The sequence below is a fragment of the Spongiibacter sp. genome, from assembly GCF_984394615.1.
Map to the genome: position 1 here is coordinate 1 of NZ_CFHTQA010000017.1, position 55,489 is coordinate 55,489.

General features: G+C 58.5%; 60 protein-coding genes and 1 pseudogene (1 of these 61 cut by a window edge). 35 read left to right on the plus strand and 26 right to left on the minus strand.

Annotated features, from left to right (window positions below):
• Positions 1-129: 129 nt before the first annotated feature.
• Genes AC5DB9_RS08265 through AC5DB9_RS08275 form a run of 3 tightly spaced genes read right to left on the minus strand, consistent with a single transcriptional unit; the run spans position 130 to position 2,240 of the window.
• Positions 130-732, minus strand: a complete 603-nt coding sequence (locus AC5DB9_RS08265) for a YajG family lipoprotein (RefSeq protein WP_272989910.1) — start codon at positions 730-732, stop codon at positions 130-132.
• Between the two features lie 3 nt (positions 733-735).
• Positions 736-1,770: a DUF2333 family protein gene (locus tag AC5DB9_RS08270; RefSeq protein ID WP_272989912.1), complete on the minus strand. Its 1,035-nt coding sequence runs from the start codon at positions 1,768-1,770 to the stop codon at positions 736-738.
• The gene (locus tag AC5DB9_RS08275; RefSeq protein ID WP_022957954.1) at positions 1,770-2,240 is read right to left on the minus strand and encodes a copper chaperone PCu(A)C; all 471 of its coding nucleotides are present in this window, start codon (positions 2,238-2,240) and stop codon (positions 1,770-1,772) included. The genes AC5DB9_RS08270 and AC5DB9_RS08275 overlap by 1 nt, the downstream gene beginning before the upstream one ends.
• 131 nt (positions 2,241-2,371) lie before the next feature.
• Here AC5DB9_RS08275 and AC5DB9_RS08280 point away from each other — a divergent pair, with 131 nt between their 5' ends.
• The 12 genes from AC5DB9_RS08280 to coq7 all read left to right on the plus strand — a co-directional run bounded on the left by AC5DB9_RS08280 (position 2,372) and on the right by coq7 (position 16,326).
• Complete coding sequence (locus AC5DB9_RS08280) at positions 2,372-4,063, plus strand: protein-disulfide reductase DsbD family protein (protein WP_272989916.1); 1,692 nt, start codon at positions 2,372-2,374, stop codon at positions 4,061-4,063.
• A gap of 168 nt (positions 4,064-4,231) precedes the next feature.
• Entirely contained in the window at positions 4,232-4,672 is a 441-nt protein-coding gene (gene aroQ / locus AC5DB9_RS08285; protein WP_272989917.1) for a type II 3-dehydroquinate dehydratase, read from the plus strand.
• A gap of 36 nt (positions 4,673-4,708) precedes the next feature.
• Positions 4,709-5,170 (plus strand): acetyl-CoA carboxylase biotin carboxyl carrier protein, encoded by a 462-nt coding sequence (gene accB, locus AC5DB9_RS08290; protein ID WP_272989920.1) that lies wholly within the window; start codon positions 4,709-4,711, stop codon positions 5,168-5,170.
• Between the two features lie 57 nt (positions 5,171-5,227).
• On the plus strand, positions 5,228-6,568 hold the full coding sequence (gene accC, locus AC5DB9_RS08295) for an acetyl-CoA carboxylase biotin carboxylase subunit (RefSeq protein ID WP_022957958.1): 1,341 nt from the start codon (positions 5,228-5,230) through the stop codon (positions 6,566-6,568).
• Between the two features lie 82 nt (positions 6,569-6,650).
• Positions 6,651-7,532, plus strand: coding sequence for a 50S ribosomal protein L11 methyltransferase (gene prmA, locus AC5DB9_RS08300; RefSeq protein WP_272993245.1), 882 nt, complete (start codon positions 6,651-6,653; stop codon positions 7,530-7,532).
• 73 nt (positions 7,533-7,605) lie between these two features.
• A complete protein-coding gene (locus AC5DB9_RS08305; RefSeq protein ID WP_272993248.1) occupies positions 7,606-8,403 on the plus strand; it encodes a zinc-ribbon and DUF3426 domain-containing protein in 798 nt (265 codons plus the stop codon).
• A gap of 116 nt (positions 8,404-8,519) precedes the next feature.
• Entirely contained in the window at positions 8,520-9,503 is a 984-nt protein-coding gene (dusB, locus tag AC5DB9_RS08310; protein WP_022957961.1) for a tRNA dihydrouridine synthase DusB, read from the plus strand.
• Complete coding sequence (fis, locus tag AC5DB9_RS08315; RefSeq protein ID WP_022957962.1) at positions 9,500-9,799, plus strand: DNA-binding transcriptional regulator Fis; 300 nt, start codon at positions 9,500-9,502, stop codon at positions 9,797-9,799. The genes dusB and fis overlap by 4 nt, the downstream gene beginning before the upstream one ends.
• Positions 9,800-9,831: 32 nt before the next feature.
• Positions 9,832-11,412 carry a bifunctional phosphoribosylaminoimidazolecarboxamide formyltransferase/IMP cyclohydrolase gene (purH, locus tag AC5DB9_RS08320; protein WP_272993251.1) on the plus strand — a complete coding sequence of 527 codons (1,581 nt, stop codon included), beginning with the start codon at positions 9,832-9,834 and terminating at the stop codon, positions 11,410-11,412.
• 112 nt (positions 11,413-11,524) lie between these two features.
• Positions 11,525-12,802 carry a phosphoribosylamine--glycine ligase gene (gene purD / locus AC5DB9_RS08325; protein ID WP_272993254.1) on the plus strand — a complete coding sequence of 426 codons (1,278 nt, stop codon included), beginning with the start codon at positions 11,525-11,527 and terminating at the stop codon, positions 12,800-12,802.
• A 46-nt stretch (positions 12,803-12,848) separates the two neighbouring features.
• On the plus strand, positions 12,849-15,644 hold the full coding sequence (locus AC5DB9_RS08330; protein ID WP_272993257.1) for a hybrid sensor histidine kinase/response regulator: 2,796 nt from the start codon (positions 12,849-12,851) through the stop codon (positions 15,642-15,644).
• Positions 15,645-15,678: 34 nt separating this feature from the next.
• Positions 15,679-16,326, plus strand: a complete 648-nt coding sequence (gene coq7 / locus AC5DB9_RS08335; protein WP_272993260.1) for a 2-polyprenyl-3-methyl-6-methoxy-1,4-benzoquinone monooxygenase — start codon at positions 15,679-15,681, stop codon at positions 16,324-16,326.
• 16 nt (positions 16,327-16,342) lie between these two features.
• On the opposite strand, the gene AC5DB9_RS08340 is transcribed toward coq7, so the two are convergent.
• Together AC5DB9_RS08340 and AC5DB9_RS08345 are read right to left on the minus strand one after the other, a co-directional pair.
• A complete protein-coding gene (locus tag AC5DB9_RS08340) occupies positions 16,343-16,744 on the minus strand; it encodes a VOC family protein (protein ID WP_272993261.1) in 402 nt (133 codons plus the stop codon).
• A 4-nt stretch (positions 16,745-16,748) separates the two neighbouring features.
• A complete protein-coding gene (locus AC5DB9_RS08345) occupies positions 16,749-17,171 on the minus strand; it encodes an OsmC family protein (RefSeq protein ID WP_022957968.1) in 423 nt (140 codons plus the stop codon).
• 143 nt (positions 17,172-17,314) lie between these two features.
• Here AC5DB9_RS08345 and crp point away from each other — a divergent pair, with 143 nt between their 5' ends.
• The 3 genes from crp to AC5DB9_RS08360 all read left to right on the plus strand — a co-directional run bounded on the left by crp (position 17,315) and on the right by AC5DB9_RS08360 (position 21,234).
• Positions 17,315-17,953, plus strand: coding sequence for a cAMP-activated global transcriptional regulator CRP (gene crp / locus AC5DB9_RS08350; protein ID WP_272993265.1), 639 nt, complete (start codon positions 17,315-17,317; stop codon positions 17,951-17,953).
• A 119-nt stretch (positions 17,954-18,072) separates the two neighbouring features.
• A complete protein-coding gene (gene rapA / locus AC5DB9_RS08355; protein WP_272993269.1) occupies positions 18,073-20,937 on the plus strand; it encodes an RNA polymerase-associated protein RapA in 2,865 nt (954 codons plus the stop codon).
• Between the two features lie 27 nt (positions 20,938-20,964).
• Positions 20,965-21,234: a hypothetical protein gene (locus tag AC5DB9_RS08360; RefSeq protein ID WP_272993272.1), complete on the plus strand. Its 270-nt coding sequence runs from the start codon at positions 20,965-20,967 to the stop codon at positions 21,232-21,234.
• 6 nt (positions 21,235-21,240) lie between these two features.
• On the opposite strand, the gene trxC is transcribed toward AC5DB9_RS08360, so the two are convergent.
• The 4 genes from trxC to AC5DB9_RS08380 all read right to left on the minus strand — a co-directional run bounded on the left by trxC (position 21,241) and on the right by AC5DB9_RS08380 (position 23,763).
• Positions 21,241-21,690, minus strand: a complete 450-nt coding sequence (trxC, locus tag AC5DB9_RS08365; protein ID WP_272993275.1) for a thioredoxin TrxC — start codon at positions 21,688-21,690, stop codon at positions 21,241-21,243.
• A gap of 66 nt (positions 21,691-21,756) precedes the next feature.
• A complete protein-coding gene (locus tag AC5DB9_RS08370; protein WP_272993278.1) occupies positions 21,757-22,812 on the minus strand; it encodes an alpha/beta fold hydrolase in 1,056 nt (351 codons plus the stop codon).
• A 58-nt stretch (positions 22,813-22,870) separates the two neighbouring features.
• Positions 22,871-23,509: a thiopurine S-methyltransferase gene (gene tmpT, locus AC5DB9_RS08375; protein ID WP_272993281.1), complete on the minus strand. Its 639-nt coding sequence runs from the start codon at positions 23,507-23,509 to the stop codon at positions 22,871-22,873.
• A 17-nt stretch (positions 23,510-23,526) separates the two neighbouring features.
• Positions 23,527-23,763: a DUF2798 domain-containing protein gene (locus AC5DB9_RS08380; protein WP_022957975.1), complete on the minus strand. Its 237-nt coding sequence runs from the start codon at positions 23,761-23,763 to the stop codon at positions 23,527-23,529.
• 152 nt (positions 23,764-23,915) lie between these two features.
• On the opposite strand from AC5DB9_RS08380, the gene AC5DB9_RS08385 reads away from it, so the two are divergent.
• Both AC5DB9_RS08385 and AC5DB9_RS08390 read left to right on the plus strand, forming a co-directional pair.
• Positions 23,916-24,797 (plus strand): LysR family transcriptional regulator, encoded by an 882-nt coding sequence (locus tag AC5DB9_RS08385; protein WP_272993284.1) that lies wholly within the window; start codon positions 23,916-23,918, stop codon positions 24,795-24,797.
• A gap of 141 nt (positions 24,798-24,938) precedes the next feature.
• Positions 24,939-25,220 carry a late competence development ComFB family protein gene (locus AC5DB9_RS08390; RefSeq protein WP_272993287.1) on the plus strand — a complete coding sequence of 94 codons (282 nt, stop codon included), beginning with the start codon at positions 24,939-24,941 and terminating at the stop codon, positions 25,218-25,220.
• A gap of 26 nt (positions 25,221-25,246) precedes the next feature.
• On the opposite strand, the gene AC5DB9_RS08395 is transcribed toward AC5DB9_RS08390, so the two are convergent.
• The 12 genes from AC5DB9_RS08395 to AC5DB9_RS08450 all read right to left on the minus strand — a co-directional run bounded on the left by AC5DB9_RS08395 (position 25,247) and on the right by AC5DB9_RS08450 (position 36,053).
• Positions 25,247-26,320, minus strand: a complete 1,074-nt coding sequence (locus AC5DB9_RS08395) for a protein-glutamate methylesterase/protein-glutamine glutaminase (RefSeq protein ID WP_022957978.1) — start codon at positions 26,318-26,320, stop codon at positions 25,247-25,249.
• Between the two features lie 70 nt (positions 26,321-26,390).
• Positions 26,391-28,988 carry a methyl-accepting chemotaxis protein gene (locus tag AC5DB9_RS08400; RefSeq protein WP_272993290.1) on the minus strand — a complete coding sequence of 866 codons (2,598 nt, stop codon included), beginning with the start codon at positions 28,986-28,988 and terminating at the stop codon, positions 26,391-26,393.
• Between the two features lie 100 nt (positions 28,989-29,088).
• The gene (locus AC5DB9_RS08405; protein WP_272993292.1) at positions 29,089-29,934 is read right to left on the minus strand and encodes a CheR family methyltransferase; all 846 of its coding nucleotides are present in this window, start codon (positions 29,932-29,934) and stop codon (positions 29,089-29,091) included.
• Between the two features lie 124 nt (positions 29,935-30,058).
• Complete coding sequence (locus tag AC5DB9_RS08410) at positions 30,059-30,430, minus strand: YbaN family protein (RefSeq protein ID WP_022957981.1); 372 nt, start codon at positions 30,428-30,430, stop codon at positions 30,059-30,061.
• Between the two features lie 9 nt (positions 30,431-30,439).
• On the minus strand, positions 30,440-30,904 hold the full coding sequence (locus tag AC5DB9_RS08415; RefSeq protein ID WP_272993295.1) for a hypothetical protein: 465 nt from the start codon (positions 30,902-30,904) through the stop codon (positions 30,440-30,442).
• A 37-nt stretch (positions 30,905-30,941) separates the two neighbouring features.
• On the minus strand, positions 30,942-31,301 hold the full coding sequence (locus AC5DB9_RS08420) for a response regulator (RefSeq protein WP_022957983.1): 360 nt from the start codon (positions 31,299-31,301) through the stop codon (positions 30,942-30,944).
• Positions 31,302-31,471: 170 nt separating this feature from the next.
• Positions 31,472-32,116, minus strand: a complete 645-nt coding sequence (gene cheD, locus AC5DB9_RS08425) for a chemoreceptor glutamine deamidase CheD (protein ID WP_272993298.1) — start codon at positions 32,114-32,116, stop codon at positions 31,472-31,474.
• Positions 32,113-32,520 (minus strand): hypothetical protein, encoded by a 408-nt coding sequence (locus AC5DB9_RS08430; protein WP_022957984.1) that lies wholly within the window; start codon positions 32,518-32,520, stop codon positions 32,113-32,115. The genes cheD and AC5DB9_RS08430 overlap by 4 nt, the downstream gene beginning before the upstream one ends.
• Positions 32,521-32,539: 19 nt before the next feature.
• Positions 32,540-33,064: an STAS domain-containing protein gene (locus AC5DB9_RS08435; RefSeq protein WP_272993300.1), complete on the minus strand. Its 525-nt coding sequence runs from the start codon at positions 33,062-33,064 to the stop codon at positions 32,540-32,542.
• An 11-nt stretch (positions 33,065-33,075) separates the two neighbouring features.
• The gene (locus AC5DB9_RS08440; RefSeq protein ID WP_022957986.1) at positions 33,076-33,594 is read right to left on the minus strand and encodes a chemotaxis protein CheW; all 519 of its coding nucleotides are present in this window, start codon (positions 33,592-33,594) and stop codon (positions 33,076-33,078) included.
• Between the two features lie 28 nt (positions 33,595-33,622).
• Positions 33,623-35,671, minus strand: coding sequence for a chemotaxis protein CheA (locus tag AC5DB9_RS08445; RefSeq protein ID WP_272993304.1), 2,049 nt, complete (start codon positions 35,669-35,671; stop codon positions 33,623-33,625).
• A gap of 7 nt (positions 35,672-35,678) precedes the next feature.
• Positions 35,679-36,053: a response regulator gene (locus AC5DB9_RS08450; protein WP_022957988.1), complete on the minus strand. Its 375-nt coding sequence runs from the start codon at positions 36,051-36,053 to the stop codon at positions 35,679-35,681.
• A gap of 329 nt (positions 36,054-36,382) precedes the next feature.
• Between AC5DB9_RS08450 and AC5DB9_RS08455 the strand changes: the two genes are divergently transcribed.
• The 5 genes from AC5DB9_RS08455 to AC5DB9_RS08475 all read left to right on the plus strand — a co-directional run bounded on the left by AC5DB9_RS08455 (position 36,383) and on the right by AC5DB9_RS08475 (position 41,583).
• Positions 36,383-36,538 (plus strand): hypothetical protein, encoded by a 156-nt coding sequence (locus AC5DB9_RS08455; RefSeq protein ID WP_022957989.1) that lies wholly within the window; start codon positions 36,383-36,385, stop codon positions 36,536-36,538.
• 241 nt (positions 36,539-36,779) lie between these two features.
• On the plus strand, positions 36,780-37,115 hold the full coding sequence (locus AC5DB9_RS08460; RefSeq protein ID WP_272993308.1) for an Hpt domain-containing protein: 336 nt from the start codon (positions 36,780-36,782) through the stop codon (positions 37,113-37,115).
• A gap of 4 nt (positions 37,116-37,119) precedes the next feature.
• Entirely contained in the window at positions 37,120-38,013 is an 894-nt protein-coding gene (locus AC5DB9_RS08465) for a GGDEF domain-containing response regulator (RefSeq protein WP_272993311.1), read from the plus strand.
• Between the two features lie 114 nt (positions 38,014-38,127).
• Positions 38,128-38,922 (plus strand): alpha/beta fold hydrolase, encoded by a 795-nt coding sequence (locus tag AC5DB9_RS08470; protein ID WP_272993315.1) that lies wholly within the window; start codon positions 38,128-38,130, stop codon positions 38,920-38,922.
• Positions 38,923-39,066: 144 nt separating this feature from the next.
• The gene (locus tag AC5DB9_RS08475; protein WP_272993318.1) at positions 39,067-41,583 is read left to right on the plus strand and encodes a TonB-dependent receptor; all 2,517 of its coding nucleotides are present in this window, start codon (positions 39,067-39,069) and stop codon (positions 41,581-41,583) included.
• 104 nt (positions 41,584-41,687) lie between these two features.
• Here AC5DB9_RS08475 and AC5DB9_RS08480 read toward each other — a convergent pair whose 3' ends face one another.
• From AC5DB9_RS08480 to AC5DB9_RS08490, 3 genes are read right to left on the minus strand one after another with little or no spacing between them, the layout of a single operon-like run.
• Entirely contained in the window at positions 41,688-42,341 is a 654-nt protein-coding gene (locus tag AC5DB9_RS08480; RefSeq protein WP_272993321.1) for a ChrR family anti-sigma-E factor, read from the minus strand.
• Positions 42,341-42,901, minus strand: coding sequence for a sigma-70 family RNA polymerase sigma factor (locus tag AC5DB9_RS08485; protein WP_022957996.1), 561 nt, complete (start codon positions 42,899-42,901; stop codon positions 42,341-42,343). Before AC5DB9_RS08485 ends, AC5DB9_RS08480 begins: the two co-directional genes overlap by 1 nt.
• A 40-nt stretch (positions 42,902-42,941) precedes the next feature.
• Positions 42,942-43,316 carry a DoxX family protein gene (locus AC5DB9_RS08490; RefSeq protein WP_491732042.1) on the minus strand — a complete coding sequence of 125 codons (375 nt, stop codon included), beginning with the start codon at positions 43,314-43,316 and terminating at the stop codon, positions 42,942-42,944.
• Positions 43,317-43,485: 169 nt separating this feature from the next.
• Here AC5DB9_RS08490 and AC5DB9_RS08495 point away from each other — a divergent pair, with 169 nt between their 5' ends.
• From AC5DB9_RS08495 to AC5DB9_RS08510, 4 genes are all read left to right on the plus strand, one after another.
• Positions 43,486-44,487 carry a cysteine synthase A gene (locus AC5DB9_RS08495; RefSeq protein ID WP_272993326.1) on the plus strand — a complete coding sequence of 334 codons (1,002 nt, stop codon included), beginning with the start codon at positions 43,486-43,488 and terminating at the stop codon, positions 44,485-44,487.
• A gap of 112 nt (positions 44,488-44,599) precedes the next feature.
• Positions 44,600-45,160, plus strand: a complete 561-nt coding sequence (locus AC5DB9_RS08500; protein WP_022957999.1) for a LemA family protein — start codon at positions 44,600-44,602, stop codon at positions 45,158-45,160.
• 6 nt (positions 45,161-45,166) lie between these two features.
• Positions 45,167-46,069 carry a GIDE domain-containing protein gene (locus AC5DB9_RS08505; protein ID WP_272993331.1) on the plus strand — a complete coding sequence of 301 codons (903 nt, stop codon included), beginning with the start codon at positions 45,167-45,169 and terminating at the stop codon, positions 46,067-46,069.
• A 9-nt stretch (positions 46,070-46,078) separates the two neighbouring features.
• A complete protein-coding gene (locus AC5DB9_RS08510; RefSeq protein WP_022958001.1) occupies positions 46,079-46,690 on the plus strand; it encodes a TetR/AcrR family transcriptional regulator in 612 nt (203 codons plus the stop codon).
• Between the two features lies 1 nt (position 46,691).
• On the opposite strand, the gene AC5DB9_RS08515 is transcribed toward AC5DB9_RS08510, so the two are convergent.
• Positions 46,692-47,180: a DUF2489 domain-containing protein gene (locus AC5DB9_RS08515; protein WP_272993334.1), complete on the minus strand. Its 489-nt coding sequence runs from the start codon at positions 47,178-47,180 to the stop codon at positions 46,692-46,694.
• Between the two features lie 98 nt (positions 47,181-47,278).
• Between AC5DB9_RS08515 and mtnA the strand changes: the two genes are divergently transcribed.
• The 4 genes and pseudogenes from mtnA to mtnC all read left to right on the plus strand — a co-directional run bounded on the left by mtnA (position 47,279) and on the right by mtnC (position 50,206).
• Positions 47,279-48,328, plus strand: a complete 1,050-nt coding sequence (gene mtnA / locus AC5DB9_RS08520; RefSeq protein WP_272993337.1) for an S-methyl-5-thioribose-1-phosphate isomerase — start codon at positions 47,279-47,281, stop codon at positions 48,326-48,328.
• A gap of 2 nt (positions 48,329-48,330) precedes the next feature.
• Positions 48,331-48,888: pseudogene (locus AC5DB9_RS08525) on the plus strand (methylthioribulose 1-phosphate dehydratase); the annotation flags it as partial.
• Positions 48,889-48,971: 83 nt separating this feature from the next.
• The gene (locus AC5DB9_RS08530) at positions 48,972-49,517 is read left to right on the plus strand and encodes a 1,2-dihydroxy-3-keto-5-methylthiopentene dioxygenase (RefSeq protein WP_272993342.1); all 546 of its coding nucleotides are present in this window, start codon (positions 48,972-48,974) and stop codon (positions 49,515-49,517) included.
• Positions 49,517-50,206, plus strand: coding sequence for an acireductone synthase (mtnC, locus tag AC5DB9_RS08535; protein WP_272993344.1), 690 nt, complete (start codon positions 49,517-49,519; stop codon positions 50,204-50,206). Before AC5DB9_RS08530 ends, mtnC begins: the two co-directional genes overlap by 1 nt.
• On the opposite strand, the gene AC5DB9_RS08540 is transcribed toward mtnC, so the two are convergent.
• Complete coding sequence (locus AC5DB9_RS08540; protein WP_272993347.1) at positions 50,200-50,589, minus strand: DUF6491 family protein; 390 nt, start codon at positions 50,587-50,589, stop codon at positions 50,200-50,202. The genes mtnC and AC5DB9_RS08540 overlap by 7 nt on opposite strands.
• A gap of 172 nt (positions 50,590-50,761) precedes the next feature.
• Here AC5DB9_RS08540 and AC5DB9_RS08545 point away from each other — a divergent pair, with 172 nt between their 5' ends.
• The 5 genes in view from AC5DB9_RS08545 to AC5DB9_RS08565 are tightly spaced (at most 16 nt apart) and all read left to right on the plus strand, a layout consistent with a single transcriptional unit that may run on beyond the window.
• Positions 50,762-51,163: a MerR family transcriptional regulator gene (locus AC5DB9_RS08545; protein ID WP_272993350.1), complete on the plus strand. Its 402-nt coding sequence runs from the start codon at positions 50,762-50,764 to the stop codon at positions 51,161-51,163.
• A 1-nt stretch (position 51,164) separates the two neighbouring features.
• Positions 51,165-52,334, plus strand: a complete 1,170-nt coding sequence (locus AC5DB9_RS08550) for an isovaleryl-CoA dehydrogenase (protein WP_273010014.1) — start codon at positions 51,165-51,167, stop codon at positions 52,332-52,334.
• A gap of 16 nt (positions 52,335-52,350) precedes the next feature.
• Positions 52,351-53,958, plus strand: a complete 1,608-nt coding sequence (locus tag AC5DB9_RS08555; protein ID WP_273010015.1) for a carboxyl transferase domain-containing protein — start codon at positions 52,351-52,353, stop codon at positions 53,956-53,958.
• Positions 53,959-53,967: 9 nt separating this feature from the next.
• Complete coding sequence (locus AC5DB9_RS08560; RefSeq protein WP_272989190.1) at positions 53,968-54,759, plus strand: enoyl-CoA hydratase/isomerase family protein; 792 nt, start codon at positions 53,968-53,970, stop codon at positions 54,757-54,759.
• Between the two features lies 1 nt (position 54,760).
• Positions 54,761-55,489: the 5' end (the start) of an acetyl/propionyl/methylcrotonyl-CoA carboxylase subunit alpha gene (locus tag AC5DB9_RS08565; RefSeq protein ID WP_272989187.1), read on the plus strand. Its footprint extends 1,254 nt past the window's final position; only the first 729 of its 1,983 coding nucleotides appear in the window; the start codon lies at positions 54,761-54,763; its stop codon lies off the right edge, out of view.

Below are 55,489 nucleotides of genomic sequence, written 5' to 3' on the forward strand. Positions count from 1 at the left end.
GTAGTGGTATCCATAAATAGGCCTCGTGGGTGTAAACCTATTTCAGGACGGGACAGAGGCATAAAAAAAGGCCCTTCGTCAGGGCCTTTTTACCTTACTGAATGCCGCTTTCTAGCGGCAGCGCAGACTTTAGTCGTTGCTTTTATCCAGCAGGAAGTTTTGCAGTTTGGCGTCGGCCAGCATGCTTTCCAGCACATCGACGACCAGTTTGTTCACCATTTCTTCGTTGTGCGGCTCGCTGGGGGCGTTGAAGAATTTTTCCTGACGCTTGATTTTGTAGCGACCTTCATAGCGGCTGTTTTGTCGCACAGCTTCTACCCGCACCTGGGCTTCCATATCCATGGGGTGTCCCACGCCGTCGGTATCGGGGTGGTTGTAAACCAGTGACTCAAAGACAACGTGCAGGTCGGTGGTTTGCGGGCTGAGGCTGTCGACTTCAAAGCCCAGGGCCTTGAGGTGGTCTTTCAGCGCGGGCTGAATCGCCAGCGACAGGCTTTCGCCGAGGGTGATCAAGGCGGTATCGCGGTAGGCGCCACCACGGCTGCCCAGCACTTTGTCGCGGCGGTCGTCACTGACGCGCACGTGCACGGGCTGTTTATTGCCAATGGCTTGTTCCGGCGCGGGAAAGCTGGGCGCCAGCGTAATTTTTTGGGGGCTTTGCGCACAGGCGGCCAACAGCACCGCAGCGGCAACGGCCACAAGGGGTTTGATTACAGAGTGAATGGCTGTCATGGCTTATCCTTTTGAAAGCAAATCGCGCAAATCGATAATGGCAGCATTGGCCCGTGAAATGTACGAGGCCATTACCAGCGAGTGGTTTGCCAGCAGGCCAAAGCCGCTGCCGTTCAGAATCATTGGGCTGTAAATGGCTTGTTGGGTTCCTTCCAGCTCGCGGATGATCTGCCGCAGGCTGACAGTGGCATTTTTGTTATCCAGCACATCGGCAAAGTCGACCTCGGCCGCTTTCAGGAAGTGCAGCAGTGCCCAAGCGCTGCCGCGGGCTTCGTAGAAGACGTTGTCGATATCCATCCACGGGGTTTTAACCCGCTGATCCGACGACGAAGGTGTGGACTGCCGCGCACTGGGGTCATTGGCCAGATCGGTGTTGACGCGGGGGCGACCGACGCTGGCGCTCAGACGCTGAGAGAGACTGCCCAGCCGGGATTCCACAACCGAGAGCCAGTAGCGCAGATTATCGGCGCGGGCGTAGAACTGCGCGTCTGGCTGATCGACATCGCTCAGGCGGCTGCGGTAGGCCTTGAGGTAACGAATGGCGGCGCGGTACTCAGACTCCGAGGCGGGCACGGCCCAGCTATTGGAGGAGAAGTTAAAGCGCGGTTCGGCCTTGGCCAGATCCTTGTCTTCCTGAGATTGCGACTGGGAGCGGCTGTAGCTTTCGCGCAGGGCGCGGCTGAGATCACGCACTTGCATCAACACGCCGTATTCCCAGGAAGGCATATTGTCCATCAAGACGCCGGGCGGAGTGATGTCGTTGCTGAGAAAACCGCCGGGCTTGTCGAGCAGCAGCTCGGCCACATCGATCAGTGCCGAGGTGGTGGCAGAACCGACCACAGCACTGCGGCTGTTGTCCCGATCGAACTGGGTGGCGGGCAGTTCCGGCGTGAAGCTCCAGTAAATACCCAGGCCGCAGACCAGCAGCAGGTATAGGCCGCCGGCAATACCGGCGATGCGCGCGACATTGCGGTTACCCAGCCAGTCTTGCAGGGCTTCTTTTATACCGGCAATGGCATCCATCAAACGCTGTTTCATCAGTGATGTTCTCCGTGTCCGTGGTGCTCATCGTGCCCGTTCATTGGAGCTTCTTTTAGTACGCTGCGCACGGGCGCGTCTATTTCGTATTCCGCGCCGCTGTCGTCAATCAGGCTGAACTGCACTCGCTCGCCATCGCGCAGGGGCGCAGTGAGGTTAATCAACATCAGGTGATAGCCACCCGGCTTGAACACCAACTGCTCTCCGGCGGCTACGGTGACGCTGTCCTGACGACGCATGGCCGCCATCCCATTGTGCTGACCGTGACTGTGAATTTCCAGGCGCTCCGCCGCACGGCTGCTACCGGCGCGAAGGGTCAGTGGCGCATCGCCGGGGTTCACCAAGGTGAAGAAGGCGGCGGTGTTTTTCTGGGTTGGCGGTAGTCCGCGCACATAGACCTGTTCAACGCTCAGGCCGAGCGCTGACAAAGGCAAGATTGCTGCGAGTAAAAGCAGCCATTTGCGGGTCATAGATTCCTCCAGTGTGTACATGCAAGACAGCGCCGTCGATCTGACTTACTATGGGCGCCGCGCCTCGCACGTGACCTATGGGTGTCAGGCGTTGCGCCCTATGATAACGCCAGTTGCCAGCGATAGTCCTTATGAGTCGGTTTTTATTACTGTTTTTCCTGTTCGCCAGCATACTTCCCAGCTATGCCAACGACCCTTTTGGCAAGGGCACGCAGAGCTTTTCGCTGGACCAGCAACCGGCGTTTTTGCCGGTGGAAGAGGCCTATCAGGCCAGCATTGATGTGTTGGACAACAGCCTGCTGGTCGACTGGCGTATCGCCGAAGGCTATTACCTGTACCGGGAGCGCTTTGAGGTGGTCGCCAGCCGCGACGGTCAGGCCATCGCTGCCGAGCTGGAGTTCAGCCCCGGCAAAGTGAAAGACGACCCGTATTTTGGCCGCACCGAGGTGTACTACCACGGTGCGAGTATTCGCATTGGCGAGCTTGGCGATCCCGAGGGCCTGAAGCTGAAGCTGACCTCGCAGGGCTGCGCCGATGCCGGACTCTGCTATCCGCCGCGCACCCAGTATTTCTCGGCCGATGCCGATGGCGTGTTCCGCGAAACTGTCCGCCCGTCGACCACCGCCACCGCCACGGCCGTTGCGCCTCCGGAGTACAGCAGTCTGCCGGTGATCCTGTTACTGGCCGCCCTCGGCGGCGCCATTCTGAATTTAATGCCCTGCGTCTTCCCGGTACTGGGGTTGAAGGTGCTGAGCTTCACCAATGCCCACCACGGTCGGCCGGTCAATCACGGACTGGTGTACAGCGCCGGGGTGGTGCTCAGTTTTGTGCTGGTTGCCGGCGTGCTGATCGGTATGCAGCAGGCGGGACAGGCCGTGGGCTGGGGCTTTCAACTGCAGTCACCACTGTTTGTGGCCTCACTGGCGGCGCTGTTTTTTGTCCTGTCGCTGAACCTGCTGGGACTGTTTGAGCTCGGCGGCCGCTGGATGAATATCGGCGGTGATCTTAGCCAGGAACCCGGATTTCGCGGCAGTTTCTTTACCGGCGTACTGGCAACGCTGGTGGCGAGCCCCTGCACCGCGCCATTTATGGGGAGCGCAATCGGCTACGCCGCCACCCAGCCCCCGGCCATTGCGCTGCTGGTGTTCGCCAGCCTAGGCGCGGGCATGGCGCTGCCGGTGTTGCTGCTGACGATTTTCCCCCAGTGGCTGCGCTGGCTGCCCAAACCCGGCCAGTGGATGCTGCACCTGCGCCAACTGATGGCCTTCCCTCTGCTTGCCACAGCCATCTGGCTGGCGTGGATAGTGGGCCGCCAGACCGGCGCCGACGGCATGGCGGGCACGCTGCTGAGCTGGCTGCTGCTGGGCCTGGCCATTTGGTTGTGGGGATTGGGTGGACGCCGCAAGTGGCTGGCGGTGGTCAGCCTTGCCGCGATGCCGTCGCTGCTGGTGGGCAGTCTGCAACGCACACCGGAGGTCTCCGCCAGTGGGCAGTTTGATGCAACTCAGATCACCGCGCTTCGCGAGTCCGGGCGCGCGGTGTTTCTGGACGTCACCGCCGACTGGTGCATTACCTGCGCCGCCAATGAAGCCCTGGTGCTGAATACCGATGACATTCAACAGGCCTTTGCCGACAGCAATGTGGAATATTTGGTGGCGGACTGGACGCGATATGACCCCGCGATCACTGCACTTTTGGCGGAGTTCGAGCGTAATGGCATCCCGTTGTATGTGTATTACCCGGCAGATATGAGTGCGGCCCCGCAAATACTGCCCCAGGTCCTCAATAAAACGATGGTACTGCGGGTACTGAACACCCCTTAAGCAGTGTGACAGTGTTAGCACTGAACACACTTATTTCGGCTAAAAACCGTGCATCGTCTGCAATCTTGCAGGAAACTTGCAGACATCTCAAAAATTTGAGCTGTTTCGTTGGACTCGCTTTTTCAATTGCGGCAAACTACGCCAAATTTTCTGATTTTTCGGTGATGTATGGCGTCTATTCTCGTGCTGCACGGCCCCAATCTGAACCTGCTCGGCACCCGCGAGCCGGCGGTTTACGGGCATCAGACACTGGCCGACATCAACGTCGATTTGCAGCAGGCGGCCACCGCGGCCGGACACCACCTGCAGAGCCTGCAAAGTAACGCGGAAGCGGAGCTGATCGAGCGCGTTCACGACGCTCGCCACGAAGGCATCGACTTCATCATTATTAACCCCGCAGCGTTCACGCACACCAGCGTGGCGCTGCGCGATGCCCTGCTGGGCGTCGACATTCCCTTTATTGAAGTTCACCTGTCGAATGTCCACGCCCGCGAAGCCTTTCGCAGCCATTCCTATTTCTCAGACATTGCCCGCGGTGTGATCTGCGGCCTGGGGCCTCAAGGCTATCGCCTGGCTCTGGACGCGGCATTGCAGCATTTGGGCAGCTAAACACTCAACACTAAAACCTCACACAAGAGAGCGACTATGGATATCAGGAAAGTAAAAAAATTAATTGAGCTCCTGGAAGAGTCGAACATCGACGAACTGGAGATCAAGGAAGGCGAGGAATCGGTACGCATCAGCCGTAACAGCGGCGCGGCCGCCGTGGCAGCTCCCCAGTACTACGCTCAGCCCGCGGCAGCCCCTGCTCCCGCCCCGGCACCGGCGGCAGCCGCTCCTGAAGCGCCCGCCAGCAGCGAGCCGACAATCAACGGCCACGTGATCAAATCGCCCATGGTCGGCACCTTCTACCGCTCACCGTCTCCGGGCTCTCCGGCCTTTGTTGAAGTGGGCCAGCACGTGAAAGCGGGCGACGTGGTGTGCATTGTCGAAGCCATGAAGATGATGAACCAGATCGAAGCCGACAAATCCGGTGTTGTCGAAGCCATTTTGCTGGACGACGCGCAGCCCGTGGAATTTGACCAGCCTCTGATCACTATCGTGTAAGTCGGCCCGGCCCGATACAGAGAATACGATACCCGCTATCAGAGGACACCCGAGGACATGCTTAAAAAAGTCGTTATCGCCAACCGTGGCGAAATCGCACTGCGCATCCTGCGCGCCTGCAAAGAGCTCGGCATCAAAACTGTTGCCGTTCACTCTGTGGCCGACCGGGATTTGATGCATGTGCGCCTGGCCGATGAGTCTGTGTGCATCGGCCCCGCGCCGTCGCCGCAGAGCTATTTGAATATTCCAGCCATTATCAGTGCCGCCGAAGTGACCGACGCCGTGGCGATCCATCCCGGCTACGGCTTTCTGGCAGAAAATGCCGACTTTGCCGAACAGGTAGAGAAAAGCGGTTTCACCTTTATTGGCCCCAGCGCGGACGTTATCCGCCTGATGGGCGACAAGGTGTCGGCCATCCGCGCCATGAAAGAAGCGGGCGTGCCCACTGTGCCCGGCTCCGACGGCCCGATTGATCAGGACAGCGACCGCACACTGGCGATCGCCCGCCGCATTGGCTATCCGGTGATCATCAAAGCTGCCGCCGGTGGTGGTGGTCGCGGTATGCGCGTGGTGCACAGCGAAGCGGCTCTGCTCAACGCCGTGTATGTGACCCAGTCAGAGGCCAAGGCGGCCTTTGGCGACGATACCGTCTACATCGAGAAATTCCTGGAAAACCCGCGCCATGTGGAGATTCAGGTACTCGCCGATGGTCAGGGCAACGCCATTCATCTGGGCGACCGCGACTGCTCGCTGCAGCGCCGTCACCAGAAAGTGCTGGAAGAAGCCCCCGCCCCCGGCATTCCCGATGATGTGCGCAACCGTGTTGCCATGTCCTGTGTGGAAGCCTGTATCAAGATCAACTACCGCGGCGCAGGAACCTTCGAGTTTCTGTATGAAAACGGCGAGTTCTTCTTTATCGAGATGAACACCCGGATTCAGGTAGAGCATCCGGTCAGCGAAATGGTGACGGGCGTGGACCTGATCAAGGAGCAGCTGATGATCGCCGGTGGCGAACCGCTGCGCCTGCGTCAGGAAGACATCAAGGTTGAAGGCCATGCCTTCGAGTGCCGGATTAATGCCGAGGATCCGAAGACCTTCATGCCTTGCCCCGGCAAGATCAAGCACTACCACGCCCCCGGCGGCCTGGGCGTGCGCGTCGATTCGCATCTGTACAGCGGCTACACCGTACCGCCGAACTACGACTCGATGATCGCCAAAATCATTACCTGGGGCGATGACCGTAAATCGGCGCTGAATCGCATGCGCACCGCACTGGACGAGCTGGTGGTAGACGGCATTCGCACGAATACCGAGCTGCACCGCGATCTGGTTCGCGACAGTGCTTTCCGGGAAGGTGGCGTAAGCATTCACTATCTCGAAAAGAAACTGAAAATCTGATTTACTGCGCATCGTGCAAAGGGGCCTGCTGGCCCCTTTTTTGTTTTAACGTGTTTATTTGACTCGCAACAAGGCCACCATCATGAGCTGGTTACAGATCCGTCTCGACGCCAACCCCGACACCGCCAGTGCGCTGGAAGATGCGCTGCTGGACTGCGGCGCCGCCTCCGTCACGATGGAAGACAACGCCGATCAGCCGCTGTTTGAGCCGCCCATCGGCGAAACGCCGGTGTGGCAGAACACCCGAGTCACCGGCATGTTTATGGCCGACACCGATATGGTCGCGGTACTGGCCGGACTCAATCAGATTTATGGCGAGTTGCCACCCCATCGCATTGAAATTCTGGAAGACCGGGACTGGATTCGCGAGTGGATGGACAGCTACCACCCGCTGAAGTGCGGCGAGCGCCTGTGGATTTGCCCCAGTTGGCGCGAACCCACCGACCCGGATGCCGTGAACCTGATGCTCGACCCCGGCCTGGCCTTCGGCACAGGCACTCACCCGACCACCTGGCTCTGCCTGAACTGGCTGGACAGCCAGCCGCTGCAGGGCAAGACCGTCATCGACTACGGCTGTGGTTCCGGCATTCTGGGCATTGCCGCCCTGCTGCTGGGCGCCGAGCGAATGATCGCCGTGGATATCGATCCGCAGGCACTGCAAGCCACTCGCGACAATGCTCAACGCAATAACATCGACCCGGCGCGTATCGACTGCTATCTGCCAGAGGATCTGCCGGAGGTGTTGAAAGGCGATGTGCTGCTGGCGAATATTCTTGCGGGCCCCTTGCTGGAACTCGCACCGGCATTGGCCGAGACCATTCCCGCCGGTGCACCGGTCTGCCTGTCGGGCATTCTCGATACCCAGGGCGACGGCATCTGCGAACGCTACAGCCAGTGGTTTGAGCAGTTCGGGCGCCAGCAGCGCGAAGAGTGGCTGCGAATTACCGCCGTAAAAAAAGGCTGACATTGAGGCCCGATGAAACTTGCTTTTATACTGAAGCCCAGCACGCCTTCCGGCTCAACGATAAGCACTCTGCATGGTAAGCGACAACGACGATAATAAAGACGCAACGCCCAGCGTCATCTGCCCAGCCTGCGAAACCCGGTTTCGGTATCTGCCCGAGCAACTGGATGCCGCAGGCGGTTTGCTGCGCTGCGGGGTTTGCCAGGAAGTGTTCAACGCCAAAGAACAACTGGGCCTGATCGACGATAGCCCTCTGCCCAATCCCGCAGACGAACCGGACGACAGCCCCTCACCCCGACAGGGCGCGGAACTCCTCGAGGGATTGAGCACCGACGACCACGGTTTCGAACACCACCAGACACCCCCTCCCCGGCGCTGGCCCTGGGCGATTCTCAGCCTGCTCGCCGCACTGCTGCTTATCGCGCAACTGGCGTACTGGCAGCGCGACCCGCTGCTGGTTCACCCCAAACTGCCCGCCAGTTGGAAGGTTCAGGCGCTGTCGCTGTGCGCGACGCTCGAGCTGCGCTGCCGCCGCGACGACAATCAGCGCCCGCAAGCCAGCGAGGCCTTTATCAGCCAGAAATTGATGGTTCGCGCTCACCCCGACGTGAGCAATGCCCTGCGGGTCGACGCGATTCTGGTCAACCGCAGCCCGGAAAAGCGCGCCTTCCCCCTGCTGGAACTGCGCTTCAGCGACATGTACGGCAGCGAAGTGGCGCGGCGGCTATTTACGCCAGCGGAGTATCTGGCCGGCGAACTCAACGCGCTGTCACAACTTCCCAGCCAGCAACCCGTGCATATCGCACTGGACATTGTCGACCCCGGCAGCGCGGCCGTGAATTATCAGATTGCCCTTTTCGACCCCATTTAAGCCCGCCCCGATACACTGGTTATTTTCTGAGCGCAAGACTACCGAAAGCAAAATCTAGCGAGTAGAATAGCCGCCCTGTTTTTGTCACGGTCACTCCTTCTCATCGGGGCATGGCGATGATCCAGATTGGTTCTCACAAGCTCCCCGCGCGGGCAGTTTTAGCGCCGATGGCGGGCATTACCGACTTGCCGTTCCGCCGCCTGTGCCTGCAGTTTGGCGCCGGGCTGACCGTGTCAGAAATGCTGATCAGCAACAGCGATCTCTGGCACACCCGCAAAAGTCACCTGCGCCTGGCAAAGGATGACGACGCCGTGCGCGCGGTACAGATCGCCGGAGCTGACCCAGAAATGATGGCCGATGCCGCGCGCCGCTGTGCCGATATGGGCGCGCAGATCATCGACATCAATATGGGCTGCCCCGCCAAGAAGGTGTGCAAGAAGGCAGCCGGTTCCGCCCTGCTGCGAGAGCCCGTCCTGGTGGAGTCCATCCTCAGGGCCGTGACGGCAGCCGTGGAAATTCCGGTCAGCCTGAAAATACGCACCGGCTGGTCACCTGAGCATCGCAACGGCGTGAACATTGCACGCTTGGCCGAAGACTGCGGCATCGCGTCGCTGGCCGTTCACGGTCGCACGCGGGCCTGCCGCTTCAACGGCAACGCCGAATACGACACGATCGCCGAGATCAAGCAAGCCGTGGCGATTCCCGTGTTTGCCAATGGCGACATCGACAGTGCGGAAAAAGCGCTGGCCGTGCTGAACCATACTGGTGCCGACGGCATCATGATCGGGCGTGCAGCACAGGGTCGCCCGTGGCTGTTCAGGGAAATTAATGCCGGACTGGAAGGTCGCCATGTTGCGCCCCCCAGTCTTGGCGAGCGGCGCGACGTTATGCTCGCGCACCTCAAGGCTTTGCACCGTTTTTACGGTGAACATCAGGGCCTGCGCATCGCGCGCAAACACTGCGCGTGGTACTTGCAGGACATTAATAACGTGGACTTTCGACGGCAGTTCAACCGCCTCGAAGACGCCAGTGCACAACTAGATGCTGTACAGAGCTTTTTTGAACAGCACGGTAAAAAATTACAGGATGCAGCCGCATGAACCTAAGCCCTCTAAGTGCTGCCGAGAGCAGCCCAGTCAATGACGCCCCCGTCGACGATATTGCTCAGGCCAAAACACTCCGCGACAGTGTTGCTATCGCGCTGAACAACTACTTCTCCAACCTCGACGGTCAGGACGTCAGCGACGTCTACAACATGGTGCTGTCGGAAGTGGAAGCTCCGCTGCTGGAAGAGGTGATGAAGTACACCCGCAACAACCAGACCCGCGCATCGCAGATGCTGGGCCTGAACCGCGGCACCCTGCGCAAGAAACTGAAACAGTACGACCTGCTTTAAAACCCGCTCCGCACCAGAGGAAACCCGCCCGGATGACTACCGAGACGACTTCACGCCCCGTTAAACGCGCGCTTATCAGCGTATCTGACAAATCAGGCATCGTCGATTTTGCCCGCCAGCTCACCGAGATGGGCGTCGAACTGCTGTCGACTGGCGGCACCTTCCGCCTGCTGCAAGACAACAGCATTGCTGTGACCGAAGTCGCCGACTACACCGGTTTCCCCGAAATGATGGACGGTCGGGTGAAAACGCTGCACCCCAAAGTACACGGCGGCATTCTCGGTCGTCGCGGCACCGATGACGCGGTAATGGGCGAGCACGGCATCAATGCTATCGACATGGTCGTGGTCAACCTCTACCCCTTTGAAGCGACCGTTGCCAAGCCGAACTGCACACTGGAAGACGCCATCGAGAATATCGATATCGGCGGGCCGACCATGGTGCGCGCTGCGGCGAAAAACCACCGCGATGTGGCGATTGTGGTAAACGCGAGCGACTACGACGCCATCATTGAAGAGATGCGTGCCAACAACGGCGCCACTCAGCACAGCACCCGCTTTGATCTGGCGATTAAAGCCTACGAACACACTGCCGCCTACGACGGCGCCATCGCCAATTACTTTGGCCGACTGGTACCGGGCGGCAGCGCCAAGTTCCCGCGCACATTCAACAGCCAGTTTGTGAAAGCGCAGGAAATGCGCTACGGCGAGAACCCGCATCAGGACTCGGCATTTTATGTTGAGCGCCACCCCAGCGAGGCCAGCATTGCCACCGCCACTCAGCTACAGGGTAAAGAGCTCTCCTACAACAATATTGCCGACACCGACGCCGCACTGGAGTGCGTGAAAAGCTTCACCAAGCCCGCCTGTGTGATCGTTAAGCACGCCAACCCCTGTGGTGTTGCCGTATCGCTGAACGGTATTGGCGAAGCCTACGACCTGGCTTTTGCCACTGACCCCGAGTCCGCATTCGGCGGCATTATCGCCTTCAACCGCGAACTGGATGCCGCCACCGCGCAAGCGATCTGCGAGCGTCAGTTTGTGGAAGTCATCATCGCGCCCAGCGTCAGCGACGAAGCACTGGCCGTTGTGGCGGCCAAGAAAAATGTGCGCCTGCTGAGCTGCGGCCAATGGGCCGTGCCGCTGCCTGCACTGGACTACAAGCGCGTCAACGGCGGCCTGCTGGTTCAAGATCGCGACCTCGGCATGATCACCGAGCAGGACCTGAAAGTAGTCACCAAGCGCCAGCCGACGGAAGCGGAAATTCACGACCTGATCTTCGCCTGGAAAGTGGCGAAGTTCGTTAAATCCAACGCCATTGTCTACGCCAAAAACCGTCAGACCATCGGCGTGGGCGCCGGCCAGATGAGCCGCGTTAACTCAGCGCGCATCGCAGCGATCAAGGCCGAGCACGCCGGTTTGCCGGTTGAAGGCGCGGTCATGGCCTCGGACGCGTTCTTCCCCTTCCGCGACGGCATCGACAACGCGGCCAAGGTGGGCATTAGCTGCATTATTCAACCGGGCGGCTCCATTCGTGATGAAGAAGTGATTGCCGCCGCCGACGAGCATGGCATGACCATGGTCTTCACCGGCATGCGCCACTTCCGTCACTGAGTGCTGATTCGGGGCGGGCGGTTTGCCCGGCCCCGACCCCACAGAACTTACCTGTCAGAGCGGCGCCATCACCGCGCAGTGCTCGCCCGAAAAACAATAGGACAGCAATACCATGAACGTTTTGATTATTGGCAACGGCGGTCGCGAACACGCCCTGGCATGGAAAGCGGCGCAGTCTGCAAATGTTGAAACCGTCTATGTCGCACCGGGCAATGCGGGCACCGCGCTGGACCAGGGCATCGAGAATGTCGACATCGCCGTCAGCGACTTTGCCGCTCTCGCCGACTTCGCCAGCAACAACAATGTCGGCCTGACCATCGTCGGCCCCGAAGCACCCCTAGTTGACGGTGTGGTCGACTACTTCAGTGAACGCCAGCTACCCTGCTTCGGCCCCAGCAAAGGCGCCGCGCAACTGGAAGGCTCCAAGGCTTTCACCAAGGATTTTCTCGCCCGCCACGCAATTCCCACGGCGGCCTATGCCAATTTCACGGAGCTGGAACCCGCTCTGGCCTACCTCCGCGAACAAGGCGCGCCCATCGTAGTGAAAGCCGACGGTCTGGCGGCTGGTAAAGGCGTGATTGTGGCCGAGACGCTGGAGCAGGCAGAAGAAGCCGTGCGCGACATGCTGTCGGGCAATGCCTTTGGCGACGCCGGTTGCCGCGTGGTGATTGAAGAATTTCTGCAAGGCGAAGAAGCCAGCTTTATTGTGATGGTCGACGGCGAGAATGTGCTGCCCATGGCCACCAGCCAGGACCACAAGCGCGTCGGCGACGGCGACACCGGACCAAACACCGGCGGTATGGGCGCCTACTCGCCCGCCCCCGTGGTGACCGATGCCGTACACCAGCGCATTATGAACGAAGTGATTCTGCCCACCGTGCGCGGCATGGAGCAGGAAGGCAACCGCTACACCGGCTTTCTCTACGCTGGCCTGATGATCAACCCCGCGGGCGAGCCCAAAGTCATTGAGTACAACTGCCGCTTTGGCGACCCGGAAACCCAGCCCATTATGCTGCGCCTGCAGTCGGATCTGGTTGAACTTTGCCTGACCGCTCTGCGCGGCGAGCTGGATAGCGCCGACGCTAGCTGGGACCCTCGCCCTGCCGTGGGTGTGGTCATGGCCGCGGGCGGCTATCCCGCCAGTTATGACAAAGGCGATGAGATTACCGGCATTCCAGCAGAAACCGGCAGCAGTAAAGTCTTCCACGCGGGCACCAGCCTGCAGGATGGCAAACTGGTCACCAGTGGTGGTCGCGTATTGTGCGCCACGGCAATGGGTGACCGGGTGAGCGATGCCCAGGCGCTTGCCTACCAGCTTGTTGACCAGATAGAGTGGCGTGGAGCCTTTTGTCGCCGCGATATTGCCTACCGCGCTATCGCCCGCGAATAATCGGGAAAACCATGTAATCTGGGAAAACATGTGCAGGATGCCCGGCGTGCGCAACTCTGTGTCAATGCTGCCCGCGGGCAGCCTGCTCTGGCTGATTCTACTCAGCCTGTTCAGCGCTCGCCTCGGGGCTGCCCCGCTGCTGCTCGATGAGCGGCAGGATCGGCTCGATCTTTCCCATTATGCCCAGGTCCTCGAGGACCGCAGCGGCGACTGGCAAATTGCGGATGTCGACAACCGCGGCCTGCAACGCAGTTTCCGTCCGGTCGAAAACGGCGATCTGCATCTTGACAAGCGGGTGCAGCGCTACTGGTTTCGTTTCAGCCTGAGAAATATCAGCGGCGAGCCAAGCAAGCGGATTTTTGAAATCCGTCCCGCCTACCTCGGCGATATCACCGTATACGCCCGCAGCAGCAACGACTCAGGAACGGCAAGCCAACTCATCCCCGCGCTCCCGAAAGAGGAGATGTTGCGCCCACAGAATGTGATGGCGCTGACCGTGCCGCCACACAGCGACCTGCACGTCTTCGTCCTTGTCGAGAACCACGGTGACTACCGCAGCAGTATCGGTCTGTATCAGCAATCTGAATTCTTCTGGCTGAGTAGCTATTACGACGCCTTTAACGCGCTGATGCTGGGGATTCTCTGCAGCATTCTGATGTACTGCGTGATTGCCTTTGTCGTCTACAAAGAGCCCCTGTTCATCAACCAGGTCGCGTTCTGCATCCTGGTGGCGCTCTCCCAGCTCACTTCCTGGGGGTATATCCAATTCCCCCTGATCACGCCCTCGCCAATGAGCCCCACCATGTTGGCGTTCACCCTGGCGATTCTGCTGACCGAGGTCATCTTCGCCCAGCGCTTCCCTATTTACAGTGGCGTTGCCGCAAGCCTATGGAAAAAACTGTTCCGGCTGCTCACCGCGCTGCTCATTCTCGGCATCGTATTGTCGCCGCTGCTGCAGGGACTGTATGTCGTCATTACATTGTCGCTGGTAATGCCGATCATCATGCTGTCGCTGATTGTTGCCGCCATCAATGGCTTTTTTGTCAGCACCAGTCGCCTGCTGTTTTACTACCTGCTGGCAACCGCCGCACTATTGGCCTCCTACCTCACCGCCTTGCTCGCCTTCTTCCTGGGCCTTATCGATATCTACGAACTCAATCTGGCGTTTGCGGTGATCGCGGTGGCCAGCGCTGCCAGCCGGATTGCGCTGTTGATCGCCCGCACCCGCAAACGCTGGCACAAGCAATATCAGGAAGCACAGCGTGTCGCAGTTGTCGGCGAGGTGAACCGCGCCAAAAGCGATATTCTGTCGCGCATTACCCACGAGATTCGTACGCCAATCAGTGCCATCGTAGGGGTAACCGAGCTGCTGGAGGACAGCAGCAGCCTGACCACTGCGCAAGAGGAATACCTCCGCAGCCTGCAACGCTCCAGCCACGAACTGCTGCAATTGCTGGAAGAGGCAGGACAGGCCGCGCGATTCAGCGACAGCGACATGGAGCTGCGCAGTCAGATCATGTCATTTCCGGAGCTGGTGGGCGATGCTCTGGCGGGTTTCCGTAATCTGGCCGCGGAGCGAGATCTGGAACTGATCGCCGACATTTCACCGGAGCTGCCTTCGCAACTGCTCGGCGACCCGTCCCGAATTCGCCAGCTGCTGATTCACAGCGTCAACAGTGCGTTCGAGCACAGTGAAAACGGCTTTATTCTGCTGAAGATTCACCCGGCCTCGCCCCGCCCAGGGCACATCCATATTGAAGTCTCGCATCGCGGACGCCCCTTTGACGCCGAAGAGCGCCAAGCGCTTTATCCCGCAAAACAGGAGCTTCACGAGAACAATGTGTTGAGCACTCGCTTTGCCATTATCTCGCGACTGGTATCACTGATGCGGGGACAGATCAGTGTCCGCAGCGCGGGAAACCGCGACCTCCACACCCTGTGCATGTCGATCCAGTTGAATGTGGCCAGTGACAGGTCCCTGAGCGAGCACAGCGTGGCCCTGCTCAGCGGCAAGCGCCTGCTGGTCGTGGACAGCAATAAAACCTTTTGCGAAGTCATCAACAAACAGTGCAGTGCCTGGGGCATGACTGTCTTTTCTGCGGCCAGTGAGCAGGCGGCCATCGCCATTTTGCGCAACCAGCGACTGTTGCAGGCCCCGCTGGACTTCATACTGATCGATCACCGGCAACCCGAGAACGGCCTGCACCTCGCCCACCGCATCGCCGAGGAAAACAAGGACGCCGCCGATCACCCCAGCATTCTGCTGTTGGCTCATGCCAATATCGACTACGATCAGGACGTTCTCCGTCAGGCGCGGGTACAGAAAGTGTTGAGCAAGCCGCTGGCTTCCTCCGCGCTGCGCAGCGCCCTGCTCGGCGAGTCGCGCTTCAATGCGAGCAACCCGAATCGCCAGATCGACCCGCAGACCGACGACAGCGATGCGGCGACGAAACCGCTGCAGTGCCTGATTGCCGAGGATAATCCCAGCAATGCGCTGGTGCTGAAGCGGATGCTCAGTAACCTGGAGATTGAGGTACAGCACGCCGAGAACGGTCAGCAGGCCTTGAATCAGTTCCTGCGCACGCAGTTCGACCTGGTGATTCTCGATATCGAAATGCCGGTCATGGATGGTTTGGAAACGGCCCGCCAGATGCGTCACTTTGAGAACGAAGAGGGACGGCGACGCACGCCCATTTTCGGTCTCAGCGCCAATGCTCTGGATGAACAACGCGACAATTACCTGAACTCCGGGATCGATCTTCATTTGGTGAAACCCATCCGGCAATGGGAGCTGGCAGAAGCCATCCAGCGCTGGACCGGCTACACGCATCACAAGTCTTGAGTTTGACGTACAATGGCTAGAGATGGAGGCCATTATGCAACGTAGTTTTTCTGCCATAGACCGGCTGCTGATGGGCGCCGACCGCAGTCTGAAAACACTGGTGCGCGGCAGCGCCACGGCACAGCGCCGCAACCCGTCGGGCGACTATCGCGATAACAGTGAAGGGCGCGAAGAACAGGCCCGCCGCCACAGCGCCGGACTGATGCGCATCAATCACACCGGCGAAGTTTGCGCACAGGCGCTGTATCAGGGGCAGGCGCTCACAGCACGTCGCAGCGATGTAAAAGAAGCCATGAGTCATGCAGCGGATGAGGAAGTCGATCATCTGGCGTGGTGCGAAGATCGCTTGCGCGAGCTGGGCAGCCGTCCCAGCCACCTGAACCCGCTGTTTTACGCTGGCGCGTTCGCCATCGGCGCGACCGCTGGCGCGATCAGCGACAAGATCAGTCTGGGGTTTGTGGCAGCGACAGAAGATCAGGTTTGCGAGCACCTGTGTGAACACTTGCACACGCTGCCCAGCGACGATGAGAAGTCTCGGGCGATTCTGGAGCAGATGCTAGAAGACGAGGCCGCTCACGCAACTCAGGCTCTCGAGGCAGGCGGCGCCGTTTTCCCGCGACCGGTGAAGACACTCATGACCCTGATGTCCAAGGTCATGACCAAAACCACGTATCACCTCTGAGCGTCGCGAGACTGACTTACAGCACCCCGGCAATGGGCGGGTGATAAATCATCTGCACGAGATTACCGTCCGGATCCAGGCAGTAAAAGCTGCGGGCGCCGTCCCGGTGAGTGCGCGGCGCCGCTTTGATTGCCACCCCGTTTTCCACAAGGAACGTATGCCAGGCATCCACATCTTCCGGCTGGCGCAGGATGAAGCCCAGGTGGTCAAGACGCTGTCCGGCCACGCTGCGTGGCTGGCCGCTGTAGCGGTGCAGTGCGAGGTTGTCGCAGCCTGAGCACAGATAGTAGTTGTCCGCGTCGGGCTGCCATTCCACCGCCATCCCCAGCAGTTCGGTATAAAAGCGCAGTGTCTCGTCAAAGTTTTCGACAAACAGCGCCAGATGGCGCATACCGGCATGGGGATTGGGTCGCTGCATGGTGTTACTCCACTTCCTCTATCTGATAGGCGTGGACAATCTCCACACCGGCCTTTTCCATCATAATGGACGCCGAGCAGTATTTCTCTGCCGACAGCTCCACCGCGCGTTTGATATGCGCTTCCTTCAGCCCTTTGCCACTGACAATGAAGTTCATCGTGATTTTTTCAAACACGGCGGGCACGGCATCTGCGCGCTCGGCCTGCAGTTCGCATCGGCAATCGCGCACATCCTGACGCGACTTTTTGAGCATGCTCATCACATCGAAAGAGGCGCAGCCGCCCATACCAACCAGCAGCATTTCCATCGGGCGAATGCCCATGTTACGGCCGCCGTGATCCTCCGGACCATCCATCACCACACTGTGACCGCTGCCGGACTCGCCCAGGAACATGGCACCGTCCACCCATTTCACCGTTGCTTTCATTGTTACCCCAATACGATTCACAGAAAACGCCAAAGCTTATCACAGGTCAGGGCTCAGGCTCGCCATCCGGTACAAAGCGAGGCATACTAAAGCTAACAAGTGAAAGGGCCGCAAGCCCAAAGCGTATTGAAAGAGAGTCGCCCGTGTTCCAGGCACCAAAGCCCGAAATTCCAAATCTCGACGATTTCCTCGCCCATTGTCATCGCCGTCGCCATCCCAGCAAAAGCACGCTGATCTATGCGGGCGACGACAGCGATGCCTTGTACTACATCATCGACGGCTCGGTCACTGTGTTGATTGAGGACGACGACGGTCGCGAAATGATTGTCGCCTACCTCAACAAAGGTGACTTCTTCGGTGAAATGGGCGTCTTCGATGAAGATATCCCCCCGACCCGCAGCGCCTGGGTAAAAAGCCGTACCGACTGCGAGATCGCGGAAATCAGCTATGCCAAGTTCCGCGAACTGCGCGAGCAGTATCCCGATGTGCTGCTGGCACTGGGCAAGCAGATGGCCAAGCGCCTGCGCCTGACCACCCGCAAAGTCGGCGACCTCGCCTTCCTCGACGTCACCGGTCGCGTTGCCCGCACACTGCTTGACCTGTGCAAGCAACCGGATGCCATGACTCACCCGGACGGGATGCAGATCAAGATCACCCGTCAGGAAATTGGTCGTATCGTCGGCTGCTCACGGGAAATGGTGGGCCGTGTACTCAAAACCCTGGAAGAACAGGGACTGGTTCACGTGAAAGGCAAAACGATGGTGGTGTACGGCACCCGCTAAGCGCACGCTCTAGCGGCAAAACACCCGTATTACTCTGGCGCCAAGCCTTCCCCTCGGGGGCGCTGGCGCGTAAGATGCGTGCCCCAAATTGCTGGACACGATCAGATGCCTCGCTCCCTATGCCTGAAACATTCGCCGCCGGCCAACGCTGGATCAGTACACCCGAACCCGACCTGGGGCTCGGCATTATCCTCGAAGCGGCTAATCGCCGCGTTGTTATCGCCTTCCCTGCTGCAGAAGAAGAGCGCACCTATGCCGCTGATCGCGCGCCGCTGTCACGGGTGCAATTTCAAATCGGCGACACCATAGACGTGCCGGAACTGCCGCCGATGAAAGTGCGAGAGGTTCAGGAACACAATCAGTGCCTGGTGTACTTTGCCGAAGATGCCCACGGCGATGTTCACCCGGTGCCGGAGCAAATACTCAGCGCCCAGATCCAGTTGCACAGCGCCCGCGATCGGCTGCTGGCGGGACAACTCGACCACCCCAAGCGCTTCGCCCTGCGCGTCAGCACGCTGGAGCAGCGCAATCGCGCCCGAGCCAGTCACAGCCGCGGGCTACTCGGCCCTCGCGTCGAGCTGCTGCCCCATCAGTTCTACATCGCCCGGGAAGTCGGCGGTCGCGCCCAGCCAAGAGTCCTGCTGGCCGATGAAGTCGGCCTGGGAAAAACCATTGAAGCGGGCCTGATTCTGCATCAGCAATTACTGGACGAACGCATCAAGCGCGTGGTGATTCTGGTGCCGGAAAGCCTCAGCCATCAGTGGCTGGTGGAGATGCGCCGCCGCTTCAACCTGAACTTCTCGCTATTTAATGAGGCACGCTGCCGGGATCTTGACCCCTATCGCGACGATGCCGACACGGTGTTCTTTGATGAAGACGCAGAGAAAGCGCGAGAACAGAACCCCTTCGAAAGCGAACAACTGATCATCGCCGCCATCGACTGGCTGACCGCCCACCCTCGGCGCGGACAGCAGTTGCGTGACGCCGGCTGGGACACGCTGATCGTCGACGAGGCCCACCACCTGCAATGGCGGGAGGATGGAAGCAGCGACCCTGGCTACGCGCTGCTGGAATCACTCTGTGCAGCGATTCCCTCCGTTTTGCTGCTGACCGCCACGCCCGAAAATGCGGGGATCGAGGGCCACTTTGCCCGCCTTCGCCTGCTCGATCCCCAGCGCTACAGCAGCCTGCAAGCATTCCGCGATGAGCAGGCCCAGTACGGCGTGATCAGTGAACTGATTCAACAGCTTCGCGCCGGCGAGGCCGGTGTCCAGGCTCAGCTGGCAGACTACCTGGATGATGCCCTGCTTGCCGACTTCGTCGCCCAACCCGATACCCATCGGAACGCCGTGATCGAGGCACTGCTTGACCGCTTCGGCACGGGCCGCAGTCTGTTCCGCAACACCCGTGCGTCGGTCGGCGGTTTTCCCGAGCGCGCACTTCAGGAACACCCGCTGGCGGCGCCGGACGGCTTTCCCTCCGAACGCCGCGACGCAACGCTGGAAGCACAATTGCAGCCGGAAGGGCTGCTGGGCGACGACTGGACAAGCCGCGACCCCCGCGTGCAATGGCTGGAGAAATTTCTGCTCAACCGGCCGGATGAACGCTGCCTGCTGATCTGTGCCGACACCGATACAGCGCGCGATCTGGAATTGTTTATCCGCCTGCGACGGGGCATTGCCAGCGCGGTTTTCCACGAGGACATGTCGCTGCTGGAGCGCGACCGCGCCGCGGCCTATTTCGCCGACGCCGACGATGGCGCCCAACTGTTGGTGTGCTCGGAAATCGGCAGCGAAGGCCGCAATTTCCAGTTTGCCGAACACCTGATTCTGTTCGATCTGCCGCTCAATCCCGACCTGCTTGAGCAGCGCATCGGCCGACTAGACCGTATCGGCAGGCGGTACAGCGTACAAATTCATGTCCCCTTTTATGAGCACAGTGCCCAGCAGGATCTGCTGCACTGGTACCGCGATGCTCTGGCCATATTCTCGGAACCCTGCACCATCGGCAGCGCCATGATGCAGCGCTTTGACGAACGGCTTAGAGAAACCCTGATTAACGCCGATGCCATGCCACAGCTATTGAGTGACGCCGCCGAACAGGCGCAGGCGCTGCGCCAACAGCTTCACTCCGGTCGCAATCAACTGTTGGAGCTGAACTCCTGTCGTCGCGATATTGCCGATGCGCTGATCGACAGCGTAGAAGCCGAGCAGCGCGGCAGCGAGTTAGCGGCGTATCTCGAACAGCTTGCCGACCAGTTTGGTCTGGAGCACGAAGACCACAGCGACAATGCCATTATTCTGCGCCCCGGCGAGCATATGCTCAGCGACGCCTTCAGCGAACTGCCGGAAGAGGGTATGACCGGTACCTTTGACCGCCGCCGGGCACTCAGCCGCGAGGACATGGCCTTCCTGACCTGGGAGCACCCGCTGCTGCGCGATGCCATGGAGCTGATTGCCAATGGCGATTTTGGCAGCGCCTGTATCAACACCCTTTCCGTGAAGGGCTTGCCCGCCGGTACCATGCTGCTGGAAACCTTTTTCAACCCGAGCGTGCAAGCGCCTGCCGCGCTGGCACTGGATCGCTACCTGCCCGCCCACAGCGCGCGCCTGCTGCTGGACAGTCGGGGCCGACAGCTGACGGATAAAGTGAGCCACGCGCAACTCAATGCCCTGTGTCAGAATGTGAAGAAAAGCGTGGTACCGGCGCTGATGCGCCAGATTCGCGAGCCCCTGACCGAGCTGCTCAACCAGATGGAGTCGCTCGCTGCAACTCAGCAGGACGACTGGCGCCAGCAGGCGCTGAGTCAGTACGAGCAGGCACGGCGCACTGAGCGGGCTCGTCTGCAGGCGCTTGCTGAACGCAACCCCGCCGTTGGCGAGGACGAGATCGAGCACTTTGATCGGGATACCGAGCAGGGCAAACGCCACATACAGGCGCTGCAACTCAGCACGCACGCGCTGCGTCTGGCGATTATCAGCTAATGTGAACAGGCCCTAAGGGAGAACACCATGTTTCTGTTTTCAATCAACGCCGTCTCCCGTCAGGATCAGGGTGAATTCACGGCCGGGGAAGAAGTCCCGTTTATCGTCTACATCGACTTCAAAGACCTGTTCGGTGCCGAACAACTGGCCACGGTCTTTGTGATGCGCGAGGGCTTTCGCGACATCAACATCATCAAACGTCGTCAGATCAAAATCGATGCCGGTATGAAGAAAGACCCGCAGATTCAGCAGGCGCTGGACAAAGGCTACTGCGTACAGGCCTTCAGCGCCCACTGAGGCCGACTAGCGCAGGCCCGCGAGCTGCTGGTCCAGCCACTGCTCGAATTGCGGCCGGGGCAACGCCCCTGACAAGCGCGCCACTTCCCGCCCGCAATGGAAGACCATCAGTGTCGGAATGGAGCGGATCTGGAACTGCGCTGCGGTATTGGGATTCGCCTGGGTGTCGAGTTTCAGAAAACGCGCCCGCGTCGGCTGCGCAGCAGCTACCGCTTCGTATACCGGTGCAAAGGATCGGCAGGGACCGCACCAAGGCGCCCAGAAGTCCACGACCACCGGCAGCGAATCCTTCTGAATAAAGCGCGTGAAATTCCCGTCTCCGGCATTGATCACCGCGCCATTCAGCAGTGCAGCCCGACACTTTCCGCACACCGGCCCATCGGCCAGTTTTGCTTCCGGAACACGGTTGATTGCCCCACAGCCAGGGCAGCTCAGTTGGAGAGAATCGCTTGCCATTCCATACGCTCCTCGGCGCTGTCGCTTTCTGTAGATATGCGTGCGAGCGAGGGACTTTTCAAGTCATCAGAGGCTCGACAAAAACCTAAGCACCGCGCGATTGCTCTCGTCAGGCGCTTCCAACTGAACAAAGTGTCCGGCACCGGGGACCAAACAAATCTCCCGCAAATCAGTGATTCGGCGATGCAGGCGCTGGCGCATGGCCGCATCGAGTGAGGCGACGACGGGATCTTTTTCTCCGGCAATGAACAGCGCCGGTACCGTGATATTCCAGTCGGCATAGGCAGCACCAATCTCCCAATTCCGGTCAGCCACCCGATAACTCGCCAGCGCGCCACTGAACGCCTGCTCCTCCCCTGCTCGCAGATAGTCTTCCGCAATCCCGGCCAGCATCTCCCGGCTCATCCACGGCCAGGGCAAGGGCGGCGCCTCGGGTAGCACATCGAGATAGCCCGTGCCCTCTGCGGGAAACGCAGACCAGTCTCCCAACGAGCCCTCACCACTCAAGCCCCAGTATATTCGCTGTAAAAATGTCTCCGCATTGCAACCAAGCTCGCGGTCAGCAGGGCCAGGCTGCTGGAAATACTGTGCGTGCAAAAACTGATGGGCGGCGATGGCCTTAAACCCCACGCTGGGAGGATTCAGTGGCGATGCCACCAGCAAGTTGTCTGCCGACAGGGCATCCAGCTCCGCCTCCGACAAGTCGCCCATGCAACTGCGGCCATAGTAGTCGTGATCAAAAGGGACGCTCATCCCCACCACCGCCGCGACGCGCTCGGGCTGGCGCTGAGCCATACTCCATACCATCGACGCGCCAAAGTCCTGACCAATAAATATGGCCTTTTCAGTCCCCAACGCATCAAGCAGGCCACACATATCCGCCAGCTGCGCATTCATATCGTAGTCGGCAATCTCATCGGGGCGACTGCTTTGACCATAGCCCCGCATATCCGGCGCCACGGCGCAGTACCCAGCCTCGGCCAGTGCGCTCATCTGTGCGCGCCAGTTTGTCCAGTGACCGGGGAAGCCATGGCAGAGCACGACCACCGGCCCGCTTCCCATCGTGTGGATATGTAAATGGATGTCGCCGAGATCAATACGGCGCTGAATCAGTTCGTTCATTGTGCGGCCTTGGGGGCGTCTCCCACCCCGGTTTATTGTTATTCAGGCCGCCGCATATTCAGGCTTTCTGCAGCAGCCAGACTTTTTCACGAGCCGGGCACTGTCCCTTCAAGCCACCCTCAAGGTCCTCGTTATACAAGGCATTGAGGGTGTAGCGGCCTTCATAATGCATACGCAATTCGTCATCGCTGACGGAGAAGGGAGGTCCGGGCATTCGACTCTGATCGTAGTCATAATTGATCAATAACTGCGGCGCTGCATCGCTCATCTGGATGAGGTGCTGACTGTAACGGGCGCGCATCGGCTCGGGCAGTGCGACCAGCGCGGCACGGTCGTAGATGGCATCCACGGCACCAAGGATTTCTCGGTCGAGAGCAAAGATATCGCCTTGAAAAATATCCAGACCGGCGGCCCGGTAATGCACCAACTCACCGACCTCACTCCGCTCGGGGATCACGCCCAGCTCTTCGAACAACTCATTCACCGCAATCTCGCTCAATTCGGCGCCCGCAACGCGGTAGCCCTGCGCCAGCAACCAGGCGATATCCCGGCTCTTACCGCACAAGGGCAAAAATATACGGCTGCCCTCCGGCAAGGCCAATGCTGAAAAATAGCGTCGCAACAGCGGGTTCACCTCAGCATTGTGAAAGCCAATATTCTTCTCGCTCCAGCGTGCGTGCCAAAATTCTGCGTCCATAGAAACCTCCTGAAAATTCAGTGTGAATCGCCCTGATCAACGACCAGCCAAACCAGGCGTCGCACCAGTGGATTCACCACCACGACACAGGGGAAAGCGACGATAAACGCCATGCCCCAGGCTTTCATCCACAACCAGAAAATGCCGTCGATGAAGCCAACATTGATCAGGGAAATAAACAGCGACATGACGCCAGACATAATCAGCGACATAAAAAATGCGAATACGTACCCGGTATAACGCTGAGGAATCACCCGTCTCTCCTTCCTTGCCAGTCAGTTGCGTCGCAGGGCCTTCCCTCCGACAAGTCACATTGCCGTGACAGGCTTGCGGGGGCTATGATACGGCCAATACCATTTAAGCAACCATACCCATTTTTATAAGCTTAATTCTCAATTATGCAAACATGCTAGACGATATCGCACTGTTTATTCATATCGCCCAACAGGGCGGTTTAAGTAACGCGGCAACGCAACTGGGCCTGCCCGTGGCCACGGTCAGTCGTCGGCTGCAGCGACTCGAGCAGCAACTCGGCTACCAACTGCTGCAGCGCTCTGCGCGCCAGTGTGTGCTCACCGTCGATGGCGAAGTGCTGTACCAGACCTATGCCGGGCTGGTCGAACAGTTTGAGCAGGCCCAGCAGCAGCTTAGAACCGATATGCAGGAATTGCGGGGCAAGCTGCTGGTGCTGGCGCCGAGCAATATTTCCCATGGCATGCTGCGCCCAATGTGGCTGGGCTTTACGCGCCAGTACCCCGATATCCAGCTCGAGTTGCAACTCAGCAACCAGTTACAGGACATGATTAAAGCCAAGGCGGATCTGGCAATGCGCATCGGCCCACAGGCAGACTCATCCCTGTACCAGAAGCGGCTGGGACAGATCAGCAAGTTTCTGGTTGCCGCGCCGTCCTACCTCAGCGCGCACCCCGCCCCGCAACAACCCTCGGAGCTCAAAGATCACCGATTGATCGGCACGACGATCGCAGGCAAATGGCGCCTGAGCCAGCGCGAGACCGGCGCCGTGCAGGAAATCCTGCCTCGCTTTAACACCCTGCTCAACGACTCTACCTTTGCCAAGTATATGGCTGTCGATGGCCAAGGCATCGCCCTGCTGCCGGTCACCGAAAGTCAGGAGGAGTTGCAGCGCGGCCAACTGCGTCGGGTGCTGCCCCAATGGCAGGGCGAACCCCGCGATATTTATGCCGTGTGGCCGAGCGGACGACTGCTGAATGCCAAGGCAAAATGTCTGCTCGATTATATGAAGCAGTATATTGCGCAACACCTCTAGATATTGCGCAACACCGCCAGGGCGGCGCGAGGCTGAGGTCTCGGTTTGCCCGTATCGCTCCGCCTGTGGTTTCCCGCCAGACTTGACGCTATCCAAGTGCTCGCTTAACGACGCGACAATAACGACAGCAGGGTAAGCCTCATGTTTCTTTCCGAAGACGTGCACAACTTTATGGAAGCTTTGGTCGAGGAGGAATTCAGTCGCCGCAACCTGCCGAGCCAGTATGAGCGATCCTATCTGGAAGACCTGTTCTGCCTGAGTCTGAATGCGCTGCCCGCCAAGTACGTCAGACATGCGCTGGATATGCGGATGTATATGAGCCCGGAAGAGCGCGGAGAATTGGAGCTTCAGGTGCGCAAGGCAGTAGAGAACGCCAGTGAGATTCTTCGCCGCGACCGTCGCAGCGAGAACCGGGACGACTGAGCACCGGCGTCAGCAAACGAGCGGTTTCAAGCCTTGCGGCGTTCCTCTGCAGGACGGTGCAAGGCAATCAGGCGATCGGCAATGCGTTTGAGTGGCAACGCTTCCTGAGCAGCGCCGAGCTTCATCGCGGCACCCGGCATCCCCCAGACCACAGAGCTCGCCTCATCCTGGATTAACGTTGTGGCGCCCTGATCCAGCATCGCCTTCATCCCCTCTGCGCCGTCTTTGCCCATGCCGGTCAGCAATACGCCTACCGCGTTGCGTCCGACCTGCTCAGCCACAGACTGAAACAGCACATCGACAGAGGGACGATGACGGTTCACTGGCGGACCGCTGTCCAGCTGGCAGTAATAGCGCGCCCCATCGCGACGGATGCGCAAATGCTGATCGCCAGGCGCAATGTAGGCATGCCCCTGAAGAATACGCTCACCGTCAATGGCTTCGCGCACGACCATCGCACTGCAACCGTCCATGCGCCGCGCAAAGGGGCCGCTGAACATGCCCGGAATATGTTGAACAATGACCGTGCCGGGGGTATCCGCCGGGAGACCCGACAGCACTTCGCGTATTGCCTCGGTGCCGCCGGTAGACGCACCAATGGCCAGTACGCGATCGGTCGTGCGAAAGTTAAGTGGATCGGCAGGAGTCAGTATCGGCCGCGACGTGCGGCGCTCCTGCTCATCAGAAAATGAGCGTCGCATCACCTTCGCTGCCGCCGTCATTTTGACTTTGGCGATCAGCTCTTCAGCATAATCGCGCAGGCCCTGCGCAATATCGATCTCCGGTTTGGCGACAAAATCGACCGCCCCTATCTCCAGTGCCTCAAGGGTGACTGCCGCTCCGGCCTGAGTCAGAGACGACACCATCAACACCGGCATGGGACGCAGGCGCATGATATTACGCAGGAACTGGAGGCCGTCCATCTTCGGCATTTCCACATCCAGCGTAATCATATCGGGATTGAGACGTTTGATTTTTTCTCTGGCGATATAGGGGTCAGCAGCAACGCCAACCACGTCTATATCGGGATCACTGTCGAGAATATCGGAGAGCACATGGCGCATCAGCGCCGAGTCGTCGACTACCAGAACCTTGATCATACCGCTGCTTCCTGCCTGATCAGTGAACACGGGCGGACCGGGGTTTCACCCGACTGTCCGCCCATCACCCTCAGAACTCTTCCCACTCATCGCTGCCGGAGACACGCTTGCCGCCACCAATGCTGCGGGGCGCCTCTCCGCCTCGGCGAGCGGAAGCTGCCGTGCGCGAAGCCAGCGAGTGAACCGGTGCCGGTTTCGAAGCGTAGCCGGGCGATGCCGCCGGTGCCGCTTCCACTTCGCCGGTATTGAACAGTGACATACGCTCACTCAGTCCCTTCGAGAGATTATCCATCGACTGGCTGGCCGCGGCGGCCTCTTCCACCAGAGCGGCGTTCTCCTGAGTCACCTTATCCATCTCGGAGACCGCTTTGTTCACCTGTTCAATGCCCGCAGACTGCTCCTGACTGGCCAGAGCAATCTCGGAAATGATATCCGACACTTTCTTAACACTCTGTACAATCTCTTCCAGTGTGGACCCGGACTCGTCGATCAGGCGAGAGCCCTCTTCGACTTTTTCCACGCTGTCCTTAATCAGCGTTTTGATTTCCTTGGCCGCTTCGGCGCTGCGCTGAGCGAGGTTGCGCACCTCAGAAGCCACCACCGCAAAGCCGCGCCCCTGCTCGCCTGCCCGCGCCGCTTCAACCGCGGCGTTCAGTGCCAGCAGGTTGGTCTGGAAAGCAATCTCGTCGATGACGCCGATAATATCCGAGATGCGTTTCGACGACGCGTTGATCTCGCGCATGGCACCCACGGCCCGGCCGACGACATCGCCGCCCTTCTCTGCCTGCCCGCGTGCGCCCGACGCCAGATTGTTTGCCTGCGCGGCATTCTCCGCATTCTGTTTTACGGTGGCGGTGAACTGCTCAACACTGGACGCCGTTTCTTCCAGCGATGCCGCCTGGGCCTCCGTGCGATTCGACAGGTCGAGGTTGCCCTCGGCAATTTCTGAGGCAGAGCTGCGAATACCCTGCGCTGCCTCGCGAATTTCCACCACCATGTTTTTCAGATTGAGCACCGAACGATTTACCGCGTCTTGCATGGCGGCAAACTGGCCCTGGTACTGACCTTCCATCACCTGCATCAGGTCGCCCTCGGCCAGCGCTTCCATCACTTTGGAGCTTTCGGCCAGCGGCTGTGCGATGGTATCCATTAACTGGTTCAGGCCGACGCCCAGACGCTGCAGGAAGCCGACGTTCGCCTCGGTATCAATTCGCGACTCCAGGCGACCGGCAATGGCGCCATCGACCAGTTCGCGAATCTGCTCTTCGGCATTATTCTGCTCGCTGACAATCGCATCCATCAGGCCATTAATGACGTTAACCAGACGCTGCATGAAGCCTTCGTAGCGGTCGGCATTCAGGCGCTCATCCAGATGTCCGGCTGCCGCGGCGGAAATCAGCGACGAAATCTGCCGCTCGGCATCTTTCTGCTCGGTGATGTCTTTCCACTCCACCATATTGCCGGCATATTCGCCTTTGGGGCCGAGGATCGCCGTGGCGTTCACCTGAAACTCCAAGTCCGCGACCTGAATTTCCGCCTTGGCAGGCAGCGCTTTCAGGTTCGCCAGCAGCGCGCGCTGGTGCTCGGGTTTCTTGTGGAACATGTCGATATTCTTGCCCACCAGATTGTCGGCATCGAAACCGGGAAAGCGCTCTCGAAGCACGTCTTCCCGCTTCTTCATCATGCTGACAACGGCCGGATTGGCGTAAGTAATATTCAGGTCGGCATCGCAAATCATGAAGTTGGCATCTGCCCCATCCATTGCCGACTGCAGGCGTGCCACTTCTGTTTCGCGTGCCCGCTGTGCCGTCACGTCCAACCACTCCAGCGTATTGCCCACATAGTTGCCCTTGCTGTCGATCTGGGCCGTCACATTGATATTGAACGTAAGGTCACCCACGTGAATATCGGCGGAATGTGGCAGGTTGGCCGGATCAGCCAGCATGCGGCGCTGATGCTCCGGGTGTTTGTGGAAGATATCGATACAGGTGCCGACAATGTTGTCGACATCAAAAGTGGGATACACCGACTGCAAGGCATCGCGGTGATTGCTCATCAAGGTGTTGGTCGCCCCGTTCACATAAGTCACCACAAAATCGCGATCAATCATCATGATCGCGGTCATGGCATTGTCCACCGCTGTTTGCAAACGCGCGACCTGTACTTCGTGAGCGCGCTCTTCGGTCACATCGAGCCATTCCAGCGTGTTGCCGATGTAATTGCCTTTGTCGTCAATCTGCGCCGTGACGTTGATATTGAAGATCAGCTCGCCCACGTGAATATCCGCGGAGTGAGGCAGATTGGCCGGATCGGCCAGCATGCCACGCTGGTGCGCAGGGTTCTTGTGGAAAACGTCGATGCAGGTGCCAATAATATTTTCGACATCGAAGCCGGGGTAGACGCTTGCCAGTGCATCGCCGTGACGGCTCAGCAGCTCGCGTGTTGCATCGTTGACGTAGGTCACCACCAGGTCACGGTCGACCATCATGATCGCCGTCATGGCGCCACCTACCGCCGTTCGCCAGCGCGCAATCTCGGTTTGCAATGCTGCACTGCTCGTCGTTGACCGGGGTTTCGCCGCCGCGGTTTTACGGGCGGCAGGCTTGCGAGCCGCCGTCTTCTTGGTCGCACTGGCCTTGCCCGGTGCCTGATCGTTCTGTGCAGCCATTTTTTCTCTCCTTTGGAGCACATGCGACTGAGTTGCGCTGTACTCCGTATTGACTCGTTGTTGGTAAATTTATCGTTCTGCGGCCTGTGACGGCCTTTATTCACTGTCGCTTGTAGATCGTTCTGCCGATAAGTTTGTATTGGTTGTTTACCGTGGACAGGTTTTCCGAATGTCCAATAATTAAAATGCCGCCGGGGCGCTGGAGCTGCATCAGCTTGGCAAAGATTTTTCTTTGCAGATCCTTATCGAAATAAATGATGACATTGCGGAAAAAGATCACATCAAAGGGCCCGCGCACCGGCCAGTCATCCAACAGGTTCAATTGCTTGAAACTGATCAGCCGACTCAGCTCGGGTTTCACTCTCACCTTCCCTTGAGAGCGACCTTTTCCTTTCAGGAACCAACGCGACTTTCTTTCGGCGGGGATATCGGCAATTCGGTCGGCGTCGTACACCCCTTCTGCAGCGCGCTGCAATACCGAGGTATCGATATCGGTGGCAAGAATACGAATATCCCAGGCGTCGGCATTGGGAAGGCTTTCGAGCACGGTCATGGCAATGGTGTAAGGCTCTTCACCACTGCTGCAGCCCAGCGACCATATCCGCAAGCGTCGACTGCCGTTGCCACCGTTATTCAAATACTCACGCAGAAAATCAAAATGGTGGGGCTCGCGATAAAAGCTGGTGAAGTTGGTGGTAATCGCATTGATGAATTCAACGCGCTCATCATCGCCATTCGCTGAATCAAGAAAGTCGATGTAATCCGAAAAGTCTTTTAAACCGAGGCGTCGAATACGTTTGGCAAAGCGGCTGTAAACCAATTGGCGCTTCTCGTCGCTGATATTAATTCCAGTGCGACTGATCACCATATCTTTAAGACGATTAAAGTCCTTGTCAGTAAAGGCAAATTCAAAATTACTTGTTGTTGACGGACAGGGACTGCTCACAGTTATGGACTCAACACCAAAAGAAGAAAGCGTATTTGAAGTAGATCACAGCGTTTTCTCCGCAAGACATAAGGAATGACACTTACGCAAATCCCGAAAATGTGCAGCGGCAATACGCAATTAATCAGCGTGCTGAAGCGCAGTTTTTTATTCGTAAAACAACCACCGCGCCGACCGCCAGCAGGGCGAACACCGTCAGCTGCAAACGCGGCTCACTGATCGCAAAAAAGGCCGAGGCGCCACCCACACCGAGACTCGAAAACAAGGCGACAACTTTCGTCCGGCAGTTCAGGCAGCGCTGCTGCTCCCAACGCAACAGCCCTGGCCCGAAGGTCGGGCTTTGCAACAGCCACTGATGCCAGCGCTGTGAACTCTTGGAAAAACACAGCGCGGCCAGCAGTACAAAAGGGGTAGTCGGCAACAGCGGCAGGACAACGCCTATCGCAGCGAGAATCAGTAGAAAGAAACCTGCGAGACGATAGAAGTGAATGACCATGTCGGCGACTCAGGCTGCAATGACAAACGCCAGTTGCCCGCTGCCATATCGGGGCACAGGTACGCTAAAGCCCATACTTTGATGCCCCCCCATGCTCTCAATCAGCGATTTCGCTTCCGCCCAGTCCACCAGCCGATCGAGCCGCAGATGTACTGACTGATCGTTCATCAGCAGGCGAGAGCAAATATTCATCACTTCGTAGAAGTTGGCCTCGACCGTGGATGACAGCGATTTTTCATCAACCATGTCCTGCGCACCGCCCTTCGGAAGCATCGACAGTGCCGCACCGGAATAGGCCGCAAACGCAAAATCGCCGACGCCCAGAGCAAGCAGTTGCCCGTCATCGCCAACGTAGACCGCAGCGGGACCTTCCGGCATAGCGGTCGAATCGCTCACATCCAGCTCATCGACACCAAACAGCATGGCCAACATGTTTTCGACACTGGCCGCCTTAGGTTTCACCAACGCACTCATACTCTGCCTCCATCAGGCCAATATCACGACGGCACAATCACATGATTGCGCTGAGTACTTTCTGAAAAGATTCCACTGAGAAGGGCTTTGAAATGAGAAACTTCGCGCCACCTGCAGTGGCCTTGGCGCGCATATCTGCGGTGGCTTCGGTAGTGATAAATCCGAACTTGGTTTTAAGGCCCTCAGCATTCATTGCTTCGAGCAATTCGATACCGGTCATGTTGGGCATGTTCCAGTCGGCAAGCACCAAGTCCGGCAGGCTCTGCTTGACCGCCGCCAGCGCAACGGCGCCGTCTTCCGCCTGCGTGACCTCATTGCCATCGAAGCCCGCCTGGCGAAGAGTGCGAATAATCATATTGCGCATGGCGGCACTATCGTCGACGACCAATATATTCATGTGTTTGCTACCTGTTCTATGCCGATGAAAAAAAGGAAAGTTTCTAGGCGTCAGTTCATCACAGCGGGTATCGCCCACCCTATTCGTGATGGTACTTATCGGCATTGGGATAAATGGTTGATGTGACCCAAGACAAAACTAATCATAGCCGTTATAGGCGTGATCAAGGGTTAATCGAAAAGCTCGATATCGTCGCTGACTGCTGTCTTGCGAATGCTGCGTTCGTAACACACTTCCTCTTGAACCACTTCGTTTGCGCGAGAAGCGGGAAGTCGTTTAACGAGCACACGCCCGGTTGCGGGGAAGTAATGAATCTTGCGGGAGAATTCTCCGCCCAGGTCTTCGGCGGTAATGCCATAGCCTTCAACACGGATGAATTCGCGGACAAAGCGAATATTCTTTTCACCCACATCGCTGAGCCCGCTCAGAATTCGCCCACCGCCAAATAGCTTTATTTCCAGACGATCGCGCCGGCCGCCGCGCTTTAGAATATCGTTAATCAGGTGTTCCATGGCGTGCACACCATAGCGAGACGCCAGACCATCCAAGTCACCCTCACCATCGGGCAACATGAAATGATTCAGTCCACCGACACGCACGGCAGGATCGCGAATACACGCGGCAATACAAGACCCCAACAGTGTGCTGATCATTTCATCGGGGCGGTCGGTCACATAGTACTGCCCGGGCAAGACTCTGGCGGCGAAGACACCATGGCTGCTGTCCCAGTGGCGATGAATATTCGGGTACTCGTCGCAGGGTTCGCGTCGGGGCTGCCGGTAGACACCGGATGTGGGCGATCTGCCGGTATTCATTCCACCGACTCTCGCTGGGCGCTGGCGGCCTGAATAATGGCGCGTTCAGCATCACAACAACTGCTGCTGGCCAGACGCTCCTGCAGACTGGCGATCGCACCGTGATTGGGCGACGGCGATACCGCCAGCAAGTCCGCCAAGGCCTGCTGACTGGCCGCCACATGGGCAAGACGCTGGCTGAGCAGATCAAAGCACTGCATGGCGGCAATCGCCTTGTTTAATTCCTGACGCAAAGAGGCCAGATCGAGGGTCCGCTCGTCGGCATGGCGAAAAGCCAGCATGAAGCTGTCCAGCAGCGCCGTCACATCGGCTTGCACGTCGGCATCTGCCGCACAGATTAACTGGCGGTGCAGGGCCACAAGACCTGACAGTGACGTATCGCTATGCTCTCCAGCACTACTCATGCACACTCCTCGCCACCGCTCAGGCAGCGGATGCCTCTAGACCGGGAAGAATGCCGTCGACGCCGTAGCGCTGGTAATCGCCATACAGCGATTCCGCGATATCTTCGATCCGCAGGTGTCGCCCCAGCTGCTGCATTTTTTGCTTAAACAGGCCAAGCAACTGCCAACCGGCGCTATCCAGGTAGTCGCAACTTGCCAAGCTGATGGTCAGCTCGCCGCTGGTTTCACTCAGCCATTCCGCCAACTGCTGATATACCTCCGCAACTTGCGCGACCCCCAGCTCACTGCCCAGCCATGCTTTCGGGCCATCGATACGCAGAGCTTCAATATCAGCGGAGGGCTCATCAAGCAAAACCACAAAGTCATTGTCTTCGCTCGAGGCGGAATCGTTCTGCACCGCGCTGTCAGCGGCATCGTCGCCGGGGCCGTCCTCGCCGAGCAAAATCACGAAGCCGTCGTCCTTCAACGGCTGGTCCGTGTTGACTTCAGCAGCCTTTTCGCTCGGCTCATCGCCCAGCAGAATGACAAATTCCTGATCGCTCACAGGCGGACTCCTCAGGCACTCGCCGCGAGCTTGTGGCTGTCTTTGGCAATGTCATCCACGCTGAGCAGACAATCGACATCCAGCAGAATCAGCATTTTGTCATCGACCGTAGACAGGCCTTTGACAAACTCCTGCCTCAACTGACGCCCCATTTCCGGCATGGCCTGTACTTCATCGTTGTCGATGCGGTACACCTCGGAAACACCGTCAACGACCATACCCAGCGTTCGGGTTCGATCGCTGCCTTCGACTCTCACCACCACAATGACCGTGGTGGGGCCGTAGGGAATGGTGTCCATCGCGAAGCGTTTGCGTAAATCGATGATGGGGACGATTTCGCCACGCAGGTTCATCACCCCCAGAACATACTCAGGCGAATTCGGAATTGGCGTGACCGAATCCCAACCTTGAATGCCCTGCACACGGAGGATTTCCACGCCGTATTCTTCGCCATTCAACATGAAGGTCAGATACTGCTGGCTATCGCCCTGGTCGTCGCTACTGCTGCGCTCGATATCCTGTTGATACATTATTGAGTTCCTCGCGAAAACCCGGCTCTCAGGCCGCGTTGGATTCCGGTGTCGCTGTCGGGTCCGGCATCGTTTCCGGGCCATTTTCAAGGTGCTGTACCAGGCTGGGTACATCCACGATCAACGCGACACTGCCATCGCCGAGAATCGTGGCACCGGCCAGACCTGATACCGGCAGGTAATTTTCTTCCAGACTTTTTATGACCACTTGCTGCTGATCGAGCAATTCGTCGACAAACAGGCCAACGCGATGCCCATCCGTTTCAACCACAACCATCAACTGACCGCCCCGCTCCAGATACGTCGCCGACGGTTGCTCGCAATCGAGGTTGAAATAGTCGCGCAACCGCACCGTGGGGATATATTCGTCACGCAAGCGATAAACGCTGCCCTTGCCTGCAAGACTGTTAAGCTCCGCCGGGGATACCAGTACGGTTTCAACAATCGAGCGCAATGAGAAGATATAAACATCGTTGCCAACCCTGACCAGCTGACCATCCAGTATGGCCAGCGTCAGCGGCAGACGGATTTTCAGGCAGGAGCCCTGCCCCTGTGTGGAACGAATATCAATCCGCCCGCCCAAATCCGTAATATTGCGGCGCACCACGTCCATGCCGACTCCGCGACCAGACAGATCGCTGAGTGCCGCAGCCGTCGAGAAGCCCGGCTGAAAAATCAGCTGGTGAATCTGCTCTTCCGAAAGTTGCTCATGGGGCGATACCAGCCCCCGCTCGATAGCCTTGGCGAGAATGCGCTCTTTATTCAATCCGGCACCATCGTCCTCAACCTGAATCACGATGCTGCCACCTTCGTGGTAGGCGCTCAGATGGAGTACACCGGTTTCCGGCTTGCCAGCCGCCCGGCGTTCCTCCGGCATTTCGATGCCGTGATCCAGCGAGTTTCGAACCAGGTGCACCAGCGGGTCACTCATTTTCTCGAGAACCGTTTTATCCAGCTCTGTTTCTTCGCCGCTGAGTTTCAACTCTACTTTCTTGCCAAGTTTGGCGCTGATATCCCTCACCAGACGCTTGAATCGATTAAAACTGGCCCCGATGGGAAGCATTCGAATCTGCATGGCACTTTCCTGCAGCTCTCGGGTATGACGCTCCAGTACCATCAGACCGTCTCTCAGGCCCTGCGTGCTGCCGCTCTGCTCGCGATCGCCAAAGCGCGCCAACATCGATTGGGTAATCACCAGCTCGCCGACCAAATTCAGCAGCGCATCAATCTTGTCGATACTGACGCGGATTGAGCCGGAATCTTTCGCCGCCGCCGCAGGCCTTGCGGCAGGCTCGTCGTTTGATACGGCGGCCGGCAACGGCGCTGGCGCAACACTGCCTGCATTTTTCTCGGCGGTAGCGGCTTCGGCATCGAGGGTCGGTGCGGTGATTTCCAGCTCACTCTGGTCACGCACCCAGTCAAAGCAGGCTTCGATCTCATCTCTGGCAACATCGCCACGCAGCGTCAACTGCCACTGGCAATAGCAGTCCTCGGGATCGATATCGTCGAAATCAATGCTCTGCTGCAAAGCGGTGTTGACCGTCAGTTCACCCAGTTGCGACAGCTCGCGAAAAATCCGGCTGGGTTCATTGCCGGTTTTGAAAATATCTGCCTGTGGCACGAAACGAATCTGCCATTCGCCTGCCAGGCTCTCTGTTGCAGCTGCCGACGAAGCCGGAGCGGCCGAGGCGCACTCGCCGCTGAGCTGCTGGTCGATATCGGCCTGACAACGGGCAATGGCATCAGTATCGGGATTGCGACCCTGCTGAAAGGCGTCGAGCATGTCGCGAATCACGTCGACGGAAGCCAGCAGCACACCTACCAGCTCGTCACTGACCTGACGCTGACCACTTCGCAGCTGGTCCAGGAGGGTTTCGACACCGTGAGTAAAATCCGAGACCGCAGAAAAACCAAACGTGGCCGCACCGCCTTTGATGGAGTGTGCCGCGCGAAAGATGGTATTGATCAGTTCGCTGTCGGTGCTCTGCGCATCCAATTTCAGCAAACCGGCTTCCATCGTATCCACCCCTTCGAAGCTCTCTTCGAAGAAAATGGCGTGAATTTCGTTCATGTCCATGGACATGTCAGCTCCGCCCCGGATCCAGTACGCGATCCAACACGCGATTCAGCGAGTCGGGATTAAACGGTTTGACGATCCATCCGGTCGCACCTGCATTCTTTCCCTGCATTTTCATCTCGCTGGCCGACTCGGTAGTCAGAACCAAGACCGGGATAAAGCGGCAGTGATTGAGTTTTCGCAGTTCGCGGGTGAAGGTAATACCGTCCATCACAGGCATGTGTACATCGGTGATGACAACATCGTAGTTGCCAGCTTTGGCTTTATTCAGCGCTTCAGCACCATCCTCTGCAGACTCGACATCATGGCCTGCCTGCTGCAGGGTCATTGATACCAGCCGCCGTATAGATGGCGAGTCATCCACCGCCAGTATTTTTGCCATATTCGCATTCCCGGACTCACGCCAAAAACAGACAGCAGTGGTGACTGTGCAGCCACTGCTATGCTCAGGTAGTACACAGTTCACACTGCAAATTAAGTATTCGTAGTTCTACTAACGCCTATTTCCGTGCAATACAGGATGCTCGCCAGACGCAATCCAGCGGCCTGCCAATCCCGTAAAATGCAATATGACCGAAGAAATAAGCGACGCGCCTCGGGACTTTCCTCATGGGAACTAGGTAAAAGCGCTAATCGCGGGCAAATGCAGGCTGCCTATACTGGCAGTCACGTTAGCCATCAATGTGAAATAACACCTTCGGGAGGCGTGCCATGAATCAACGACGCAACGGCAGTTTGATGATTTTCGCCAATGCCAGCTTACTCGCACTGAGCAGTGCGTTTGCGCCCGGTGGCGTAAGCATTGTAGCTGGCCTGGCTCTGGCGGCTGTGCTGTTACTGAGTGCAACAGCTCTCAGCGCTGAGTGAGTCGGTCGATAGGTGTTACACCCGAGGCGTCAGTTATTGGGACGCCATCGGCTTTGTTTGCGAAAATCAATGCAGTTAGCGGCATAACCGGGCATCATTTGCGGTCTACAATTCACATTAAATCAGCGTATTGAGACACCAATGACTGGTGCCTCCCTGCCTGCATTGACGCCAGCATTATGTTCCACCTCATAATTCGGTGTTTGCGGCAATAGAAAGATGTAAGGAGAACATCGGCAACATGATCCTCGATGAAGCCCGCCTGAGGGAAATCACTCGCAATAAGCCAGCCCTGATGGCGACATTGGCCAAGCTGTTTCTGGATGAATTCCCCTCCATGGTCGACGGTATTGAGGAGTGTTACCGCACAGCCGACCGCCAAGCGGTCTCCCACGCGGTGCATCGTATGAAGAGCGCGCTGGGCAATTTTGCCACCCGGGAATTTTACGACGCCTTTGCCACCCTGGAATCGTCGGCCATGACCCAAGACCTGGATGCCTGGCATCTCGACTGGCAGCGCAAACGGGAAAAGCTGGATCAGCTTTGTCAGGAACTGGGACAGTTGGCGGAGGGCTGAACGCGTGGATATTCTGATTGTTGATGATGACCCCATCACCCGTCTCGCCCTGTGTGCTGCGGTAGAGGACTGGGGGTTCACCCCGGTACTCGCCAATTGCGGTGAAGAGGCGCTGACCATTCTCGGCAAAGACAACCCGCCGCATTTGCTGGTGATCGACTGGTCGATGCCCGGCATGACCGGCCCGGAACTTTGCACGGCGTTGCGCAGCCGCGACGACGGTCAGTTTTTTTATATCCTGATGCTGACAGGCAAAGAAGGTAATGACGCGATCATCGAGGCAATGGAGTCTGGCGCCGATGATTTCCTGAGCAAACCCTTCGACCACCGAGTGCTGAAAGTCCGCCTCGCCGCTGGCAGTCGTATTGTCCGCCTCGAACAGACTCTCAACCAGCTTGCCTCCCGCGATGCACTCACCCAGTGCTGGAACCGGCGAATGATCGACGAGCTGCTCAATGCATCAATCGCCGAAGCACAGCGCAAGCAGTCGCCACTGTCGATCATGGTGCTGGATATCGACCATTTTAAGCAGGTGAATGACAACTACGGTCACGCTGTCGGCGATACCGCGCTCAAACACATGGTTAACATCCTGAACAATAATTTGCGGGAGTACGACCAGGTTGGCCGCTATGGGGGGGAGGAGTTCATTGTCATCCTGCCGTCCACAGACAAAGACTCCGCCTGGGGCGTCGCGGAGCGTATCCGTTCATCACTGCAGTATCACCCTGCACACATTGACAGTGAGCGGGATATCCCGATGACAGTGAGTATTGGCCTGGCCCAACTGAATCACTACGGCCAGGACAATCGCCACAGCCTGTTTGAACGCGCCGATAAGGCACTCTACGAAGCCAAACAGGCGGGAAGAAACCGGGTGGTTTACCGCTCGTCGTAAGCACCCGACTGTGTTTTTGAGCAAATTTAATATAGGCTTATTAATCGCTCGGGGCGGCATCGCATTTATTCCTGGGCACGTATAGCTATCACCGCACTGCCACGGACGAACCTCATGATTTCCAGTACTGCCGCTTCGATCCTAGATTCCGCTGATATTCGCCCCCCGGCCCTGAGTGACACTGTCTCAGAGTTCTGGCGAGCAACGCGCGAGTGCCAGCAACTGCTTTGCAGCCATTCACGACTGCGCCGACTTCCCAGAGGCGACGGCCACACGGTTATGACGCTCCCCGGCTACGGTGGCGACGACGGCAGCATGGCAGCCATTCGCTACTGGCTGAAAAAGTGGAACTACCGCCCTGAGCCCTGGCTGCTCGGGCGCAATATTCCCGCCGACCGCATTTCTCAGATGGAGCATATGCACGAGTTTCAGGAGGCGATGCTTGGCCGCATCCAGCAGCGCGTTGACGCCCTGTATGAGGAAAATGGCGGCTCCCCGATCACCCTGATCGGCTGGAGTCTGGGCGGTATCTACGCCAATGCCATGGCCCAGCGCGAGCCGGAGAAAGTGCGCGCCATTATCAGCCTCGGCACACCGTATGGCGACCCGCGCGGCACCGCTGCCTGGGCAATCCTCAAACGCCTGCATCGCAGCACTACCCCTGATCACGAGCAGGACACCGGCCACTGGGTAAAACTCAACTCCGGGCCCCGCTCGGTACCGACCTACGTCATTTACAGCCCCTGCGACGGCATCGTGTCGCCCGCTATCGCCAAACTCAGTGGCGACAATATTGTGAATATTCCAGTCCAATCCAGCCACCTGGCCTTTGCCTGGAACCCTGCCGTTTTAAACAAAGTTTCGGATATTTTGACAAGTCTTCATCCCACCACCGCGACAAACTGTTAGAAGCACCTATACTGCGGTCAGCCCGGCGAAAAACCGGGCACAACTTCACGCCACTAGTACAAACGGCTTATTGCACGGCTTTGGTTAATGTGTTTTAACTATCCGTGGTTTTTATAAAAATAAACGGTTCCGATGGAGCGCCTAGTGAAGACAACAATCCCAGTAACGGCAGGGCTGTGCCTGCTCGCCACCACCCTTTCCCCCATCACCTACGCACAGGACGAAAGACCTCGCGGCCTGGAAGAAGTGATTGTTACCGCCCAAAAGAAAGCGGAATCACTGCAGGATACGCCCATCTCGCTGACCGCGTTTGGCGAGGAGCGTCTCGAAGTCGACGGCATCAGCAATTTGGGCGATATCGGCTCAAAAGTCCCGGCAATGACGATCGAGCCCTTCCCGATCAACAACGCAACCCTGCGTATTTTTATCCGCGGCATTGGCCCCTCTGACGCACAGGTCACACAGGATCCCGCCATCGGCATCTACGTCGACGGGGTTTACATCGCTCGCTCCACCGGCACCGCGCTGGACGTCGCGGAACTTCAGCGCATCGAAGTTCTCCGTGGCCCTCAAGGCACACTTTACGGTCGTAACACCACGGGCGGCGCGATCAATATGATCACCAAGCGTCCAACAACCGAAGGCTTTGAGTTCAAGCAGAAACTCACCGTCGGCAACCGCAGTCAGTTCACCTCAAAAACCTCCGCCAACATCCCCGTGACAGATTCGGTGGCGATCAAGCTGGGTTATCTGGCCACGCAGATGGATGGCTTCATCGAAAACAAAGGCCCTGGCGGCGATTTCGGTGACCGCGAAGTTGAAGGTCTGCGCTTCGACCTGCGCTGGGATATCAACGACACCACCACGCTTGACTTCGCCTACGACAAATCTGACTTCGGCTACTACAACTACATGTACCAGGCGATCAGTCCGGCCGTGCTGAACAAAGGCCAGGCGGAGCCAGTGCGAAGCTTTGCTAATTCTCAGGCGATGTACGGCAGTGATCGTTTCGATGAAATGACAACCTTCCGCCCCTATGAAGAATCCAAGACCAAGATCGAAGGCTACTCGCTGATTCTGACCAAGAACTTTGAGAATTCTCAGTTCAAGTATATCGGCGCCTATCGAGAGCTCTACGACGCGTCCTACGCTGACTTGGGTGGCGGCGCCGGCTCCGGCGAGTACCGCATCGACTCTCACGAATACTGCGGCCCCGCGGTTCGCGTGCAAACCGGTGCAGACTGCCTGCCATTAGTTGTGCCGCAAATTTCGCAAGAGCAGTCTTCGCACGAACTGCAGTTGAGCGGCTCAATGTTCGACGACTCCGTTGACTACATTGTCGGCCTGTACTACTTCGAAGAAGAGGCCACCGAAGACAACTCGCCATTACACCACCAGTTCAGTTCACGTATCAGCAACGACGCCATTCCGGTGCCTGTTCTGGGCGAATTGCTCGGCGGTATTCTTTTCGGTGCGGGTGACGTCGGCATCGTCAACATGGTATCGCAGCGCTACGACATCGAGAACACAGCCAAAGCGGCCTATGGTCAGTTCACCTGGACCCCGGGAATTCTTGACCAACGCATGCACCTGACGTTCGGTGCGCGCTATTCGGAAGATAACCGGGAAGCACTGAAGAATCAGACCGACAAAACCTACTTTGAAGTCAGACGTTTGGGGCTCGCCATCGACACTGAGAATTTCGATCCGCTGTCGCCGGTTCTGGCGCAGGCAGGCTTCCTGCTCCCGGGCGATCGCAGCTTTGATAACGTCTTCGCTGAGAAGAAATTCACCGATACCTCGTTCAGCTTTATTGCCGAATTCGACCTGACCGACGACGTGAACATTTACGGTAAGTATGTTCAGGCCTATAAATCCGGCGGCTTCAACACGCGCGACCCGCAACGCGGCTCTACCGGCGACCCGGCCAGCGATGACACCGATGAAGCCGCACCCGATGGCATCGTGTATGGCTACGGCTTCGCCGATGGCTTCGACGAAGAGAATGTCGACTCTATTGAGTTTGGTATCAAGAGCGAGCTGATGGATCGCCGCCTGCGGATCAATACCAATGTGTTCTACAGCGAGTACACCGATATCCAGCTGAACTTCATCCTCGCGGGCACCGTGGCCGACACCAAGGTGGCTAACGCCGGTGAAGCAGAAATGATGGGGCTGGAAACCGACATCACCTTCATGGCGACCGACAACCTGATGCTGATGTTGAATTACGCCTATCTGGATACCGAAATCACCAAGGCAACCGACCGCGAAGGCAACGACGTGGCCGACTCCTTTGTGTTTTTCTCGGCGCCGGAAAACAGCTACACGGTATCGGCAGATTGGACCATCGCCGCGACCGACTGGGGTGTGTTGTCAGCCAACGTCAGCTACAACTTCATGGATGACCGGAACGGCGGCTCCCGCGCAGACAATGTTAAGAACACCTTTAACGCGTCTTACAGCCTCTGGAACGGTCGCCTGAGCCTGAGTCAAATGCCCGTCGGGCGCTTCGGCTCACTCAACATTGGTCTGTGGGGTAAAAACCTGCTGGATGAGGAGTACGTGATTTCAGCCATCGACAACCTGATCCACACCGATCGCGGCGTGATCTGGGGCGAATCCCGTACCTACGGTCTGGATCTGATTTACGAATACTGATGTTGGCGGGGCGGTAGATACCGCCCCAATCAGTGTTGGAACTCTGATTCCACGGCAATAAAAAAGCCGCCCTGACAGGCGGCTTTTTTCGTTCCGGCGATCGCTTAAATTTTGAAGATAGGCTGCAGCATCTTCGCGATCAGCCCCTTGAAGGCCAATGGCGCATCCATCCCGGCCAGACAGATACAATCCTCGTCGGCGTCGGCTATCGGCTGGTGTTCAACACTGCCATCGAGCTCGGCAAAATCACCGGCATTGAACTTGCCCAGACTGTCGCTGTAGCCACCTCGCAAAATCAGGGTCAGCTCGTTGCCTTGATGGCTGTGAACCGGCATTTTCTTGCCCGCAGCAATGCGCAGCAACTTGGCTTCGCCTTCGCCAAGTTTCAAATCCACCTGCTTCATCCCCGGTACAATGCTCTTCCAGGGCAGGGAATCGAAATCGTCGTGACCGACCAGATTTCTCAGCAGTCCGGGAACCTCGATTGCCACTTTTCGTGGAGCGGGCTCCTCCGCCTTTTGAGCTGGCGATGCGTCCAGCAAGGCCATCATCGACTCACGACGCCCCTGTGAAAGCGGCTTTTCGTCAAGACTCGCCAACAAGTCGCCTCCCAACGCCTCGCCTTGCGCCGCCAGCGCACGACATTGCGGGCAATACTGCAAATGGCAGCCCACGACCAGCGCTAGTGCCGCAGGCAGGGCACCGGCGGCATAACTGTATACCGTCTCCTCGCTGGGATGATGTTCAATACGACTCATCACGCGTTTTCTCCAAAATGCTGGCGAAACGCTCGTATCGCCAGACGCAAACTTGATTTCACACTGCCCAGCGGCATCCCAGTTTCCTGAGCTATTTCGCTGTGACTTTTTCCTTCGTAGTACGACTTGTACACCACCTGCGCCTGATTATTCGGAAGCTGCTCCATCAACTTCTTCAGCCGATCTCCGTCGGCGTTGACGCTGGGTTCGGGCTCATAGGTCTCTACCAGGCTGTCTTCTGACTCATACGCAACACCGCGCTGTTTGCGCAACTTGTCGATCCACAAGTTCCGCGCCACGCGAAACAGCCACGTGCTTACCGCGGCTTTGTCACGCTTGTATAGGTGCGCCTTGTTCCAAAGTGCCAATAGCGCATCCTGTGTCAGGTCCTCTGCCATAGAGGCTTCGACGCCCTGCCCAAGCAGGTAGGCATTCACTCTGGGAGAAAAATGATCGAACAGCATCATAAAGCTCTGCTTGTCGCGATCATTGGCAACGCGCTCCATGCAATCTGCCCAGAATGCCCCGTCTCGCTCTACTTTGGTGGCATCTTCAGCCATGTATTACCCTCTTGTACGCTATCCTACGTCGGCGAAGCCGCTATAGATCAATCGCGCGTTTATTGTCTGTTGTTGCCCACAGAATAGCTGCTATCAGCACAAACTGCAGCGGAATACGCAGCCAGAGAAACGACTCGGGCAAGTCTCCGCCAACCCCCTCCACACCACTGATCGCCTGATAAATATTGGCCGGCAGCACCAGCAGGCAGTAAAGCGCCATCAGCTTACCCACCTGCTCCCGATAGCGCGGCCAAAATACCATCGGCGCCATGATCAGTTCGGCGACGCCCGTCAACCAGACAATCGCCAGCGGCCAGGGCAGAAACGGGGGAACAATGGCGGCAAAGCCCTCCGCCACGAGAAAATGCGCCACCCCGCCACCGAGAAAAAACAGGCAGATCAGCACACGAATCACGTTCTTCAAGGACGGCTCCTTTTCTTGTGAGAGTGACAACCATATCACCCCTGAAGGTCTGTCAGTATGGCGCGATTTGGCATTTTCCCTGACATCTCAAGTCGCGGTATGGCTTGTGGGGCTGCGCCCTCCCCGATACCATGAAGCCATAAGACGTGGAGAAACATTGATGACGTTCAACAGCATGCCCGAGCTCATCGGCAACACCCCCCTGATAAAACTTCAACAGGTTTCAGAACTCACTGGCTGTACCATTCTCGGCAAAGCGGAATTCCTGAATCCCGGTGGCTCAGTCAAAGACCGCACTGCCTTGGGCATCATCCGAGCGGCAGAGCGCGACGGCAGCCTGCGGCCCGGAGGCACGATCGTGGAAGGCACCGCCGGTAATACGGGAATCGGCCTGACATTGATCGCCAACGCGCTGGGCTACAAAAGCGTAGTGGTCATGCCTCACAGTCAAAGTCGGGAAAAAATCGAACTTCTCGATCTTTACGGTGCAGACCTGCGCCTGGTGCACGCTACCGGCTACAGTGATCCGAACCACTACATTCACACTGCCCGACGTCTGGCCGAAAGCCTCAGCGAAACCGAGCCCAATGGCGCCATCTGGGCACGGCAGTTCGACAACACTGCCAATGCAGACATTCACGAAACCACAACCGGCCAGGAAATCTGGACGCAGACCGACGGCAAGGTCGATGGCTTTATCTGCGCTGTGGGCACGGGCGGTACGCTGGCCGGTGTGAGCCGCGCGCTGAAGGCGCACAACAAGGATATCCGTATCGGCTTGGCCGATCCCCAGGGCTCTGCGCTTTACAATTATTACACCCACGGGGAGCTGAGCGGCGAAGGGCGTTCACTGGCCGAGGGTATTGGCATCAGTCTGATGACCGACAATCTGCGACTCGCCGATGTGGATAACGCCTATCAGATCAGCGACGCCGAGGCGCTACCTTACATCTTCGACCTGCTTCGGCATGAAGGGCTGTGCCTCGGCGGTTCATCGGCGGTCAATATCGCCGGTGCGGTCAATCTCGCCCGCGAAATGGGTCCCGGCCACACGATTGTCACGATCCTTTGCGACTATGGCGACCGGTATAAAAGCAAACTGTACAACCCGGTATATCTGGAGAACATGGGCCTGCCAGCCCCCGACTGGATGCGCAACTAGGCGGGGCCGACAACGGCAAGACTGAGATCGCCGTCGTATTGTTTGCCAACGGCCGGGACTATACTGAACGTTTATTGACATCGACAGAGGCTATGCCATGGGAATAGGCACAATGGTAGTTTTGGCAGTGGCGGTATTCGCTGTGCTCTACCTGATTCTGATGTACAACGGACTGGTCAACCTCAAACACAACGTTGCCAAGCACCGCGCCAACATTGATGTGCTGCTCAAGCAGCGGAACGATGAGCTGCCGAAACTGGTAGAGACCTGCAAGCAATACATGGAATTCGAACAGGAGACGCTGGAGAAAGTTATCCGTGCGCGCTCACAAGTCGCGTCTGCTCAAGCGGGCAACGATATGAAAGCGCTGGGACAGGCGGAAAGCGGGCTGCGCAGCAGCCTCGGCCAGTTATTTGCCCTGGCGGAAGGCTACCCTGAACTGAAAGCTGATCAGAGCTTCAGCCAGTTGCAGAACCGGATATCGTCACTGGAAAATGCGATTGCCGATCGCCGAGAAGTCTACAATGAGGCGGTGAACAACAATAATGTCCGCATCGAGCAGTTTCCCGACGTACTGGTAGCCAGGCTGTTTAACTTCTCCGCATTTGAGTTATTGGAATTCGACAAGGCGCAGTTGAAGGACGTGAATATCAAGTCGCTGTTTGGTCAATAAGGTACTGTGAACAGCGATCTTATCGGGCTCGGAATACTTGCACTGGTCGGCGTATTTTGTGGCGCCGCCAGTCTCTCGCAACTGCGTCGCGCGCGCATCATCGAAGACACCCCCACCTCCAAAATACGCTCGGCACATCAGGGCTACGTCGAACTGATTGGCAGCGCGATGCTGCCTGAGAACGAAGCACCGCTGCTAAGTACATTGGCCGGAGAACCCTGCCTGTGGTTTCGCTATCGAATAGAGCGCTATGAACGAAGCGGCAAAAACAGTAGCTGGCGAACCATAGAAAGCCACAGCAGTACCCGCCCGTTCATATTGAGTGACGGCACCGGCATCTGCCTGGTCTATCCGGAGCGAGCCGAGGTCAAAAGCCACCGCCGCCGCCAGTGGCACGGTAGCAGTCGCCGCCCGTCACCGGGTATCTCCACCACCAGCCTGCTGCTCGGCAGACGCTATCGTTACACGGAGGAACGCCTCTGTGAAAATGACCTCATTTACGCGCTGGGCATTTTCGACACCCGCCATCCGCCCAGCGACACCGAGACGAATTCTGCACGCATGGCTGAAATTCTCTCGGAGTGGAAACAGGACTACGACCGTCTGGTCGCGCGCTTCGATCGCAATGGCGATGGCCAGATAAGCCACGAAGAATGGGAGCTTGCGCGCCGTGAGGCCCTTCGCAAAGCCGAGCGGGAACAGCGCGGCAAGCCCTCGCTGGACGCGATCAACACCCTGCGTTATTCGCCCTCCAGGCAACAACCGTTTATTATCGCTACCTCTGAACCCGAATCACTCAGTCGACGCTACCGCTGGCAGTCACTGGCATGGCTATTGGGAAGCCTGGCATGCATTGCCGGCGTTGCCTGGCTCGTGCAATCCGGCGCAGTATCGATGACGGCAGGATAGGAAAGCGACATGGCAACACGCCGGAACACCCGGGAACGCATTCTGGAAATCGCAGAAGAGCGCTTCGCGAAACAGGGCTTCGCCGCCACCTCAATCAGCGAAATCGCGGTGAGAGTCGGCATCAGCAGCCCTGGCATCTACAAACATTTCAGCAACAAGCTGGCCATCTATGAAGCCGTTTGCGAGAAGCTGATGGCGCCGCTTGTCGAAGCCACCAGCCAACTGGATACCGCCTCTAACTTTCAGGAAATGAGTCAGCAGATTCAGGCAGCAATGAGCGCACTGAGTGACAGGCCGAATATCGCCCGACTGGTCCAGCACGCCACGCTGGCGCAGGACGAAACGCTGACGCTGCTCAGCGACAGGTGGTATCGCAAATTCTTTGCCTTTCTCAGCGATGGCGCCAGCGATCCCGATAACGAAGTGATCAGCGCATCAACCGCGATTGCCTTCCACTGCATGATTCTCGGTTACGTCACCCTCGCGCCATTGCACCAATCCATCTTTGGCTTTGATCCGCTCACGCCGGATCAGCTCAACGCGCAATTCCAATTGCAACAGGACATGGTGAACGGACTCAACAAGCTGTCGACCAAAAGCGGCAAAGTCGCTACCGCCTGAATCAGCCCTGCCCCGACAGCCTGAGTGCAGCTTGCTCCATCGCGTCTCGGTGTTCAGCTTCGAGGCGCGTCATGGTATCGCGGTGCTGATCTCGCTCTTCCCGCGACAGCGACTTCCACGCCTGATGCGTTGGCACGTCGGCCAATACTTCAGCGACCACCGTGAATACCCGACCCTGCTCGCGCAACTCGGCATCCACCACGGGCTGATCCAGCAATACCGCGATACGCAACGCAGCTTCACTGCCGCCGACCTGCCCGTCGAGATAACAGCGTGCCAGCACCTGAATGCTCTCTTCCGCGCCGAGGCGGTGCTGCGCGGGTTCTACCTCCGCAGCGGGCGCTACCATGCCCACCGCCGACTGCGCCCGCTGCGCATCTTCAAGCGCGCGGCGCTGCTCGCGAAGCCGCCACAGCAGATAGCCTGCATACCCGGCCAGCGCAGCGATAATGACGCCACCAGCCACGAACCACGGCCAGTAATGGCTCATAATTCCCCCTGAAACTCTGTGCAAAACGCCAAGTTTACCTGCTATCGGCAAGCAACACCCTGCTTTATAATGGCGCCCCCTAAAAACGGAGGCCCGCCGTGTCTACACCTGACGCCATTCGCTGGAATGAGGAGCACCTGGAACTTCTCGACCAGCGCATACTGCCTGGAACCAGCCAGTACCTGTCATACCGCGACCCCGTCGCCGTCGCTGACGCCATTCGCGACATGGTGGTTCGCGGCGCACCGGCGATTGGCATTACCGCCGCCTACGGTATGGCACTGGCCGCTGCCGCGCAGGCGCCGCAACCCAGTGTTGCCGCCTGGACGACAGCACTGAGCGAGGCCCGCGAAGCGCTGGCAGACAGCCGGCCCACCGCCGTCAACCTGTTCTGGGCACTGCAACGCTGCGATCAGCTTATCGAAACCCACGGCAACGGCGGCAACCTGCCTGAGGCCATGCTGGCGCTGGCCGCCGAGATTCACCGGGAAGACATCGCAATCAACCGCGCCATCGGCGATCATGGCGCCGCGTTGATTGACAACGACAGTCTCGTCTACACCCATTGCAATGCCGGCGCCCTGGCCACTGGCGGCTACGGCACTGCGCTGGGGGTCATTCGATCAGCCTGGAAAAACGGCAGCTTGCGCGGCGTCATCGCCGGTGAGACCCGCCCCTGGTTACAGGGCGCCCGCCTGACTAGCTGGGAGCTGATGCAAGATGATATTCCCGTCACCCTGGCCATCGAAGGCGCGGCCGCGCAACTCATGCGCGAGCATCGCCCAAGCTGGGTCATCGTCGGCGCCGACCGGGTGGCAGCCAATGGTGACGTTGCCAATAAGATCGGCACCTACAACCTGGCCATTATCGCCCGCCATCACGGGGTAAAGATGATGGTTGCCGCACCGACCAGCACCTTCGACCGCCAGATTGACGGCCCGCAGATCCCGATTGAGCAGCGTCCCGCTGAGGAAATCACCCACAGCCAAGGCAACGCCGTTGCCCCTGAGGGTTGCGCCGTGCACAACCCGGCCTTTGACGTGACTCCGGCCGAACTGATCGACGCCATTGTCACTGAGCATGGCATCATTTATCGTCCCGACCGTGAGGCGGTTGCCGCTCACCTCGACGCAGCGGAGAGGAGCTGACTATGCGCAAGAACAAGGCGTTTTTCGACAAGGCTATCGCCTTGGCAGCCGCCGGCGCCGACCTGTATCAGCGCGGCTGGGTCCCCGCCACCAGCGGCAATTTTTCCCTGCGACTGGATGACGACAGCGCGCTGCTGACGGCCTCGGGCAAGCACAAGGGACAGCTCGCGCCAACCGACTTCATCGCCGTTGACCTCGACGGCCAGCCACTGAGCGACGGCAAACCCTCTGCTGAAACCCTGCTGCACACCAGTCTGTACCGCCGCTTTCCGAACCTGGGCGCCGTACTCCACTGCCACAGTCCGGACGCCACATTGATCTCACGACTGCATGCACAGAGTGGCTATATCGCACTGCGTGACTACGAGTTGCTCAAAGCCTTTCCCGGCATCGACAGTCACGACTGCGCGGTGAATATCCCAATTTTTGCCAATACGCAGGATATCGCCGCACTGGCGATCGAAGTCGACGAATACCTGGCCGAGCGACCCGACTGCCCCGGCTATCTGATTCAGGGACATGGCCTGTACTGCTGGGGCAATACACTGGAAGACTGCATGCGCAATCTCGAGGCCCTGGAATTCATGCTGCACTGCGAACTGGAAATGCAGCGCTTGAAGCGCTGAATACGAGGAAATACCCAATGAGCGAACTGCGCATCTACGCCGACGACCAGCCACAACAGACACTGGAACGCAGCACCGACCCGGCCGTGATTACCGGCCTGCTCAATGCGGCAGGCATACGCTTTGAGCAGTGGCAAACTCGCGATGACATCGCCGCTGGCGACGACGCCGAGGCGGTACTCGCGGCCTATGAGCAGGATGTGCAACGACTGGTCGACGAGCAGGGCTACCAGAGCGTTGACGTGATCAGCCTGAATGCCAGTAATCCCGCCAAGGATGAGCTTCGCCAGAAGTTCCTCTCCGAGCACCGCCACAGTGAAGATGAAGTGCGCTTCTTTGTTCAGGGTCAGGGACTGTTCGCGCTGCATATCGGCGGCAAGGTTTACGAAATTCTCTGCGAAAAAGGCGACTTGCTAAGCGTGCCCGCCAATACCCCGCACTGGTTCGATCTCGGCCCGCAACCAGAACTGGTCGCCATCCGCTTCTTCAACAACCCGGATGGCTGGGTCGCGCACTATACCGACAGCGACATTGCCGATAGCTTTTCACGCTTGGAGAACTGATGATCAAGGCCATAGTCACCGACATTGAAGGCACGACCAGCGCCATCGACTTTGTTACCCAAACCCTGTTCCCCTATGCCCGCCAGCGCATGGCGGCATTTATTCAGGAACACAGCGACGACAGCCGGGTTAAACCGCTGTTGCGCGAAGCTGCGAGAGCCGCGAATCTCCCTGAGCACGACCTTCCCGCGCTGGCAGAACAGCTGGAGCGCTGGATAGATGAGGATCGCAAGATCACTCCGTTGAAGGGGCTACAGGGACTGATCTGGGAACACGGCTACCGCAACGGCGATTTTCTCGCCCACGTATACCCCGATGCGGTCACCACGCTGGAGCAGTGGCACCGCCAGGGACTGTCGCTTTATGTCTACAGTTCTGGCTCGATTCTGGCTCAGAAACTGTTTTTCGGTCACAGTGAGGCGGGAGACCTTCGTCCGCTGTTCCGTGATTACTTCGACACCACCAGCGGCCCGAAACGGGAAGCGGCGTCATACCGCACCATCAGCCGCGATATCGACATGCCTGCCCAGCACATTGTCTTTCTTTCCGATATCGTGGAAGAACTGGACGCCGCAGCTGAAGCCGGAATGAAGACCGTATGGGTGCAGCGCAGTGATACCCCCCTTCACCATGAACGGCACCAGGTTGTCAGCCGCTTCGACGACATCCGCCTGGATGCGCTTTACTGAGCTTCCCCGACTTTTTCCATACGCGACAGCTGCTCGGCACGACAACTGCGGTCGGGGCCCATCCAAAGTGAGTCCCCCGCAGCAAAGGAATCAGCATCGCCCCCCAAGCGCAAGCGGGATTCGGGATGCAGTTGACAGCTTTCATTAAGCTGCAGCAGGTAAGTTGCCTCCCGTGCAATCAGCAGTAGCTGTCGCGGCCCCAGATACTGCCAGGACTCGAGCCCCGAACGGGGTAAGCGCTCCAAGTCTTCCGCCGGGCGCAGCCCGATATCCGCCAGTCTCGAATCCAGATCAGGCCGCCGCTCTGGCGGCGCGCAGGCAACGGCCCAGGCACTGAGCAGTGCCACGCCTAATGCAGCTTTGATGGTTGTAGTCCTTGGCATTTGAGATTCCCCCGTCTGCCTCTGACTCATCCGAAGCCCAGCGGTTCGCCACTAGCAGAAATTTTCTCAGCATCGCGCTCTATTTTCTCGAGCCCTATTCACAAAACCAAAGTTACGTTGACGTTAACGTCAACTTGATTTATAACGTCACAAACCCTCAGGAATGTCGCTAATGAGTCGCCAGTACAGCATCTCCGAGCTCGCCTCGGAGTTCGACATCACTACCCGCAGCATTCGCTTCTATGAAGAGAAAGGCTTACTGCAGCCCACGCGAAACGGCCAGACCCGCATTTACAGCGCGGCCGACCGCACCAAGTTGCGACTGATTCTGCGGGGGAAGCGCCTCGGCCTGTCTCTCGAGGAGAGCCGCGACATTATCGAAATGTACGATCCACAGCGTGATAACAGCCCCCAGCTACAACGCCTGATCGACAAAATCCGCGAGAAGCGTGAGATGCTGCAACGCCAGCTCCGTGACATCGAAACCCTGCTGCAGGACCTCGATGACGCGGAAGCCCGCTGTATCGACGCCCTGCAAACCATAAAAACGCCAACTGCCAGCCAGGAGTCTTGAGATGAGCACCCCCTACCCCAGCCTGAACTTTGGTCTCGGTGAAGAGATCGACATGCTCCGCGACACGGTCTACCGCTTTGCCCAGGCGGAAATCGCCCCGCGCGCCGAGCAGATCGACAAAGACAACCAGTTCCCCATGGATTTGTGGCGCAAATTTGGCGACCTCGGCCTGCTGGGCATGACGGTGAGCGAAGAGTACGGCGGCAGCGAGATGGGCTACCTGGCCCATGTGGTCGCGATGGAAGAAATCAGCCGCGCCTCGGCGTCGGTGGGCCTGTCTTACGGCGCCCACTCCAACCTCTGCGTTAACCAGATTTACAAAAACGGCAACGACTTCCAGCGCGAGAAGTACCTGCCCAAGCTGTGCAGCGGCGAACACATCGGCGCCCTGGCGATGTCAGAACCCAACGCCGGCTCCGACGTGGTCAGCATGAAACTGCGCGCCGAGAAGAAAGGCGACCGCTACGTTCTCAATGGCAGCAAAATGTGGATCACCAACGGCCCCGACGCCAACACCTATCTGATCTACGCCAAAACCGACCCACAAGGTGGCTCCAAAGGCATCAGCGCCTTCATCGTCGAACGCGACTTTCCCGGCTTCTCCCGTTCACCCAAACTCGACAAACTGGGCATGCGCGGCTCCAACACTTGCGAACTGGTGTTTCAGGACTGCGAAGTCCCCGCCGAGAACCTGATCGGCAAAGAAGGCGACGGCGCCCGCATTCTGATGAGCGGCCTCGACTACGAGCGCACCGTACTCTCCGGAGGCCCTACCGGCATTATGCTGGCCTGCATGGATATCGTCGTTCCCTATCTTCACGAGCGCACGCAGTTCGGCAAAAGCATCGGCGAATTCCAGCTCATGCAGGGCAAGGTCGCCGATATGTACTGCGACCTGAATGCCAGTCGCGCCTACCTCTACACCGTGGCTAAAGGTTGTGACCGGGGAGAGGAAACCCGCAAAGACGCCGCGGCCGTCATTCTCTACACCGCCGAAAAGGCAACCCAGATGGCGCTGCAAGCCATTCAAACGCTCGGGGGCAACGGCTATATCAACGATTACCCCACCGGGCGACTGCTGCGCGACGCCAAGTTGTATGAGATCGGCGCGGGCACCTCGGAAGTGCGCCGTATGTTGATTGGCCGCGAACTCTTCAACGAAACCCGCTAAGCGTCAGGAGCCGACCATGACTGTGATCACCAGCCGCCTCGACCGCCACAGCGAGGACTTCATCGCCAATCGCGACGCCCTCGCCGCGCAGGTCGCCGAACTGCGCGCCAAAGCCGAAGAGATTGCCCAGGGCGGGGGCGAAAAAGCCCGTCAGCGCCACCACGAGCGCGGCAAAATGCTGGCCCGCGAGCGCATCGACGCATTGCTGGACCCCGGCGCCGCCTTTCTGGAAATTTCCCAATTGGCCGCCGAAGGCGTGTATGGCGAAGACGTGCCCGCCGCCGGTGTGGTGGCGGGTATCGGCCAGGTGTGCGGCGTGGAGTGCATGATTGTGGCCAACGACGCCACGGTCAAAGGCGGCTCCTATTATCCACTCACGGTAAAAAAGCATCTGCGCGCCCAGACCATTGCCGAGCAGAACCACCTGCCCTGTATTTATCTGGTGGACTCCGGCGGTGCCAACCTGCCCCGGCAGGATGAGGTCTTCCCCGACCGCGAGCACTTCGGCCGCATCTTCTACAATCAGGCCAATATGTCTGCCAAGAACATCCCGCAGATCGCGGTGGTCATGGGCTCCTGCACCGCCGGTGGCGCCTACGTACCCGCCATGGCCGACGAAACCATTATCGTCAAACAACAGGGCACGATATTTCTGGCCGGACCGCCGTTGGTAAAAGCCGCCACCGGCGAAGTCGTCACGGCGGAAGAGTTGGGCGGCGCCGATGTGCACTGCCGGGAATCCGGTGTGGCCGATCACTACGCCGACAATGACGAACACGCGCTGCAACTGGCCCGTCAGGCGATTTCCAAGCTCAACCGCAAAAAGCCCCAGCAACTGCAACAGCTCGACAGCCGCGAGCCGCTGCATCCCCCGGAAGAGCTCTACGGCGTGATACCCCGCGACAGCCGCAAACCCTTCGATGTGCGCGAGGTGATCGCCCGCATTGTCGATGGCTCTGACTTCGATGAGTTCAAAGCCCTGTTCGGCACCACGCTGGTTTGCGGCTTTGCCCGGCTTTACGGCTACCCAGTGGGTATCGTCGCCAACAATGGCATTCTGTTCAGTGAGTCGGCCCAGAAAGGCGCGCACTTCATCGAACTCTGCGCCCAGCGCAAAATCCCGCTGATTTTCCTGCAAAACATCACCGGCTTTATGGTCGGCAAACAATATGAGGCGGGCGGCATCGCTCGCCACGGCGCCAAAATGGTCATGGCGGTTGCCTGCGCCCAGGTACCCAAATTCACCGTGGTCATTGGCGGCTCTTACGGCGCCGGTAACTATGGCATGTGCGGCCGCGCCTATGAGCCGCGCTTTATGTACATGTGGCCCAATGCCCGCATCGGCGTGATGGGGGGCGAGCAGGCGGCAGGTGTGCTGGCGGACATTAAACGCGCCCAGTACCAGCGTCAGGGCGAGGATTGGAGCGACGAGCAGGAAGCGGCGTTCAAACAACCCATCCTCGATAAATTCGCCGAGCAGAGCCACCCCTTCTATGCCTCGGCCCGCCTTTGGGACGACGGCGTCATTGACCCGGCCGATACCCGCCGGGTACTCGGCATGAGCCTGTCTGCCAGCCTCAACAAAGCCATCGACGACAGCCGCTTCGGCGTCTTCCGGATGTAAGGGGGCAACATGGACAACGCAATTCTCAGTCAGATTGATGAACGCGGCGTCGCCCGCCTCACCCTGAATCGCCCGGCGATTCACAATGCTTTTGACGACAGCATTATTGCCGCGCTGAGCGCCGAACTCCGCACGCTGGCCAACCACGCGGAGGTTCGCCTGCTGGTACTGGCCGCCGAGGGCAAGAGCTTCTCCGCTGGAGCCGACGCCAATTGGATGCGCCGTATGGCCGGCTACACCGTGGAGGAAAACCGCCGCGATGCCGAAGCGCTGGCCGAGCTGCTGTCACAGCTGGACAACTTCCCCCACCCGACGCTCGCCCGCGTGCAGGGTGCCGCATTCGGTGGCGGCGTCGGGCTGGTCAGTTGCTGCGATATCGCCATCGGCTCGCCGCGCGCGAGCTTCTGCCTCAGTGAAGTCAAGATTGGCCTGATCCCAGCCACGATCAGCCCCTATGTGATTAACGCCATCGGCCCCCGTGCGGCGCGACGCTATTTCATCAGCGCCGAACGCTTTGACGCCGATACGGCTCTGCAGCTGGGCCTGCTCAGCCAGTGCGTGGAAGAAGAGCAACTCGATGACGCGGTTGAGACCTGTATTGCGCAGCTGCTCAACAACGGCCCCGCCGCCATGCAGGCGGCCAAGCGACTGCTGCTGGACTACCAGAATCAGCCGCTCAGTGACGCCCTGATCGCCGATAGCTGCCAGCGCATCGCCGATATTCGTGTATCCCCGGAAGGCCAGGAGGGGCTCAGTGCCTTTCTGGAAAAGCGCCGTCCCAACTGGCAGCGTGGAGACTAATATGTTCAGCAAAATTCTGATTGCCAATCGCGGTGAAATTGCCTGCCGCGTTATTGCCACGGCCAAGCGGCTGGGCATTGCCACCGTTGCGGTGTACAGCGACGCCGACCGCGACGCCAAGCACACCAGTCTGGCCGACGAGGCCTATTACCTCGGCCCCGCAGCCGCGTCTGAATCCTATCTGCGCGGCGAAGCCATTCTCGACATCGCCCAGCGCAGCGGCGCCCAGGCCATTCATCCCGGCTACGGCTTCCTGTCGGAAAACGCCGACTTCTGCCGCCGCTGTGACGACGCTGGCGTGGTATTTATCGGCCCGCCGGTGGCCGCCATCGAAGCCATGGGCTCCAAGTCAGCCGCCAAGCGTATTATGGCGGAAGCCGCCGTGCCGCTGCTGCCGGGCTACCACGGTGACGATCAGGATGATGCCATTCTGAAAGCCGCCGCCGACGACATCGGTTATCCGGTACTGCTCAAAGCCAGCGCCGGTGGCGGCGGCAAGGGCATGCGCATTATCTGGAATACTGAGGAATTCGACAGCGCTCTGGCGGCCACCCGCCGCGAAGCCCGCAACGCCTTTGGCGACGATAAGATGCTGGTTGAGAAATACCTGACCGGCCCCCGCCATGTAGAACTGCAGGTGTTTTGCGACCAGCACGGCAATGCCGTACACCTGTTTGAGCGCGATTGCTCCCTGCAGCGACGCCACCAGAAAGTGATCGAAGAAGCCCCC

What these genes read in the sequence shown, in the direction of transcription:
- AC5DB9_RS08450 (WP_022957988.1), bottom strand. Translation starts at nt 36,053, where the DNA reads ATGGCAAAAATACTGGCGGTGGATGACTCGCCATCTATACGGCGGCTG.
- AC5DB9_RS08555 (WP_273010015.1), top strand. Translation starts at nt 52,351, where the DNA reads ATGACTGTGATCACCAGCCGCCTCGACCGCCACAGCGAGGACTTCATC.
- AC5DB9_RS08385 (WP_272993284.1), top strand. Translation starts at nt 23,916, where the DNA reads ATGCTAGACGATATCGCACTGTTTATTCATATCGCCCAACAGGGCGGT.
- AC5DB9_RS08345 (WP_022957968.1), bottom strand. Translation starts at nt 17,171, where the DNA reads ATGAAAGCAACGGTGAAATGGGTGGACGGTGCCATGTTCCTGGGCGAG.
- rapA (WP_272993269.1), top strand. Translation starts at nt 18,073, where the DNA reads ATGCCTGAAACATTCGCCGCCGGCCAACGCTGGATCAGTACACCCGAA.
- AC5DB9_RS08360 (WP_272993272.1), top strand. Translation starts at nt 20,965, where the DNA reads ATGTTTCTGTTTTCAATCAACGCCGTCTCCCGTCAGGATCAGGGTGAA.
- AC5DB9_RS08415 (WP_272993295.1), bottom strand. Translation starts at nt 30,904, where the DNA reads ATGAGTGCGTTGGTGAAACCTAAGGCGGCCAGTGTCGAAAACATGTTG.
- AC5DB9_RS08265 (WP_272989910.1), bottom strand. Translation starts at nt 732, where the DNA reads ATGACAGCCATTCACTCTGTAATCAAACCCCTTGTGGCCGTTGCCGCT.
- AC5DB9_RS08400 (WP_272993290.1), bottom strand. Translation starts at nt 28,988, where the DNA reads ATGGCTGCACAGAACGATCAGGCACCGGGCAAGGCCAGTGCGACCAAG.
- AC5DB9_RS08510 (WP_022958001.1), top strand. Translation starts at nt 46,079, where the DNA reads ATGGCAACACGCCGGAACACCCGGGAACGCATTCTGGAAATCGCAGAA.
- trxC (WP_272993275.1), bottom strand. Translation starts at nt 21,690, where the DNA reads ATGGCAAGCGATTCTCTCCAACTGAGCTGCCCTGGCTGTGGGGCAATC.
- coq7 (WP_272993260.1), top strand. Translation starts at nt 15,679, where the DNA reads ATGCAACGTAGTTTTTCTGCCATAGACCGGCTGCTGATGGGCGCCGAC.
- AC5DB9_RS08430 (WP_022957984.1), bottom strand. Translation starts at nt 32,520, where the DNA reads ATGAGTAGTGCTGGAGAGCATAGCGATACGTCACTGTCAGGTCTTGTG.
- AC5DB9_RS08540 (WP_272993347.1), bottom strand. Translation starts at nt 50,589, where the DNA reads ATGCCAAGGACTACAACCATCAAAGCTGCATTAGGCGTGGCACTGCTC.
- AC5DB9_RS08440 (WP_022957986.1), bottom strand. Translation starts at nt 33,594, where the DNA reads ATGTATCAACAGGATATCGAGCGCAGCAGTAGCGACGACCAGGGCGAT.
- AC5DB9_RS08545 (WP_272993350.1), top strand. Translation starts at nt 50,762, where the DNA reads ATGAGTCGCCAGTACAGCATCTCCGAGCTCGCCTCGGAGTTCGACATC.
- aroQ (WP_272989917.1), top strand. Translation starts at nt 4,232, where the DNA reads ATGGCGTCTATTCTCGTGCTGCACGGCCCCAATCTGAACCTGCTCGGC.
- AC5DB9_RS08275 (WP_022957954.1), bottom strand. Translation starts at nt 2,240, where the DNA reads ATGACCCGCAAATGGCTGCTTTTACTCGCAGCAATCTTGCCTTTGTCA.
- AC5DB9_RS08410 (WP_022957981.1), bottom strand. Translation starts at nt 30,430, where the DNA reads ATGGTCATTCACTTCTATCGTCTCGCAGGTTTCTTTCTACTGATTCTC.
- accB (WP_272989920.1), top strand. Translation starts at nt 4,709, where the DNA reads ATGGATATCAGGAAAGTAAAAAAATTAATTGAGCTCCTGGAAGAGTCG.
- AC5DB9_RS08395 (WP_022957978.1), bottom strand. Translation starts at nt 26,320, where the DNA reads ATGATCAAGGTTCTGGTAGTCGACGACTCGGCGCTGATGCGCCATGTG.
- AC5DB9_RS08485 (WP_022957996.1), bottom strand. Translation starts at nt 42,901, where the DNA reads ATGGCTGAAGATGCCACCAAAGTAGAGCGAGACGGGGCATTCTGGGCA.
- tmpT (WP_272993281.1), bottom strand. Translation starts at nt 23,509, where the DNA reads ATGGACGCAGAATTTTGGCACGCACGCTGGAGCGAGAAGAATATTGGC.
- AC5DB9_RS08280 (WP_272989916.1), top strand. Translation starts at nt 2,372, where the DNA reads ATGAGTCGGTTTTTATTACTGTTTTTCCTGTTCGCCAGCATACTTCCC.
- mtnC (WP_272993344.1), top strand. Translation starts at nt 49,517, where the DNA reads ATGATCAAGGCCATAGTCACCGACATTGAAGGCACGACCAGCGCCATC.
- AC5DB9_RS08480 (WP_272993321.1), bottom strand. Translation starts at nt 42,341, where the DNA reads ATGAGTCGTATTGAACATCATCCCAGCGAGGAGACGGTATACAGTTAT.
- AC5DB9_RS08420 (WP_022957983.1), bottom strand. Translation starts at nt 31,301, where the DNA reads ATGAATATATTGGTCGTCGACGATAGTGCCGCCATGCGCAATATGATT.
- dusB (WP_022957961.1), top strand. Translation starts at nt 8,520, where the DNA reads ATGATCCAGATTGGTTCTCACAAGCTCCCCGCGCGGGCAGTTTTAGCG.
- AC5DB9_RS08530 (WP_272993342.1), top strand. Translation starts at nt 48,972, where the DNA reads ATGAGCGAACTGCGCATCTACGCCGACGACCAGCCACAACAGACACTG.
- purD (WP_272993254.1), top strand. Translation starts at nt 11,525, where the DNA reads ATGAACGTTTTGATTATTGGCAACGGCGGTCGCGAACACGCCCTGGCA.
- AC5DB9_RS08455 (WP_022957989.1), top strand. Translation starts at nt 36,383, where the DNA reads ATGAATCAACGACGCAACGGCAGTTTGATGATTTTCGCCAATGCCAGC.
- AC5DB9_RS08560 (WP_272989190.1), top strand. Translation starts at nt 53,968, where the DNA reads ATGGACAACGCAATTCTCAGTCAGATTGATGAACGCGGCGTCGCCCGC.
- AC5DB9_RS08550 (WP_273010014.1), top strand. Translation starts at nt 51,165, where the DNA reads ATGAGCACCCCCTACCCCAGCCTGAACTTTGGTCTCGGTGAAGAGATC.
- AC5DB9_RS08390 (WP_272993287.1), top strand. Translation starts at nt 24,939, where the DNA reads ATGTTTCTTTCCGAAGACGTGCACAACTTTATGGAAGCTTTGGTCGAG.
- AC5DB9_RS08445 (WP_272993304.1), bottom strand. Translation starts at nt 35,671, where the DNA reads ATGGACATGAACGAAATTCACGCCATTTTCTTCGAAGAGAGCTTCGAA.
- AC5DB9_RS08495 (WP_272993326.1), top strand. Translation starts at nt 43,486, where the DNA reads ATGACGTTCAACAGCATGCCCGAGCTCATCGGCAACACCCCCCTGATA.
- AC5DB9_RS08470 (WP_272993315.1), top strand. Translation starts at nt 38,128, where the DNA reads ATGATTTCCAGTACTGCCGCTTCGATCCTAGATTCCGCTGATATTCGC.
- AC5DB9_RS08340 (WP_272993261.1), bottom strand. Translation starts at nt 16,744, where the DNA reads ATGCAGCGACCCAATCCCCATGCCGGTATGCGCCATCTGGCGCTGTTT.
- AC5DB9_RS08305 (WP_272993248.1), top strand. Translation starts at nt 7,606, where the DNA reads ATGGTAAGCGACAACGACGATAATAAAGACGCAACGCCCAGCGTCATC.
- AC5DB9_RS08370 (WP_272993278.1), bottom strand. Translation starts at nt 22,812, where the DNA reads ATGAACGAACTGATTCAGCGCCGTATTGATCTCGGCGACATCCATTTA.
- prmA (WP_272993245.1), top strand. Translation starts at nt 6,651, where the DNA reads ATGAGCTGGTTACAGATCCGTCTCGACGCCAACCCCGACACCGCCAGT.
- AC5DB9_RS08270 (WP_272989912.1), bottom strand. Translation starts at nt 1,770, where the DNA reads ATGAAACAGCGTTTGATGGATGCCATTGCCGGTATAAAAGAAGCCCTG.
- purH (WP_272993251.1), top strand. Translation starts at nt 9,832, where the DNA reads ATGACTACCGAGACGACTTCACGCCCCGTTAAACGCGCGCTTATCAGC.
- accC (WP_022957958.1), top strand. Translation starts at nt 5,228, where the DNA reads ATGCTTAAAAAAGTCGTTATCGCCAACCGTGGCGAAATCGCACTGCGC.
- cheD (WP_272993298.1), bottom strand. Translation starts at nt 32,116, where the DNA reads ATGAATACCGGCAGATCGCCCACATCCGGTGTCTACCGGCAGCCCCGA.
- AC5DB9_RS08515 (WP_272993334.1), bottom strand. Translation starts at nt 47,180, where the DNA reads ATGAGCCATTACTGGCCGTGGTTCGTGGCTGGTGGCGTCATTATCGCT.
- fis (WP_022957962.1), top strand. Translation starts at nt 9,500, where the DNA reads ATGAACCTAAGCCCTCTAAGTGCTGCCGAGAGCAGCCCAGTCAATGAC.
- AC5DB9_RS08460 (WP_272993308.1), top strand. Translation starts at nt 36,780, where the DNA reads ATGATCCTCGATGAAGCCCGCCTGAGGGAAATCACTCGCAATAAGCCA.
- AC5DB9_RS08500 (WP_022957999.1), top strand. Translation starts at nt 44,600, where the DNA reads ATGGTAGTTTTGGCAGTGGCGGTATTCGCTGTGCTCTACCTGATTCTG.